This window comes from Variovorax boronicumulans, from assembly GCF_019352895.1.
In the GTDB taxonomy this organism is placed as follows: Bacteria; Pseudomonadota; Gammaproteobacteria; order Burkholderiales; family Burkholderiaceae_C; genus Variovorax; species Variovorax boronicumulans_A.
In genome coordinates this window covers 107,265-163,241 of record NZ_JAAAFX010000001.1, presented here as the reverse complement: position 1 = coordinate 163,241, position 55,977 = coordinate 107,265, and the positions used below count along the sequence as shown (strand labels likewise).

At 67.8% G+C, this 55,977-nt stretch carries 54 protein-coding genes (2 of these 54 running past the window's edge); 16 read left to right on the top strand and 38 right to left on the bottom strand.

What is annotated here, in order from left to right; translation table 11 throughout:
- The 6 genes from urtD to ppk2 all read right to left on the bottom strand — a co-directional run.
- On the bottom strand, positions 1–326 hold the 5' end (the start) of the coding sequence (gene urtD / locus K0H49_RS00885) for an urea ABC transporter ATP-binding protein UrtD (protein ID WP_219209258.1). 547 nt of this gene lie to the left of the window's left edge; 326 of the gene's 873 nt are visible here — the first part of the coding sequence; its start codon is at positions 324–326; the stop codon falls past the left edge of the window.
- The gene (urtC, locus tag K0H49_RS00880) at positions 323–1,546 is read right to left on the bottom strand and encodes an urea ABC transporter permease subunit UrtC (RefSeq protein WP_219209257.1); all 1,224 of its coding nucleotides are present in this window, start codon (positions 1,544–1,546) and stop codon (positions 323–325) included. The genes urtD and urtC overlap by 4 nt, the downstream gene beginning before the upstream one ends.
- Positions 1,547–1,667: 121 nt before the next feature.
- A complete protein-coding gene (gene urtB, locus K0H49_RS00875; protein WP_219209273.1) occupies positions 1,668–3,215 on the bottom strand; it encodes an urea ABC transporter permease subunit UrtB in 1,548 nt (515 codons plus the stop codon).
- Between the two features lie 183 nt (positions 3,216–3,398).
- Entirely contained in the window at positions 3,399–4,667 is a 1,269-nt protein-coding gene (gene urtA / locus K0H49_RS00870) for an urea ABC transporter substrate-binding protein (RefSeq protein ID WP_219209256.1), read from the bottom strand.
- Between the two features lie 124 nt (positions 4,668–4,791).
- Complete coding sequence (locus tag K0H49_RS00865) at positions 4,792–5,829, bottom strand: extracellular catalytic domain type 1 short-chain-length polyhydroxyalkanoate depolymerase (protein ID WP_219209255.1); 1,038 nt, start codon at positions 5,827–5,829, stop codon at positions 4,792–4,794.
- 52 nt (positions 5,830–5,881) lie between these two features.
- Positions 5,882–6,811: a polyphosphate kinase 2 gene (gene ppk2, locus K0H49_RS00860; RefSeq protein WP_219209254.1), complete on the bottom strand. Its 930-nt coding sequence runs from the start codon at positions 6,809–6,811 to the stop codon at positions 5,882–5,884.
- A gap of 141 nt (positions 6,812–6,952) precedes the next feature.
- On the opposite strand from ppk2, the gene K0H49_RS00855 reads away from it, so the two are divergent.
- From K0H49_RS00855 to K0H49_RS00825, 7 genes are all read left to right on the top strand, one after another.
- Entirely contained in the window at positions 6,953–7,987 is a 1,035-nt protein-coding gene (locus K0H49_RS00855; protein ID WP_219209253.1) for a transporter, read from the top strand.
- A gap of 78 nt (positions 7,988–8,065) precedes the next feature.
- On the top strand, positions 8,066–8,920 hold the full coding sequence (locus tag K0H49_RS00850; protein WP_219209252.1) for a 3',5'-nucleoside bisphosphate phosphatase: 855 nt from the start codon (positions 8,066–8,068) through the stop codon (positions 8,918–8,920).
- Complete coding sequence (locus tag K0H49_RS00845; protein ID WP_374122284.1) at positions 8,917–9,864, top strand: DMT family transporter; 948 nt, start codon at positions 8,917–8,919, stop codon at positions 9,862–9,864. Before K0H49_RS00850 ends, K0H49_RS00845 begins: the two co-directional genes overlap by 4 nt.
- 3 nt (positions 9,865–9,867) lie before the next feature.
- Entirely contained in the window at positions 9,868–10,503 is a 636-nt protein-coding gene (locus K0H49_RS00840; protein ID WP_219209251.1) for an L-threonylcarbamoyladenylate synthase, read from the top strand.
- 41 nt (positions 10,504–10,544) lie between these two features.
- A complete protein-coding gene (locus K0H49_RS00835) occupies positions 10,545–11,216 on the top strand; it encodes a site-2 protease family protein (RefSeq protein WP_219209250.1) in 672 nt (223 codons plus the stop codon).
- Between the two features lie 19 nt (positions 11,217–11,235).
- Entirely contained in the window at positions 11,236–12,561 is a 1,326-nt protein-coding gene (locus K0H49_RS00830) for a tryptophan--tRNA ligase (RefSeq protein ID WP_219209249.1), read from the top strand.
- A gap of 60 nt (positions 12,562–12,621) precedes the next feature.
- Positions 12,622–13,230, top strand: a complete 609-nt coding sequence (locus tag K0H49_RS00825) for a response regulator transcription factor (RefSeq protein WP_219209248.1) — start codon at positions 12,622–12,624, stop codon at positions 13,228–13,230.
- Between the two features lie 142 nt (positions 13,231–13,372).
- On the opposite strand, the gene shkS is transcribed toward K0H49_RS00825, so the two are convergent.
- Both shkS and K0H49_RS00815 read right to left on the bottom strand, forming a co-directional pair.
- Positions 13,373–14,809 (bottom strand): surface-behavior sensor histidine kinase ShkS, encoded by a 1,437-nt coding sequence (gene shkS, locus K0H49_RS00820; protein WP_219209247.1) that lies wholly within the window; start codon positions 14,807–14,809, stop codon positions 13,373–13,375.
- Positions 14,810–14,939: 130 nt separating this feature from the next.
- Positions 14,940–15,860 (bottom strand): LysR substrate-binding domain-containing protein, encoded by a 921-nt coding sequence (locus K0H49_RS00815; protein WP_219209246.1) that lies wholly within the window; start codon positions 15,858–15,860, stop codon positions 14,940–14,942.
- 67 nt (positions 15,861–15,927) lie between these two features.
- On the opposite strand from K0H49_RS00815, the gene K0H49_RS00810 reads away from it, so the two are divergent.
- From K0H49_RS00810 to K0H49_RS00800, 3 genes are all read left to right on the top strand, one after another.
- Positions 15,928–16,737, top strand: a complete 810-nt coding sequence (locus K0H49_RS00810; RefSeq protein ID WP_374122283.1) for an aldolase/citrate lyase family protein — start codon at positions 15,928–15,930, stop codon at positions 16,735–16,737.
- 37 nt (positions 16,738–16,774) lie between these two features.
- Positions 16,775–17,737 (top strand): tripartite tricarboxylate transporter substrate-binding protein, encoded by a 963-nt coding sequence (locus tag K0H49_RS00805; RefSeq protein ID WP_219209244.1) that lies wholly within the window; start codon positions 16,775–16,777, stop codon positions 17,735–17,737.
- 77 nt (positions 17,738–17,814) lie between these two features.
- Positions 17,815–19,200: an NAD-dependent succinate-semialdehyde dehydrogenase gene (locus K0H49_RS00800; protein WP_219209243.1), complete on the top strand. Its 1,386-nt coding sequence runs from the start codon at positions 17,815–17,817 to the stop codon at positions 19,198–19,200.
- A gap of 13 nt (positions 19,201–19,213) precedes the next feature.
- Here the strand turns inward: K0H49_RS00800 and K0H49_RS00795 are convergent, their stop codons facing one another.
- Positions 19,214–20,260, bottom strand: coding sequence for an AraC family transcriptional regulator (locus K0H49_RS00795; protein ID WP_219209242.1), 1,047 nt, complete (start codon positions 20,258–20,260; stop codon positions 19,214–19,216).
- Positions 20,261–20,509: 249 nt separating this feature from the next.
- Between K0H49_RS00795 and K0H49_RS00790 the strand changes: the two genes are divergently transcribed.
- From K0H49_RS00790 to K0H49_RS00780, 3 genes are all read left to right on the top strand, one after another.
- The gene (locus K0H49_RS00790) at positions 20,510–22,240 is read left to right on the top strand and encodes a CocE/NonD family hydrolase (RefSeq protein WP_219209241.1); all 1,731 of its coding nucleotides are present in this window, start codon (positions 20,510–20,512) and stop codon (positions 22,238–22,240) included.
- Between the two features lie 109 nt (positions 22,241–22,349).
- Positions 22,350–24,119, top strand: coding sequence for a CocE/NonD family hydrolase (locus tag K0H49_RS00785; RefSeq protein ID WP_219209240.1), 1,770 nt, complete (start codon positions 22,350–22,352; stop codon positions 24,117–24,119).
- Between the two features lie 63 nt (positions 24,120–24,182).
- Positions 24,183–25,913: a CocE/NonD family hydrolase gene (locus K0H49_RS00780; protein ID WP_219209239.1), complete on the top strand. Its 1,731-nt coding sequence runs from the start codon at positions 24,183–24,185 to the stop codon at positions 25,911–25,913.
- A gap of 13 nt (positions 25,914–25,926) precedes the next feature.
- Here the strand turns inward: K0H49_RS00780 and K0H49_RS00775 are convergent, their stop codons facing one another.
- Entirely contained in the window at positions 25,927–28,041 is a 2,115-nt protein-coding gene (locus K0H49_RS00775; protein ID WP_219209238.1) for an alpha/beta hydrolase domain-containing protein, read from the bottom strand.
- A 393-nt stretch (positions 28,042–28,434) separates the two neighbouring features.
- Between K0H49_RS00775 and K0H49_RS00770 the strand changes: the two genes are divergently transcribed.
- Complete coding sequence (locus tag K0H49_RS00770; RefSeq protein ID WP_257624522.1) at positions 28,435–29,412, top strand: hypothetical protein; 978 nt, start codon at positions 28,435–28,437, stop codon at positions 29,410–29,412.
- A 175-nt stretch (positions 29,413–29,587) separates the two neighbouring features.
- Here K0H49_RS00770 and K0H49_RS00765 read toward each other — a convergent pair whose 3' ends face one another.
- The 8 genes from K0H49_RS00765 to K0H49_RS00730 all read right to left on the bottom strand — a co-directional run bounded on the left by K0H49_RS00765 (position 29,588) and on the right by K0H49_RS00730 (position 36,664).
- Positions 29,588–30,919 carry an MSMEG_0569 family flavin-dependent oxidoreductase gene (locus K0H49_RS00765; protein WP_219209237.1) on the bottom strand — a complete coding sequence of 444 codons (1,332 nt, stop codon included), beginning with the start codon at positions 30,917–30,919 and terminating at the stop codon, positions 29,588–29,590.
- A 22-nt stretch (positions 30,920–30,941) separates the two neighbouring features.
- Positions 30,942–31,226 carry an MSMEG_0570 family nitrogen starvation response protein gene (locus tag K0H49_RS00760; RefSeq protein ID WP_219209236.1) on the bottom strand — a complete coding sequence of 95 codons (285 nt, stop codon included), beginning with the start codon at positions 31,224–31,226 and terminating at the stop codon, positions 30,942–30,944.
- Positions 31,227–31,238: 12 nt separating this feature from the next.
- On the bottom strand, positions 31,239–32,447 hold the full coding sequence (locus tag K0H49_RS00755) for an MSMEG_0565 family glycosyltransferase (protein WP_219209235.1): 1,209 nt from the start codon (positions 32,445–32,447) through the stop codon (positions 31,239–31,241).
- On the bottom strand, positions 32,440–33,417 hold the full coding sequence (locus K0H49_RS00750) for a sll0787 family AIR synthase-like protein (RefSeq protein ID WP_219209270.1): 978 nt from the start codon (positions 33,415–33,417) through the stop codon (positions 32,440–32,442). Before K0H49_RS00750 ends, K0H49_RS00755 begins: the two co-directional genes overlap by 8 nt.
- Before the next feature lie 76 nt (positions 33,418–33,493).
- Positions 33,494–34,093 (bottom strand): MSMEG_0567/Sll0786 family nitrogen starvation N-acetyltransferase, encoded by a 600-nt coding sequence (locus K0H49_RS00745; RefSeq protein WP_219209234.1) that lies wholly within the window; start codon positions 34,091–34,093, stop codon positions 33,494–33,496.
- 3 nt (positions 34,094–34,096) lie between these two features.
- On the bottom strand, positions 34,097–35,167 hold the full coding sequence (locus tag K0H49_RS00740; RefSeq protein ID WP_219209269.1) for an MSMEG_0568 family radical SAM protein: 1,071 nt from the start codon (positions 35,165–35,167) through the stop codon (positions 34,097–34,099).
- Positions 35,130–36,179, bottom strand: coding sequence for a Nit6803 family nitrilase (locus K0H49_RS00735; protein WP_219209233.1), 1,050 nt, complete (start codon positions 36,177–36,179; stop codon positions 35,130–35,132). Before K0H49_RS00735 ends, K0H49_RS00740 begins: the two co-directional genes overlap by 38 nt.
- Positions 36,180–36,181: 2 nt before the next feature.
- Positions 36,182–36,664, bottom strand: a complete 483-nt coding sequence (locus K0H49_RS00730; RefSeq protein WP_219209232.1) for an MSMEG_0572/Sll0783 family nitrogen starvation response protein — start codon at positions 36,662–36,664, stop codon at positions 36,182–36,184.
- A gap of 356 nt (positions 36,665–37,020) precedes the next feature.
- Here K0H49_RS00730 and K0H49_RS00725 point away from each other — a divergent pair, with 356 nt between their 5' ends.
- Positions 37,021–38,412: an aminotransferase-like domain-containing protein gene (locus K0H49_RS00725; protein ID WP_219209231.1), complete on the top strand. Its 1,392-nt coding sequence runs from the start codon at positions 37,021–37,023 to the stop codon at positions 38,410–38,412.
- A 561-nt stretch (positions 38,413–38,973) separates the two neighbouring features.
- Here K0H49_RS00725 and K0H49_RS00720 read toward each other — a convergent pair.
- On the bottom strand, positions 38,974–39,939 hold the full coding sequence (locus K0H49_RS00720) for an SGNH/GDSL hydrolase family protein (RefSeq protein WP_219209230.1): 966 nt from the start codon (positions 39,937–39,939) through the stop codon (positions 38,974–38,976).
- Positions 39,940–40,306: 367 nt separating this feature from the next.
- Between K0H49_RS00720 and K0H49_RS00715 the strand changes: the two genes are divergently transcribed.
- Positions 40,307–40,678, top strand: coding sequence for a hypothetical protein (locus K0H49_RS00715; protein ID WP_219209229.1), 372 nt, complete (start codon positions 40,307–40,309; stop codon positions 40,676–40,678).
- A 23-nt stretch (positions 40,679–40,701) separates the two neighbouring features.
- Here K0H49_RS00715 and K0H49_RS00710 read toward each other — a convergent pair whose 3' ends face one another.
- The 19 genes from K0H49_RS00710 to K0H49_RS30430 all read right to left on the bottom strand — a co-directional run.
- Positions 40,702–41,208, bottom strand: a complete 507-nt coding sequence (locus K0H49_RS00710) for a DUF2514 family protein (protein WP_219209228.1) — start codon at positions 41,206–41,208, stop codon at positions 40,702–40,704.
- The gene (locus K0H49_RS00705) at positions 41,205–41,852 is read right to left on the bottom strand and encodes a hypothetical protein (RefSeq protein ID WP_219209227.1); all 648 of its coding nucleotides are present in this window, start codon (positions 41,850–41,852) and stop codon (positions 41,205–41,207) included. The genes K0H49_RS00710 and K0H49_RS00705 overlap by 4 nt, the downstream gene beginning before the upstream one ends.
- A complete protein-coding gene (locus K0H49_RS00700) occupies positions 41,849–42,175 on the bottom strand; it encodes a hypothetical protein (RefSeq protein ID WP_219209226.1) in 327 nt (108 codons plus the stop codon). Before K0H49_RS00700 ends, K0H49_RS00705 begins: the two co-directional genes overlap by 4 nt.
- Positions 42,172–42,480 (bottom strand): hypothetical protein, encoded by a 309-nt coding sequence (locus K0H49_RS00695; protein ID WP_374122282.1) that lies wholly within the window; start codon positions 42,478–42,480, stop codon positions 42,172–42,174. Before K0H49_RS00695 ends, K0H49_RS00700 begins: the two co-directional genes overlap by 4 nt.
- A 142-nt stretch (positions 42,481–42,622) precedes the next feature.
- Complete coding sequence (locus tag K0H49_RS00690) at positions 42,623–45,052, bottom strand: M14 family metallopeptidase (RefSeq protein WP_219209224.1); 2,430 nt, start codon at positions 45,050–45,052, stop codon at positions 42,623–42,625.
- A gap of 16 nt (positions 45,053–45,068) precedes the next feature.
- A complete protein-coding gene (locus K0H49_RS00685; protein ID WP_219209223.1) occupies positions 45,069–47,915 on the bottom strand; it encodes a host specificity factor TipJ family phage tail protein in 2,847 nt (948 codons plus the stop codon).
- Positions 47,912–48,283 carry a hypothetical protein gene (locus K0H49_RS00680; protein ID WP_219209222.1) on the bottom strand — a complete coding sequence of 124 codons (372 nt, stop codon included), beginning with the start codon at positions 48,281–48,283 and terminating at the stop codon, positions 47,912–47,914. The genes K0H49_RS00685 and K0H49_RS00680 overlap by 4 nt, the downstream gene beginning before the upstream one ends.
- A complete protein-coding gene (locus K0H49_RS00675; protein ID WP_219209221.1) occupies positions 48,280–48,789 on the bottom strand; it encodes a hypothetical protein in 510 nt (169 codons plus the stop codon). The genes K0H49_RS00680 and K0H49_RS00675 overlap by 4 nt, the downstream gene beginning before the upstream one ends.
- Positions 48,789–49,280 carry a hypothetical protein gene (locus K0H49_RS00670; protein WP_219209220.1) on the bottom strand — a complete coding sequence of 164 codons (492 nt, stop codon included), beginning with the start codon at positions 49,278–49,280 and terminating at the stop codon, positions 48,789–48,791. The genes K0H49_RS00675 and K0H49_RS00670 overlap by 1 nt, the downstream gene beginning before the upstream one ends.
- Complete coding sequence (locus tag K0H49_RS00665; protein ID WP_219209219.1) at positions 49,277–52,126, bottom strand: phage tail tape measure protein; 2,850 nt, start codon at positions 52,124–52,126, stop codon at positions 49,277–49,279. The genes K0H49_RS00670 and K0H49_RS00665 overlap by 4 nt, the downstream gene beginning before the upstream one ends.
- 4 nt (positions 52,127–52,130) lie before the next feature.
- Positions 52,131–52,397 carry a DUF1799 domain-containing protein gene (locus K0H49_RS00660; RefSeq protein ID WP_219209218.1) on the bottom strand — a complete coding sequence of 89 codons (267 nt, stop codon included), beginning with the start codon at positions 52,395–52,397 and terminating at the stop codon, positions 52,131–52,133.
- A gap of 47 nt (positions 52,398–52,444) precedes the next feature.
- Positions 52,445–52,834, bottom strand: a complete 390-nt coding sequence (locus K0H49_RS00655; protein ID WP_219209217.1) for a phage tail assembly chaperone — start codon at positions 52,832–52,834, stop codon at positions 52,445–52,447.
- An 88-nt stretch (positions 52,835–52,922) separates the two neighbouring features.
- A complete protein-coding gene (locus K0H49_RS00650; protein WP_219209216.1) occupies positions 52,923–53,564 on the bottom strand; it encodes a phage tail protein in 642 nt (213 codons plus the stop codon).
- A gap of 131 nt (positions 53,565–53,695) precedes the next feature.
- A complete protein-coding gene (gene gp17, locus K0H49_RS00645) occupies positions 53,696–54,070 on the bottom strand; it encodes a tail completion protein gp17 (protein WP_219209215.1) in 375 nt (124 codons plus the stop codon).
- Complete coding sequence (locus K0H49_RS00640; RefSeq protein ID WP_219209214.1) at positions 54,067–54,537, bottom strand: HK97 gp10 family phage protein; 471 nt, start codon at positions 54,535–54,537, stop codon at positions 54,067–54,069. Before K0H49_RS00640 ends, gp17 begins: the two co-directional genes overlap by 4 nt.
- A 4-nt stretch (positions 54,538–54,541) precedes the next feature.
- On the bottom strand, positions 54,542–54,868 hold the full coding sequence (locus K0H49_RS00635; RefSeq protein ID WP_219209213.1) for a phage head closure protein: 327 nt from the start codon (positions 54,866–54,868) through the stop codon (positions 54,542–54,544).
- Positions 54,865–55,344, bottom strand: a complete 480-nt coding sequence (locus tag K0H49_RS00630; RefSeq protein ID WP_219209212.1) for a head-tail connector protein — start codon at positions 55,342–55,344, stop codon at positions 54,865–54,867. Before K0H49_RS00630 ends, K0H49_RS00635 begins: the two co-directional genes overlap by 4 nt.
- Before the next feature lie 3 nt (positions 55,345–55,347).
- Positions 55,348–55,602 carry a HeH/LEM domain-containing protein gene (locus tag K0H49_RS30435; RefSeq protein ID WP_257624521.1) on the bottom strand — a complete coding sequence of 85 codons (255 nt, stop codon included), beginning with the start codon at positions 55,600–55,602 and terminating at the stop codon, positions 55,348–55,350.
- A gap of 71 nt (positions 55,603–55,673) precedes the next feature.
- A protein-coding gene (locus K0H49_RS30430) for a phage major capsid protein (protein ID WP_257624520.1) crosses the window boundary here: on the bottom strand, positions 55,674–55,977 show its 3' portion. The gene runs 983 nt beyond the window's last position; only the last 304 of its 1,287 coding nucleotides appear in the window; its start codon lies beyond the right edge, outside the window; the stop codon is at positions 55,674–55,676.

Below are 55,977 nucleotides of genomic sequence, written 5' to 3'. Positions count from 1 at the left end.
CCGAAGAACACCGTGCCCGAATCGGGCCGGGTCTTGCCGGTGATGATGTCCATCATCGTGGTCTTGCCCGCGCCGTTGGGGCCGATGATGCAGCGCAGCTCGCCCGGCGCGATGTCCAGGCTCAGCTTGTTGATCGCCTTGAAGCCGTCGAAGCTCACGCACACGTCTTCGAGGTACAGGATGCGGCCGTGCGTGACGTCGACCTCGCCCGGCGTCGCATGGCGGCCGAAGTCCGCCGCGCGGCCGCCCGATTCGGTCTGGCCGAGCACCGGGCCATGGACCTTGGCGATGCGCTGCGCACCCTCTTCCATCAGGTCGGGCGTCATGCGCGGGCTCCTTCAGGCGTGACGGTGGTGTGGGGCGGCGGGAGGGCTGCGGGCTCGACACCCTCCGATGCAGCCAGCGCGCGCTGCGCCTCGAGCCGGCCGTCGCTCGGCTGCGGGTCAGCCTTGGTGGCGCGCCACTTGCGCACCAGGCCCACGATGCCGTTGGGCAGGAACAGCGTGACGGCGATAAACAGCGCGCCGAGGAAGTAGAGCCAGTACTCGGGGTAGGCCACCGTGAGCCAGCTCTTCGCGCCGTTGACGATGAAGGCGCCCAGGATCGGGCCGATCAGCGTGGCGCGGCCGCCGACCGCGGCCCAGACCGCGATCTCGATCGAGTTGGCCGCGCTCATCTCGCCCGGGTTGATGATGCCCACCTGCGGCACGTAGAGCGCGCCCGCCACACCGCACATGATGGCCGAGATGACCCAGATCGTGAGCTTGTAGGGCAGCGGGTTGTAGCCCGAGAACATCACGCGCGTCTCGGCATCGCGAATCGCCTGCAGCACGCGGCCGAACTTGCTGCGGACCAGCCACTGGCTGAACAGGAAGAAGCCCAGCAGCGTCAGGCCGGTGAGCACGAACAGCGTCATGCGCATGCCCTGCGTGGCGATCGGGATGTCGAGGATGCGCTTGAAGTCGGTGAAGCCGTTGTTGCCGCCGAAGCCGGTCTCGTTGCGGAAGAACAGCAGCATCGCGGCGAAGGTCATGGCCTGCGTAATGATCGAGAAGTACACGCCCTTGATGCGCGAGCGGAAGGCGAAGAAGCCGAACACGAAGGCGATCAGGCCGGGCACCGCGACGATCAGGATCAGCGTCATCACGAAGCTGCCCGAGAAGGTCCAGTGCCAGGGCAGCGTCTTCCAGTCCAGGAAGACCATGAAGTCGGGCAGATCGCTCTTGTAGTTGCCGTCGGTGCCGATCTGGCGCATCAGGTACATGCCCATCATGTAGCCGCCCAGCGCGAAGAACATGCCGTGGCCCAGCGACAGGATGCCGGTGTAGCCCCAGATCAGGTCCATGGCCAGCGCGCAGATGGCGTAGCACATGATCTTGCCGAGCAGCGCGACCGCGTAGTCGCTCATGTAGAAGGCGCTCTCGCGCGGCACCGCGAGGTTGAGCAGCGGCGCGAGCGCGCACACCACGATCAGCGCGACGAAGAAGGCCGTCCAGCCCTTGCGGCTCAGCAGGGGGCCTTTGGTGGGAAGAGTGACAGAGGTCATAGCGGCCAGGACTTGAGGGATTGCGCCAGGAACACCACAGAACCGGCTCTGCCGGGCTGCGGGTGTTGCCCCCTTGAGGGGGTGGACGAAGCGACACGAAGTGCGCGAAGACTGGGGGTGGTCATGCTTCGGCGCTCCGGCCCTTCATGGCGAAGATGCCTTGAGGACGTTTCTGAATGAAGATGATGATGAAGACCAGCACCGCGATCTTGGCGAGCACCGCGCCGGCCCAGCCTTCGATGAACTTGTTGAGGATGCCCAGGCCCATGGCCGCGTACACCGTGCCGGCGAGCTGGCCCACGCCGCCCATCACCACCACCATGAAGGAGTCGACGATGTAGCTCTGGCCCAGGTCGGGGCCGACGTTGCCGATCTGGCTCAGCGCGCAGCCCGCGAGGCCCGCGATGCCCGAGCCCAGCGCGAAGGCGTAGGTGTCGATGCGCGCGGTGTTCACGCCCATGCAGGAGGCGATCGGCCGGTTCTGCGTCACGCCGCGCACGAACAGGCCCAGCCGCGTGCGGCCGATGAGCCAGCCCATGGCCAGCAGCACCAGGCCCGCGAAGATCACGATGCAGATGCGGTTCCAGGGCAGGGTCACGTTGCTCAGCATGCTGAAGCCGCCGCTCATCCAGCCCGGGTTCTCGACGCCCACGTTCTGCGCGCCGAACAGCGTGCGCACCAGCTGCTGCAGCATCAGGCTGATGCCCCAGGTGGCGAGCAGGGTCTCGAGCGGCCGGCCGTAGAGGAAGCGGATCACGCCGCGCTCGAGCACCGCGCCGACCAGCGCCGACACGAGGAAAGACACCGGGATGGCCGCCACCAGGTAGAAGCCGAAGGCCGACTCGGGCAGGTACTTCTGGAACAGGCCCTGCATCACGTAGGTGGCGTAGGCGCCGATCATCATCAGCTCGCCGTGCGCCATGTTGATCACGCCCATCAGCCCGTAGGTGATGGCCAGGCCCAGCGCGGCCAGCAGCAGCACCGAGCCCAGGCTGATGCCGCTGAACACCGCGTTGATGCGGTCGCCCCAGACCAGCGCGCCGTCGATGCTGGCGATGGAGGCGGCGATGGCGCTCTTCACGCCCGCGTCGGTCTCGTCGGCCAGGCGCTGGTTGAGCAGCAGCTTGGTGTCGGGGCTCTTGCGCTCGGCCAGCGCCTGGGCCGCGACGATGCGCCGGGCCGGGTCGGCGCTGTTGAGCGTGGAGGCCGCGCGCACCAGTTCGAGCTGCGCCTTGATGGCCGGATTCGTCTCGGCCGCCAGCGCCTTCTCGACGGCCGGCAGCCGTGATTCGTTGGGCTCCTTGAGCAGGCCCTGGGCGGCTTCGGCGCGCACCTTGTCGTCCTTGCTGCCCAGCTGCAGCACGGCCTGCGCGGCGTCGAAGGCGCCGCGCATCATGTTGTTGTTGACCACGTCCTCGGCCGTCTCGGGCACCTTGAGCTCGGCACCGGTCACGGGGTCGTAGCCCTTGTCGTCCTTGATCACGAAGACCTTGGCCTCGGTGAACTTGACCGCGTCGTCGGCCATGGCCTGGATGAAGGCGGCCGTCTTCTCGTCGGCCGTGAGCACGGCCTTGTCGAGCGCGGCGATCCGGGCCTCGGTGTCGCCGGAGGCGATGGCCCGGGCTTCGTCGGCGGTCAGCGCGTGGGCAGCCGATGCCATGAAGAGCATGGCGGCGAAGGCGCTGTGGAGGGTTCGTCGAAGCATCATGAGACTGGAAGTTGGGTTGGCTCCCTCCCCTTCCGGGGGAGGGTTGGGGTGGGGGCACGCGGCGCCTGAACAAGCGCAGTGCTCGAATCGACCGCCGTCAGCCCCCACCCCTGCCCTCCCCCAGCGGGGGAGGGAGATACACACTTACATCGACTTGCCCGCAGGCTGGTCCGGTTTCTTGTCGTTGCCTTCGATGTACGGGCTCCATGGCTTGGCCTTGACCGGGCCCGGCGTCTTCCACACCACGTTGAACTGGCCGTCGGCCTTGATCTCGCCGATGAACACGCTCTTGTGCAGGTGGTGGTTCTTCTCGTCCATCTTCGAGACGATGCCCGAGGGTGCGTTGAAGGTCTGGCCGGCCATGGCGGCGATCACCTTGTCGGTGTCGGTCGACTTGGCCTTCTCCACCGCCTGCTTCCACATGTGGATGCCGATCCAGGTGGCTTCCATCGGGTCGTTGGTCAGCGGCTTGTCCATGTGGCCCGGGATCTTCTTGGCCTTGGCGTAGTCGCTCCACTGCTTGATGAAGGCGGTGTTGGTCGGGTTCTTGATCGACATGAAGTAGTTCCATGCGGCCAGGTGGCCCACCAGCGGCTTGGTGTCCACGCCGCGCAGTTCTTCCTCGCCCACCGAGAAGGCGACCACCGGCACGTCCTTGGCCTTGAGGCCCGCGTTGCCCAGTTCCTTGTAGAAGGGCACGTTGGAATCGCCGTTGATGGTTGACACCACGGCCGTCTTGCCGCCGGCCGAGAACTTCTTGATGTCGGCGACGATGGTCTGGTAGTCGCTGTGGCCGAAGGGCGTGTACTTCTCGTCGATGTCGGCGTCCTTCACGCCCTTGGTCTTGAGGTAGGCGCGCAGGATCTTGTTGGTGGTGCGCGGGTACACGTAGTCGGTGCCCAGCAGCACCCAGCGCTTGGCGCCGCCGCCTTCCTTGCTCATCAGGTAGTCGACCGCCGGAATGGCCTGCTGGTTGGGCGCGGCGCCGGTGTAGAACACGTTCTTCGACAGCTCTTCACCCTCGTACTGCACGGGGTAGAACAAGAGGCCGTTCATTTCCTCGACCACCGGCAGCACCGACTTGCGCGACACCGAGGTCCAGCAGCCGAAGATCACGGCGACCTTGTCCTGGCCCAGCAGCTGCTTGGTCTTCTCGGCGAACAGGGGCCAGTTGGAGGCCGGGTCGACGATCACGGGCTCGAGCTGCTTGCCCATCACGCCGCCCTTCTTGTTGATGTCCTCGATGGCCATCAGCACCGTGTCCTTGAGCACGGTCTCGGAGATCGCCATCGTGCCCGACAGCGAGTGCAGCACGCCGACCTTGATGGTGTCGGCGGCGAATGCAGGCACAGCGCTGAGGCTGGCCAGCGCGACGGCGGCGGTGAGCGCCTGGAGGGTGAAACGGCGTTGCATGGTGGGACTTCTCCTCGGAGTTGGACTTGGAACCCTTGCCGCCATCGGGATGACGTGCGGCACTGGAACGAAGTCTCTTCGGGACCGGAGAAGTCAGGAATACGCCGGGTGGCGTACAGGCGGCTCAGGGCCGCTGGGTGAACTGCTGTTCGGCGAAGGCCCAGACCAGGCGCGAGGCGTCGGGCCCGCTCGCGTCGCTGAAGGCCTGGCTCGCCAGGCCGCCGCTCCAGGCGTGGCCCAGGCCGGCGATCTCGCACAGCCGCACCAGCGTGCGGCCGTCGCGCGCGTAGTCGGTGATGCGCATGGGCCGGCGCTGGCCGCGCTGCAGGGTGCGTTCGACGCCCGAGGTCGCACCGGTCGCCGTGGCCCACACCGCGGCCGTGGCATGGGCGTTGCCCGCGCTGACCACCGTGTCGCCATCGCCGTGCAGCACCAGCAGCGGCGGCAGATGCGCGCCCACCGCCGCCGCGCCGAGCGCCTTGCCCACGGCCGTGACCGACACCACCGGCGTGCGCCGCCCGCGCATCGCGCCCAGCGCCGTGGCCGAGGATTGCGCCGCGCCCGGCGCCACGCCCGAATGCATGGCGACGGCCTTGAAGCGCGCCGGGAAATGCGTGGCCATCAGCACCGCCATGCTGGCGCCGGCCGACAGGCCCGCGACAGCGATGCGTTCGCGATCCACCGGATGGAACAGGCAGACCTGGTCGACCGCGGCCATCAGGGTCGTGGCTTCGGCCCGGGCCTTGCCCGAGCGCGTGTCGTACCAGTTCCAGCAGCCCTGCGGATTGGCCATGCGGTCCTGCTCGGGGTAGAGCACCAGGAAGCGCTCGCGCGTCGCGAGGCGGTTCATGCGGGTGCTGGCGGCGAAGTCGCGGCCGGTCTGGCCGCAACCGTGCAGCATCACCAGCAGCGGGATCTTCTCGCCGGGCGCGAGCTGCAGGCCGGGCGGCCGGTAGAGGTGGTAGCGCCGTGCGCCGGCCGGGCCCACCGCGAGGCCGGCGAGCCAGTCGCCGGGGCCGGGTGGCGCCTTGTTCTGCTGCTCGGCCGCGTGCTGCATCCGGGCCGCCATCTTCTTGCCCGTGCCCAGCGTGGCCTGGGTGAGCGCCTTCAGGTTGCGTGTGTAGGCACGCGTGAGCGCAGAGGAGGTGGAGCGTCTGGCCATGGGCGCACGGTAGCAGCTTCCGCACGCGCCGGGTCGTCTGCCCGGTTCTTTCTCAGTAGCGCTCGGGCACGTACATCGCGGCCGGTACCGGCTGGCGCAGGTAGTCGGGGTTGCGCACGCGGGCCGGCAGTTCGACCGACGCATGCAGCACCTCGCGGTAGGGCAGCTGGTCGAGCAGGTGCGCGATGCAGTTCAGGCGCGCCTTCTTCTTGTCGACGGCCTGCACCACCCACCAGGGCGCCTCGGGGATATGGGTGCGCTCGAGCATGGTCTCCTTGGCCTTGGTGTATTCCTCCCAGCGGCGGCGGCTTTCCAGGTCCATCGGGCTCAGCTTCCATTGCTTGAGCGGGTCGTGGATGCGGCCCAGGAAGCGCAGGTGCTGCTCGTCGTCGGTGATCGAGAACCAGTACTTGATCAGCGTGATGCCCGAGCGCACCAGCATGCGTTCGAAGTCGGGCACGGTGCGGAAGAACTCCTCGTACTCGTCGTCGGTGCAGAAGCCCATCACATGCTCGACGCCGGCGCGGTTGTACCAGCTGCGGTCGAACAGCACCATCTCGCCGGCTGCGGGCAGATGGGCCACGTAGCGCTGGAAATACCACTGGGTGCGCTCGCGGTCGTTGGGCGCGGGCAGCGCGGCGACCCGGGCCACGCGCGGGTTCAGCCGCTGGGTGATGCGCTTGATCACGCCGCCCTTGCCGGCCGCGTCGCGCCCCTCGAACAGGATCACCACCTTCTGCTTGCTGTGCTGCACCCAGTCCTGCAGCTTGACCAGCTCGCCCTGGAGCCGGAACAGCTCGCGGAAATAGGCCGCGCGGGCCGCCTTGTCGATGCCGACGGGCGCGCCGTCCTCGTCGACGTTGCGGTCCTCGATCTCGAGCTCCAGCTCCTCGTCGTAGCTGTCGACCAGGTCGCGGGCGATGCGGCGCATCAGGTCGTCGTGGTCGGAGTGGGCCGGGGCGTTGAGGGGAGGCAGGGACATGGCGTGGGCTCTGAAGGAGGTGGAGGGATGCTGACGAGCCGTTGTGACGGCGACATGACACTTTCCCGACACTGACATGGCGTTGTCACATTGGCGCGCAAGCATCGGCCTCTCCTCCTTGTCCGACATGCGCTCTTGACCATGACCACGCCCGGCACCGGCCCGGCCGCCCTGCCCTCCGCCCCCGACGACGCCGGCCTGATCTGCGCCTACCTGTTCGACGGCTCCGACGGCAGCGGCGCGGCACGCGCGGTCGACGCGGCCGAGGCCGCGCCATGGCTGGCCGGCGACACCTCGCCGTCGACCTTCCTGTGGCTGCACTTCAACCTCAACCACACGCAGGCCGAGCGCTGGATGCGGCGTCACGCCGGCCTGAGCGACGCCTTCTACGAAACGCTCAAGGACGGCTCGCACTCCACGCGCATCGAGCGCGAGGACGACGTGCTGATCGCGGTGGTGAACGACGTGCACTTCGACTTCGGCTTCGAGCCCTCGGACATCGCCACGCTCTGGGCCAGTGTCGGGCCCCGGCTGGTGGTCACGGCCCGCACCCAGCCGCTGCGCACGGTGGACGCGCTGCGCACCGCGGTGCGCAACGGGCAGTCGCCGCGCTCCAGCGTCGCGCTGCTGGAACAGCTGATGCGCACCCAGGCCGACGGGCTGGTCGACATCGTGCGCGGCGTGACCACCCGCATCGACGGCGTCGAGGACGAGCTGCTCAGTGGCCGGCTCGACCACAAGCGCGCGCGCCTCGGTGTGCTGCGCCGGCTGCTGGTCCGCTTGCAGCGGCTGCTGGCGCCCGAGCCGGCCGCGCTGTTCCGGCTGCTCCAGCATCCGCCGGCCTGGATGGCCGAGGACGACGTGCAGGAGCTGCGCGGCGCGACCGAGGAGTTCTCGGTGGTGCTGCGCGACATGCAGGGCCTGCAGGAACGCATCAAGCTGCTGCAGGAGGAGATCGCGGCCAGCGTCAACGAGGACAACGGCCGCAGCCTGTTCGTGCTGACGGTGGTGACGGTGCTGGCGCTGCCGATCAACATCCTGGCCGGCCTGTTCGGCATGAACGTCGGCGGCATCCCGCTGGCCGACCACCCGCACGGCTTCTGGATCGTGGTGACCATCGTGCTCGGCTTCACCGTCGTGGCCGCCTGGCTGGCGCTGCGCCGCAAGGACGGCTGAGGCGCGCGGCCGGAGCGCCGCGCAGGGTTGTCGCGCGCGTGCCCGGCGGCCTTTGAAACGAAGGCCTAAAATCGTGGCGTGCCTTCCATCCTCAACGCCGACCTGCACTGCCACTCCGTGGTGTCCGACGGCACGCTCACGCCCGAAGCGCTGGCCGAACGTGCCGCGGCCAACGGCGTCGAGCTCTGGGCCCTGACCGACCACGACGAGATCGGCGGCCAGCACCGCGCCATCGCCGCGGCCCGGGCCCACGGCATGAAATACCTGACCGGCGCCGAGATCTCCGTGACCTTTGCGGGCGAGACCGTCCACATCGTCGGCCTGGGCTTCGACCCCGACGACGCCAGCCTGCGCGCCGGCCTGCAGGCCACGCGCGGCGGCCGCGGTGCCCGGGCGCAGGAGATGTCCGAGGGCCTGGCCAAGGTCGGCATCGTCGGTGCCTACGAGGGCGCGCTGCGCTTCGTGGGCAACCCCGAACTGATCTCGCGCACGCATTTCGCGCGCTTCCTGGTCGAGAGCGGCGTCTGCAAGGACACGCCCGAGGTGTTCCGCAAGTACCTGACCGAAGGCAAGCCCGGCTACGTGCCGCACCGCTGGGCCGCGCTCAAGGACGCGGTGCGCTGGATCACCGAGGCCGGCGGCATCGCGGTGGTCGCGCACCCGGGCCGTTACAACTTCACGGCCAACGAGGAGCACGCGCTCTTCACCGAGTTCCAGGCCCACGGCGGCCGCGCGATCGAGGTCGTGACCGGCAGCCATGCGCCGGCCGAGTATGTCGAGTACGCCGAGAAGGCCGTCGAATACGGCTTTGCCGCCTCGCGCGGCAGCGACTTCCACAGCCCCGACGAGAGCCACATGGACCTGGGCAAGCTGCCCTGGCTGCCGGGCACGCTGACCCCCGTCTGGGAACTGCTCGAAGACCGCATTCAGTGAGCGCGACGCAGGAAGACGCAGCGGCGCACGCCACCCAGCGCCCCACCCGTGACCTCGCCTCCGAGCGCATCCTGGCCGGCATCGGCCTGGTGATGATCGCGGTGGCCTGCTTCGCCACGCTCGACACCGCCACCAAGATCTCGATCACTGCCGTGCCGATCCTGATGGGCGTGTGGTTCCGCTATGCCTTCCAGGCGGCCGCCACCACGCTGGTGCTGCTGCCGCGCCACGGCACCTCGCTGCTGCGCACCGCGCATCCGAAATACCATGCGCTGCGCGGCGCGCTGCTGCTCACGACCAGCATCTTTGCCTTCTTCAGCCTGCGCTACATGCCGCTGGCGGAGTTCACCTCGATCGTGCTGATCGCGCCGCTGGCCGTCACGCTGCTGGCCGCCACGGTGCTCAAGGAACAGGTGTCGGTGCTGCGCTGGGCGCTGGTGGCGGGCGGCTTCCTGGGCACGCTGGTGATCCTGCGCCCGGGCGGCGGCGCCTTCAACTGGGCGGTGCTGCTGCCGCTGGGACTGGTGGCGAGCAATGCCTGCTTCCAGGTGCTGACCAGCAAGCTGGCGCAGACCGAGAACCCGCTGACCATGCATTTCTACACCGGCTGGGTCGGCACGCTGCTGGCGTCGGTCGCGCTGCCTTTCGTGTGGCAGTCCCTGCCCTCGTGGCACTGGTGGGCGCTCCTGAGCCTTATGGGGCTGGCCGGCACGGTCGGGCACTTCATGCTGATCCTGGCCTACCAGCGCGCGCCGGCCTCCACGCTCACACCCTATCTTTATGCCCAGATCGCCTTCGCGATGCTCGGCGGCTGGCTCATGTTCTCCCAGGTCCCCGACGCGGTGTCGCTGGTCGGCATGGGCATGATCGCCGTCTGCGGCGCGGCCGGCGCCTGGCTGACGGTGCGCGAGCGCCGTGTCCCGATCGAACCAGTGGAAGGCTGACCCATGGCGCAATTCTTCGAAGTCCATCCCGAAAACCCGCAGCAACGCCTGCTCAAGCAGGCCGTGGCGCTGCTCGAGCGCGGCGAGGTGATCGCGGTGCCGACCGACTCCAGCTACGCGCTGGCCTGCCACCTCGACGACAAGGACGCGGTCGACCGGCTGCGCCGCATCCGCCAGGTCGACGACAAGCACCACCTGACACTGCTGTGCCGCGACCTGAGCGAGCTGTCCAACTACGCCAAGGTCGACAACAAGCAGTACCGGCTGCTCAAGGCCGCGACGCCCGGGCCCTACACCTTCCTGCTCGAAGCCACCAAGGAAGTGCCGCGCCGCGTGAGCCATCCGCAGCGCAAGACCATCGGCCTGCGCGTGCCCGACCACAAGATGCTGTGCGAGCTGCTCACGCTGCACGGCGCGCCGCTGCTCGCGACCACGCTGATCCCGCCGGGCGAGACCGAGCCCATGAACGATGCCCAGCAGATCCGCGAGCGCTTCGAGAAGCAGATCGGCGCGGTGATCGACGCCGGCGCCTGCGCCTCCGAGCCGACCACCGTGGTCGACCTCACGCCCATGGGCACGGGCGACGATCCGGTGGTGGTGCGCCAGGGCCGCGGGCCGGTGGCGGTGCTCGGCCTGTGAGGCACGGCCGGCAGCCCGGGGGCGTCTGAGACAATCGTCCGGTGGATATCTCCAATCTCGTTCAAACCGTCCTGATCTACGCGCTGCCGGTGGTGTTCGCCATCACCGTGCATGAAGCGGCCCACGGCTATGCGGCCCGCCACTTCGGCGACGACACGGCCTACGTGCTCGGCCGCGTGACGCTCAACCCGCTCAAGCACATCGACCCGGTCGGCACGATCCTGATGCCGCTGATGCTGTATTTCGCCACGTCCGGCGCCTTCCTGTTCGGCTACGCGAAGCCGGTGCCGGTCCAGTTCGGCCGGCTGCGCAACCCCAAGCGCGACATGATCTGGGTCGCGCTGGCCGGGCCGGCCTCCAACTTCGTGATGGCCATCGGCTGGGCGCTGCTGCTGGTCGGGCTGCTGGCCGCCGGAATCAATGAGACCTTCTTCCTCAAGATGGCGCAGGGCGGCGTGCTGGTCAACCTGGTGATGTGGGCCTTCAACCTGTTCCCGCTGCCGCCGCTCGACGGCGGCCGCGTGCTGGCCGGCCTGCTGCCGCGCGGCGCCGCCCAGACCCTGCTGATCCGCATCGAGCCCTACGGCTTCTTCATCGTGATGGCGCTGGTGCTGGCCGGTATCGTCAGCACCTGGTGGCTGCAGCCGCTCATGGCCTTCGGCTCGCAGGCCATCGGCCTGCTGATCTCGCCGCTCACCGCGCTGTTGCGCTAAGCCCGCTCCGTTTTTCGTCATGACCTCCTCTGCTCCTTCTCCCTCCGTCCTCCGCGTCCTCACCGGCATCACGACCAGCGGCACGCCGCACCTGGGCAACTACGTGGGCTCGGTGCGCCATTCGGTGCGCTTCAGCCGCCGGGCCGACGTGCAGAGCTTCTACTTCCTGGCCGACTACCACGCGCTGATCAAGGTCGACGACCCGGCCCGCATCCAGCGCTCGACGCTGGAGATCGCCGCCACCTGGCTGGCCTGCGGGCTCGACCCCGAACGCGTGACCTTCTACCGCCAGTCGGACATCCCCGAGATCCCCGAACTGAGCTGGTTCCTGACCTGCGTCACCGGCAAGGGCCTGCTCAACCGCGCGCATGCCTACAAGGCCTCGGTCGACAAGAACACCGCCAAGGGCGAGGACCCGGACGCCGACGTGAGCGCCGGCCTGTTCATGTACCCGGTGCTGATGGGCGCGGACATCCTGATGTTCAACGCCCACAAGGTGCCGGTGGGCCGCGACCAGGTGCAGCACATCGAGATGGCGCGCGACATGGCGCAGCGCTTCAACCACCTCTACGGCGACCACTTCACGCTGCCCGAGGCCGACATCGACGAGGCGGTGGCCACGCTGCCCGGCCTCGACGGCCGCAAGATGAGCAAGAGCTACGACAACACGATCCCGCTGTTCACGCCGCGCGCCCAGTTGCAGAAGCTCATCGGCGGCATCGTGACCGACTCGCGCGCGCCGGGCGAGCCCAAGGACACCGAGGGTTCGGCCCTGTTCCAGATCTACCAGGCCTTCGCCGACGCCCAGGAGACCGAGGCGCTGCGCCAGGCCTTCGCCGACGGCATCGCCTGGAGCGAGGCCAAGCAGATTCTGTTCGAGCGCATCGACCGCGAGATCGCACCGCTGCGGGCGCGCTACGAGGAACTGATCAACGACCCGGCGCAGATCGAGCGCATCCTGCTGGCCGGCGCCGACAAGGCGCGCACGCTGTCGCGCCCCTTCATCGGTCGGCTGCGCCACGCCGTGGGCCTGCGCAAGCTCGAGACACCGGCCGCGGCCGCCGCCCCGAAGGCCGCCAAGACGGCCAAGCCCAGCTTCAAGCAATACCGCGAGAGCGACGGCCGCTTCTACTTCAAGCTCCTCGACGCCGACGGCACGCTGCTGCTGCAGAGCCGCGCCTTTGCGTCCCCGCAGGAGGCCGGCCGGGCCATCGGCACGCTGCAGGCCGAGCGCGGCGAGGCGCTGGCCGCACTCGCCGAACAGCTGGAACCGGTTGACAATGCGGGCTTGCGTGCGGCGACGGACGCATTGGAGGTGCTGGCCCGGCTGGCCAGCGGTGGTTAAACCAAGAATCAACGCGAGAGACCGCCACCCTAGGCTGCGCGTGCACAAAGAAAGCAAACCATGAGCATTTACGTCATCGACGATCACCCCCTGATGCGCGACGCCATCGTGATGGTGCTGCGCCGCCTTCGGCCTGCCGAGAACATCGTCGAGCTGGAGCGGCTCGACAAGCTCACCAATGCGGTCAAGCAGCATGGCATGCCCGACCTGTTCTGCCTGGACCTGAAGCTGCCCGACACCACCGGCTGTTCGGGCGTGATCGCGGTCAAGCAGATCTACCCCGACGTGCCGATCGCCGTGTACTCGGCCTCCCCGGCCGCCGACATGGAAGAAGCCTGCATCGAGGCCGGCGCCGACACCTACATCGAGAAGTCGGCCAGCTCGGCCGAGCTGACCGCCGTGCTGCGCGGCCTGCTGATGGCCGACGCCGAAGCCGAAGAGTCGCTGGCCGCCTCCGCCAACAGCAAGCTGTCCAAGCGCCAGACCCAGCTGATCGCGATGCTCGACAAGGGCATGAGCAACCGCGACATCGCGACCGAACTGGAGATCAGCGAGCACACGGTCAAGGTGCACCTGTGGCGCCTGTTCCGCCGCCTGGGCGTCAAGAGCCGGACCCAGGCGCTGCACCATGCGCGCAACCATGGGTTGTTGTCGACTTCCGGGTCTTGATCCACCCCCGAAGGCGAAGCGCACTGCGTGTCGCTTCGCCCTCCCCCTCAAGGGGGCGACACCGGCAGCCTGGCGAAGCCGGTTCTGCGCTGTCCCTGGAATGAAAAATGCCCTCTGTCGAGGGCATTTTTTCTTTCGGGTCTTAGCCTACGGCGCCGGAGATTCTCGTTTGCGCCTGGGACTCGTCGGCGTCGTTGAGCGCCACGCGGAACACGCTGCCACGCCCGAGGCGGGAGCGCACGCTCACGGGGTGGCCCAGCGCGTGCGACAGGCGGGCCACGATGGCCAGGCCGAGGCCGAAGCCGTCGGAGGTGCCGGCGTGGTCGGCGACCTTGTAGAACTCCAGGAAGACGTCGCGCAGGTGCTCGCGCGCAATGCCGATGCCGGTGTCCCAGACCTCGACGCGCAGACCCTCGGGCGTCTGGCGCGACGCCAGCAGGATGCCGCCTTCGCTGGTGTACTTGATGGCGTTGGCCAGCAGGTTGCCGATCATGCGGCGCACCCGGATCGGGTCGGTCAGCACGGTGCCGCGGCACACATGCACCCGGAAACGCAGGCCCTTGGCCTCGGCCACCGGCCGGTACTGCAGTTCCAGGTCGTGCAGCAGCTGCCCGACATCGACGCGCTCGATGTGCAGCCGCACCTGGCCCGAGTCGATGCGCGCCAGGTCGAACAGCGAATCGAAGAGCGCATTCACCGCATGCGTGGCCCGCACGATCTTCGGCGCGATCTCCTGCACCAGTTCGGGCTCGTTGCGCAGCCAGTCGGCGTACAGCGAAAGCGCCAGCACGGGCTGGCGCATGTCGTGCGCGGCGCTGGCCAGGAAGCGGTTCTTCATCGCCACGGCGGAGACGGCGGCCTGGCGCTGCTGGGTCAGCGAGTTGATCAGGATGTGGTTGTGGAACAGCAGCTCGAAGCTGTTGCGCGCGGTCTCGTGGATGCGGCGACCGGCCCGCAGCAGCAGCCACCAGTGCAGCACCGGCAGCAGCAGGAAGCCGTAGTGGAAGTGCGGCCGCTGGAAATTCATCTCGACCACCCGGAAGGCCACCGCGCTCATCATCGTGATGAAGAGCACGTTGACGTAGCGGCGCAGCAGCGGCGGGTAGAGCGCCAGGCCATTGAGGGGGAAGGTCGCGACGCCGGCCACGATGAGCCAGCTCATGAACTGGTTCACGATCGGCGTGCGCTCGAAGAAGATCAGGATCGACAGGCCCCAGGCGAAGGCGCTGGTGCCCCACAGCCAGCGGTAGCGGTCGACGAATTCCTGCTGCGAGACCGAGTCCTTGTCGGCGTAGTCGCGCGCATAGCGCCGCTCGCCCCAGACGCGGCAGCCGGTGGCCGCGATGCCGATCGCGAGCCAGACGAAGAGCTGCCATTGCGGCACGTGGCCCCAGCTCAGGCCGATCATGGCCGGCATGAGCGCGGCCGCCAGCAGATAGGAGCCGCGCGCGGCGCGCATCAGGCTGCGGATGAGTTCGCCGCGCACCCAGGGCTCGGCTTCGTCCACTGTCGCGGGGGCCGGCGTCAAACTCGCAAACGACGAGTTGCCGAGACCCACGAACGACGAATTACCCTTCATGGCGCACTACCTCTGTCTGTCTGACTGGCCCTGGAGAAATGCCCCTTTCGGAGGGCCTTGACGTGCGCAGATTCTAGGGGCACCGCGGGGCTTCGAAGGCCGCATGCCGTGCGGGTCATCCCCATGCGGCTCAAGGCGCATCCCAGGGCTCGGCCGGCAGCCCCGAAAGCTGGCGTGCGACCGCGATGAAATGCGTCAGCGCGGGGGTCATCCGATCGGCGCGCCAGACCAGCCGCAGCTCCAGCGGCGGCGGCGGCTCGGCCCAGACCAGCGGGCGGAACACCACGTCGCGGCTGACCGTGTGGTGCTGGACCCAGCCCGCCACCAGCGCCAGCCCCAGGCCCGCGCGCACCATCGAGATCATGGTGTGCGGCTGCGACACCGACTGCGTGACCTCGGGTGCCACGCCGTGGGTCGAGAAGCTGCGCCAGACGAGCTCGTGGTAGTAGCGCGCGTCGTCCGGGTCGTGGTCGATGAAGGGCTCGCGGTCGAAGGCGGCGATGTCCAGCGTCTCGCGCTGCGCCAGCGGATGCGCCGCGGGCAGCGCCGCGACCAGGGTGTCGCGCGCCATCGTGAACTGGGCATAGCCCTGGGCAGCCGGGATCGGCCGCGCCAGGCAGGCGTCGAGCAGGCCTTGCTCCAGCTGCGCCAGTTGCGCGCTGCTGACCATCTCCTTGAGCTGGAGCGACACGCCCGGGTTGACCGAGCGGAAGTCGCGCAACAACGCCGGCAGCAATTCGAAGGCGGCCGCCACGGTGAAGCCCAGCGACACATGCCCGACCTCGCCCTGGGCCGCCAGCCGCGCCACCCGCCGGCCATCGGCCGCCAGCCGCAGCACGCCGCGCGCGTGCTCGAGAAAGGCCGCGCCCGCCACGGTCAGTCGCACGGTCCGGCTGTTGCGGTCGACCAGCCGCACTTCCAGCGCCTCCTCGAGCAGGCGCAGCTGCCGGCTCAGCGGCGGCTGCGTCATGTGCAGGCGCTCGGCCGCGTGGCCGAAGTGCAGTTCCTCGGCAATGGCGACGAAGCAGCGCAGCTGGTGAATCTCGAACATATCCATCCAACCTTTGAATCAATCAATACAAAAATTGTACTTCTCTTGAATCAATCGACATTGAAGAATGCAGCACCTTTTCAGCAGCGACACCTCTTCCATGCCCCACAACACCTTCAAGCAAGCCATCGCCCGATTCGAGCCGCGGATCGGCCTGTGGCTGTCTCTGGCCCACCACTACACCGCCGAGATCTGCGCCTCGGCCGGCTTCCAGTGGGTGCTGATCGACGGCGAGCATGGCCCCGGCGACCTGCCCGGCACGCTGCGCCAGCTGCAGGCGCTCGCGGCCTACCCGGCCCATCCGGTGGTCCGCCTGCCGCAGGGCGACGCCACCCTGATCAAGCAGTACCTGGACATCGGCGCCCAGACGCTGCTGATCCCGATGGTCAACAGCGCGTCCCAGGCCGAGGACCTGGTGTCGGCCATGCGCTACCCGCCGCAGGGCCGGCGCGGCGTCGGCGGTGGGCTGGTGCGCGCCACCGGCTGGGGGCTGGATGCGCCCTACATCCACACGGCGAACGAACAGGTCTGCCTGCTGGTGCAGATCGAGACCGGCGCGGCGCTCGCGGCGCTCGACGAGATCTGCGCGGTCGATGGCGTGGACGGCATCTTCCTGGGCCCGGCCGACCTGGCGGCCGACCTCGGCTTCCCGGGCCAACCCACGCATCCCGAGGTGCAGGCCGCGGTGGACGCGGCCATGAAGCGCGCCATCGCGCTGGGCAAGCCGGTCGGCACCGTCACGGGCGACCCGGCGCTCGCGCGCCACTACTTCGAACTCGGCGCCAGCTTCGTGGCCGTCGGCGGCGACACCACGCTGCTCGCGAGCGGCTCGCGCCGCCTGGCCAGCGACTTCGGTCTGAAACCGCACCAGCCCTGAGCCCTTCCCATTTCACAAAAGACAGGAGACAAAACCCATGAGAAAACTCACCCGCCGACTGCTCGGCACCTGGCTGGCCTGCGCCGTCACGCTGGCCGCGGCGGCCCCCGAACAGACCGCGCTCACCATCGTCATTCCGTACCCGCCGGGCGCCATGGGCGACGCGGTGGCGCGCCTGGCCGCCCAGGCCATGACCCAGGAACAGGGACGGCCCGTGGTGGTCGAGAACCGGCCCGGCGCCAACGGCGTGATCGGCCTGCAGGCCATCTCGCGCGCCCGCCCCGACGGCAACACCATCGGCCTGGTCACCTCGAGCGCGCTGACCATCAATCCCTCGATCTACAAGGACATGAAGGTCGACACGGTCAAAGACCTCACGCCGCTGACGCTGGCGATGTCGCTGCCCAACGTGCTGGTGGTGAACCCCGCGGTGCCGGCCCGCACCATGGCCGAACTGCTCGCGCACATCCGGGCCAATCCCGGCAAGGTGTCGTACGCCTCGATGGGCAACGGCTCCAGCGGCCACCTCAACGGCGAGATGCTGCAGAGCGCCACGAACACGCAGCTGATCCACGTCCCCTACAAGGGCGGTGGCCTGGTACTGCAGGGCCTGCTGGGTGGCCAGGTCGACATGGCCTTCGAGAACATCTCCAATGCGCTGCCGCACATCCAGGCCGGCAAGCTGCGCGCGCTCGCGATCACCACCACCACCGCATCGCCCAAGCTGCCGGACGTGCCGCCGCTCGCCAACACGGTGCCGGGTTTCCAGGACCGTGTCTGGTTCGCCTACATCGGCCCCAAGGGCCTGCCTGCGGCCACCACCGCGCAGCTGCATGCGCAGATCCAGCGCGCGATGAAGGCCGAGCCCGTGCAGCGCCTGATCAGCGACCGCGGCGCCACGGCCGAGAGCAGCACGCCCGAGGCGCTGAGCGAGCTGATCGGCCGCGAGCGCGAGAAGTGGGCGCAGCTCATCAAGGAACGCGACATCCACACCGACTGACGTCCGCCCCGGGGGGCACACCGGCCGCAGCGGTCGGCGCCCCTTTCTTCCGCTTTTTCCTTTCCAGCAACGACGCCATGTCCCTGTCCTCCATCGCCCAAGCCGCCGACTTCGTGTCGAGCGACCCCGCCACCGGCGTCACGATCGAACGCCATGCAGCCCATGCGGGCGCCGAGATCGAAGCCCGCGTGGCGCAGTCCCACGCCACCTGGAAGCGCTGGTCGCTCACCTCCATGGCCGAGCGCAGCGCCATGCTGCACCGCCTGGGCGACCTGCTCGAGCAGCGCGCCGAACAATACGGCCGGCTCATCACCACCGAGATGGGCAAGCCGCTGGCTGAGGCCATCGCCGAAGTGAAGAAGGCCGCCCTGGGCGCGCGCCACTTCGCCGACCAGGGCCCGGCCTACCTGGCGTCCGTGCCCATCGAGGGCATGAACGCCCGGGTGGTCTACGAATCCCTGGGCCCGGTGTTCGCGGTCATGCCCTGGAACCTGCCCTTCTGGCAGGTGCTGCGTTTCTTCATCCCCACCGCGCTGGCGGGCAACACCGTGCTGGTCAAGCATGCCGAGACGGTGCAGGGCTGTGCGCGTGCGCTGGAGCAACTGGTGCTGGACGCCGGCGCGCCGCCCGGCCTGTACCTGAACCTCGCGATCCGCCGCGGCGCGGTGGCCGCCGTGGTGGCCGATCCGCGCGTGCGCAGCGTGACCGTCACCGGCAGCACGCAGGCCGGCCGCGCGGTCGCGGCCGAAGCCGGCGCCCATGGCAAGAAGGCCGTGCTCGAGCTGGGCGGCTCCGACCCCTTCATCGTCTGCGAGGACGCGGACTTCGAGCGCGCGGTGCAACTGGCCGTGACCTCGCGCTTCTCGAACAACGCGCAGAGCTGCATCGCGGCCAAGCGCTTCTTCATCCAGGAGGCCATCGCCGAGAAGTTCCAGGCCGCCTTCGTCGCACGCGCCTCGGCCCTGCGCATGGGCGACCCGCTGCAGCCCGAGACGCAACTGGGCCCGCTGGCGCGCGCCGACCTGCGCGAGAGCGTGCATGCGCAGGTGCAGGCCGCGCTGGCCCAGGGCGGCACGCTGCTGTGCGGCGGCCAGCCCAGCGAGGGGCCGGGCCATTTCTACCCGCCCACCGTGATCGCGGGCCTGTCGCACGACGCGCCCATCGTGCAGGAAGAGATCTTCGGCCCGGTGGCGCTGATGTTCACCTTCAAGACCGACGAAGAAGCGATCGCGTTGGCCAACGCCACCGAGTTCGGCCTGGGCGCGACCATCTGGAGCCGCGACCTCGAGCGCGCGCATCGGCTGGCCTCGGCGGTGGAAGCCGGCGCGGTGTTCATCAACGACTTCGTGCGCTCGGACCCACGGGCGTCGTTCGGCGGCGTCAAGGGCTCGGGCTTCGGCCGCGAACTCGGCGCGCTGGGCGCGCGCGAGCTGACCAACGCCAAGCTGGTCTTCGTGGGTTGAAACGTCCCCTGCTTCAGGCCTCGCGGTCTGAAGCATGCGCTGTCGATTCAGTCACCGCCCGCGCGCGGTACTGCCCCGGCGTCATGCCGAACCAGCGGCGGCAGGCCCGCGTGAGATTGCCCTGGCTCGCGAAGCCCAGCAGGTAGGCGACCTCGGCCAGCGTCAACTGCGGCTGCGCCAGATGGCGTTCGGCCCCTGCGCGGCGGGTGTCGTCGATCAGCGCATGGAAGCTCGTGCCTTCGTCCTGCAGGCGCCGTTGCAGCGTGCGTTCGGCCACGCCCAGTGCGCGCGCGATGGCCGTGCGTCCCGGTTCGCCCTCGGGCAGGCGTTCGGCCACCATCTGGCGCACGCGTTGCGTGTAGGTGGCTGGTTGCCGCTCGAGCGCCTCGATGCGGTCGCCGGCAAAGCGGTCGTGCAGCTCGGCCATCTGCGGATGGAAGGTGGGCAGCGGCGCCTCCAGGTCCCAGCGCGCGAGCACCGCGCCATTGCAGCGCGCGCCGAACTGCGGCATGCATCGAAAGGCCTGCAGATAGGCTTGCGGGTCGGGCGGCGCCTCGTGCGTCAAGCTCACGGTTAGCGGCCGCAGCTCGCGCCCAAGCACCCAGCGGCAGAACGCCAGCAACGTGAGCAGGTCGAACTCGAAGCGCTGCCGCGGCACCGGTGCCGCACCGCCGTGCAGTTCGAGCGTGAAGGCCGTGTCGTCGCCCTGCGGCACCGCGCGCACGGCGGCGGCGTGGCTGATGATCCGCAGGTAGCGGATCAGGCGCTCCAGCGCCGTCGCCAGGTTCGCGCTGGACATCATCACGTAGCCCACCAGGCCGAAGATCGCGGGGCGCACACCCTGGGCCGCGCGCAACGCGATGGCCGGGTCGCCCGATTGCGCGACCGCAAGCTGCCACACCCGGGTGATCGCCTCCGTGGAATACACCGCGCTCGCGTCCGCCAGTGTCGGGTCGTCGATCGCGGCCTCGGCGCACAGGCGCTTCATGTCCAGGCCGGTCGCCGACAACGCTTCGACGATGCCTCGCACCCAGACCGCGGACGTCGATCTTTCGCTCATTTTTTTCTGCTCCCTTGCGTCTCTTTCGTCCCCGCGCCCCATGGTTTACCCCACACGGCGAAGCGAAGCGTTTGGCCCGCCGAGCGAAGACACCCCATCGCAGGCGCTCCTACGATGCCAGCGTTCCCTTCGCGCGTCCGGCCCAGGCCCGGCGCGCAGAGGGAACGGCAACTGTCAGAAAGCGTAGGCGCCAGAACCTTCGAGGCGCATTGCACAAAACCCGAATAAACGATGTCAGGGAGACACTTCATGCGCATTTCTTCACTGTGGACAGCACTTGGTTTCGGCCTGGCGCTGGCCGCCTCGGCCTCGCAGGCCCAGACCGCGGCCGAGCTGTGCCGGCTTCCCACGCCACCGGAGGCCGCCCGCTTCACCGACCCCATGAAGTCTCCAGGCATCGTCTCGCCCATCGACGGCACCTGCTGGCTGCCGGCCGTGACCATCACCAGCTTCGACGGCACGAAGCTCGCTGCCAATCTCTTCCTGCCGCGGCGCACCCACACCACCCAGAAATTCCCGACCGTGCTGATGATCGGCAGCTGGGCCGAGCCCGGTCGGCTCGAGTACCTCGGCCAGCAACAGAAGCTTGCCCAGGACGGCTACGTGGCGGCGAGCTACAGCGCGCGCGGCTTCGGGCTGTCCGGCGGCCAGGTCCGCGTGGCTGCGCCCGAAGACGTGCGCGACGTGTCGTCGGTGATCGACTGGCTGCTCGCCAATGCACCCGTGGATGTGAACAACATCGCCAGCAGCGGCATCTCCTACGGGGCCGGCCTGTCCCTGATGGCGCTGGCGCAGGACCCGCGGATCAAGACCGTGGCGGCGCTGTCGGGCTGGGGCTCGCTGATCGACGAGATGTACACCCGCGGCACGCCCAACCTGACCTGGGGCACCATCCTCAGCCTCAGCGGCAACCTCGTGGGCCGCCCCGCGCCCGAGTTGAACGAGATCACCCAGGCGACGATGAATCCGAACACCTCCGAGGCGAAGATCGCGGAACTCAGGGAATGGAGCAAGGTGCGCTCACCCTCGAGCTATGTCGATGCGATCAATGCGCGCGGCGCGCCGGTGTTCTTCAGCAAGAATTTCCAGGACGACCTGTTCACCCCCAACTCCACGCTGGACATGTTCGCCAGGCTCACGGTGCCGAAGAAGATCGTCTTCAACCCAGGCGTCCACGCGGGTGCCGAACTGCTCAGTGCCTTCCTCGGCACCTCCAGCTATCCCTACGACCAGGCCCACCGCTGGTTCGACCGCTGGCTCAAGAACATCCCCAACGGCATCGACACCGAGCCCAAGGTGACGATGCAGATCAAGTTCAGCGACCGGCGCGAATCCTTCGCCAACTGGCCCGCACCGGAACTCAGCGAACAGACCTACTACCTCGGCCCACGCGGCCTGCCGCGCTTCGACCCCGCCTGCTTCTGCGGCAAGGGTGACAAGGGCTCGATCTCTTCCTCGCCCAACAGCACCAAGGGATCGGACCTGATCCAGAACTTCTCCGACACCACCGCGACCAGCGGGCCGATCCCCATCCTCTCGACCTTCGGCGAGGGTTTGAACATCCCGGTGGTCAATTCGCTGCCCTCGGTCGCGCTGGCTTCGGGCATCCGCTTCGAAGCGCCCGCACTGCGCAGCGCGCAGAAGATCCGTGGCGTCGCCAGGCTCAAGCTGCGCGTCACGCCCACGCAGGCGCGCTCGCAGATCTCGGCCTACCTCTACGACGTCGACGCGATCGGCACCGGCGTGCTGATCACCCACGGTGCGAGCACGCTGCACTGGGCCACGCCGGGCCAGACCATCGACGTGCCGCTCGACTTCGCGGCCACCGCCTACGACGTGCCTGCGGGCCACCACATCGGGGTGGTGTTCGACACCACCGACAGCCTCTACGGATCGCCGGTGAACCCGGGCGAACGCTTCGGCGTGCGCTTCGAGTTCGGCCCGGAGCAGCAGTCGACGCTGGTGCTGCCGACGCGCTGACGACGACCCTCGTCTTGTCCCGGCAGCCGCTGCCGGTCCCCATGACTTCGCCTGCCCGGCGCCTCGACGCCGGGCAGCGAGACCGCCCCTCTCTGCAAGGAGTTCATCCATGCGCTCGTTCCTCCGCAGGCCACTGCTGGGCATCGCCCTGGCGTTGGCCGCTGCCGCTCCCCATGCCCAGACCGCCTCCGAGCTGTGCCGGCTCCCCACCCCCTCCGAGGCCGCGCGCTTCACCGACCCCGTGCAATCCCCCGGCATCGTCTCGCCCATCGACGGCACCTGCTGGCTGCCGGCCGTGACCATCACCAGCTTCGACGGCACCAAGCTCGCTGCCAATCTCTTCCTGCCGCGGCGCACCGACGCCACGCACAAATTCCCGACCGTCCTGATGGTCGCGAGCTGGGCCAACCGGGGCCGGATCGAGTACACGGGCCAGCAAAGGCGACTCGCCCAGGACGGCTACGTCGTGGCGAGCTACAGCACGCGCGGCTTCGGGCTCTCGGAAGGCCAGGTCCATGTGGCCGCGCCCGAAGACGTGCGCGACGTGTCGTCGGTGATCGACTGGCTGCTCGCCAACGCGCCGGTGGACGTGAACAACATCGGCGCCAGCGGCATCTCCCACGGCGGCGGCATCTCGCTGATCGCGCTGGCGCACGACCGGCGCATCAAGACCGTGGCGGCGCTCTCCACCTGGGGCTCGCTGATCGACGAGCTCTACCCGGAAGGCTCGCCCAACGTGACCTGGGGCGCGCTCCTCGCCCTGCTGGGCAACACGGGCGGCCGGCTCGGTCCCGAGGTGAATCCGAACATGCTGGCGATCATGAGCCCGGACACGCCGGCCGCGCGCATCGCCGAACTCAGGGAATGGAGCGCGCTGCGCTCGCCGTCGAGCTATGTGGATGCGATCAATGCCCGTGGCGCACCGGTGTTCATCAGCAAGAACTTCCAGGACGACCTGTTCACGCCCAACTCGACACTGGACATGTTCGCCCGGCTCACGGTGCCGAAGAAGATCATCTTCAATCCCGGCATCCATGCCTCCGCGGAACTGCCCGGCGCGCTGCTGGGCATCGACAACTACCCCTACGACCAGGCCCACCGCTGGTTCGACCGCTGGCTCAAGGGCCTCCCCAACGGCATCGACCGCGAGCCCAAAGTGACCATGCAGCTCAAGTTCAGCGACCGGCGCGAGTCCTTCGACAACTGGCCCGCGCGCAACCTAGGAAACGAAATCTACTACCTGGGCCCGCGCGGAACGCCGCGCTTCGACCCTTCGTGCCTGTGCGGCAAGGGCGACAAGGGCTCGATCTCCTCGTCGCCCAACAGCGCCAAGGGCTCCGACCTGATCCAGAACTTCGCCGACACCACGGCCACCAGCGGACCGATTCCCATCCTGTCCACCCTGGGCGAAACCCTGAACCTTCCGGTGATCAACGCACTGCCCTCGGTGGCGCTGGCCACCGGCATCCGCTTCGAAGGCCCCGCGCTGCAGCAGGTCCAGAAGATCCGGGGCATTCCCAAGCTGCGCCTGCGCGTCACGCCATCGCAGGCACGCGCCCAGTTGGTGGCCTACCTGTACGACGTCGATGCGATCGGCACCGGTGTGCTGATCTCCCACGGTACGGCCAGCGTGCATTGGGCCACGCCAGGCCAGGCCATCGACCTGCCGATCGAGTTTTCCGGCACCGCCTACGACGTGCCTGCAGGCCACCACATCGGTGTGGTGCTGGACACCATGGACAGCCTGTATGCGCCGCCCGTCAACCCGGGCGAGCGTTTCGGCGTGCGCTTCGAGTTCGGCCCGCAGAGCCAGTCGACGCTGCAACTCCCGACGCCCGGCCTCCCCTTCTATCCGCCACTCTGGCCACCGAGCCCCTGAGTGCGCTGGCCCGACGCGCCCAGGTCGGGCCCTTCACATCGATCCTCGCCAGAAAGAAATCCCATGACGCTTTCCCTGCGTGGACCCCTGCTCGGCCTCGCCTTCGCGCTGGCCTCCGCCACCACCCTGGCCCAGACCGCCTCGGAGCTCTGCCGGCTTCCCACACCAGCCGAGGCCGCCCGTTTCGCCGATCCCGTGCGATCCCCCGGCATCGTCTCGCCCATCGACGGCACCTGCTGGCTGCCGGCCGTGACCGTCACCAGCTTCGACGGCACCCAGCTCGCGGCCAACCTCTTCCTGCCGCGGCGCACCGACGTCACGCAGAAATTCCCCACCGTCCTGATGATCGGCAGCTTCGGCGCCCCCGGCCGTATCGAGTACGTCGGCCAGCAGCAACGACTCGCCAAGGACGGCTACGTCGTGGCCAGCTACACCGTACGCGGCTTCTATCTTTCCGAAGGCGTGATCGGCGGCGCTGGGCCACAGGACGTGCGCGACGTGTCGTCGGTGATCGACTGGCTGCTGGCCAACGCCCCGGTGGATGTCGACAACATCGCTGCCAGTGGCATCTCCTACGGCGCCGGCCTGTCCATGCTCGCGATGGCACGCGACCCGCGCATCAAGACCGCCGCGGCACTGTCCGGCTGGGGATCGATGGCCGACGAGCTCTACACCCGGGGCACCTACAACATGACCTGGGGAAGCCTGCTCACGTTCGGCGGCATGGTGACGGGACGGCTCTCGCCCGAATGGCAGCAGAACACGCTGGCGCTGATGAATCCCGACACGCCACGCGCGAAGATCGACGAGATCCTCGCCGCCTTCAAGCCGAGTTCGCCCTCGAGCTACGTCGATGCGCTCAATGCGCGCAACGCGCCCATTTTCATCAGCCACAATTTCCAGGACGACCTGTTCACGCCCAACTCGACGCTGGCGATGTTCGCCGCGCTCACGGGGCCGAAGAAGATGGTGCTCAACCCCGGCGTCCATGCGAGCGCGGAAGGGGCCGGCGCGGTACTCGGTGTCGACAACTATCCCTACGACCAGGCCCACCGCTGGTTCGACCGCTGGCTCAAGGGCATTGCCAACGGCATCGACACCGAGCCCCAGGTCACGATGCAGATCAAGTTCAGCGAGCAGCGCGAATCCTTCCCCACCTGGCCCGCGCCCGAACTCCGCGACCAGACCTACTACCTGGGCCCACGTGGCCTGCCGCGCTTCGACCCCACCTGCCTGTGCGGCAAGGGCGACAAGGGTTCGATCTCCTTGGCGCCCAACAACGGCAAGGGCTCAGACCTGATCCAGAACTTTTCCGACACCACCGCGACCAGCGGGCCCATTCCGGTCCTTTCGACTTTCGGCGAGGGCTTGAACATTCCGGTGGTCAATTCACTGCCCTCGGTCGCGCTGGCCTCGGGCATCCGCTTCGAAGCCCCTGCGCTCGAGCGCGTGCAGAAGATCCGGGGCATTCCCAAGCTGAACCTGCGCGTCACGCCCACACAGGCCCGCGCGCAGGTCTCGGCCTACCTCTACGACGTGGACGCGATCGGCACCGGCATGCTGATCACCCACGGCGCCACCACGCTGCACTGGGCGACGCCGGGCCAGACCCTCGACCTGCCGCTCGACTTCTCGGCCACGGCCTACGACGTGCCCGCCGGCCATCACATCGGCGTGGTGATCGACACCGCCGACAGCCTCTACGCGTCGCCGGTGCACCCGGGTGAGCGCTTCGGCCTGCGCTTCGAGTTCGATCCGGCGCGGCAGGCGACGCTGGTGCTGCCGACGCGCTGACACGCTTTGGCCCTCAGGGCAGCACCGGATTCGCCCTGGCGGCCGCCACCGCCGCGTCCGCATCGGCGCGCAGCAGGAAGCGTTGCGTCACCAGCCGGTCGGCGGCCTGCTGGACCGCGGCCACGTAACCGGCGTGGTCACCATAGCGCTCGGCGACCGACAGGCGTGGGTCGCTGGCGGCCAGCCGCTCGGCGCGGGTCTTGGCGAAGGGGAACATCGATCCCACCAGCCCGGCCTGGTCGATCCGCCCCGGCCGGCTGGTGGTGTTCCATCCGGTCTGGGTCGCGAGGGGCACGGCGATGTCCAGGCTGCGGATGCCCGCGATGTCGTTGCCGTCCGCATCCACCTGCGGCACCAGGATCGCGTAGTCGCGGTTCAGCGCGATCGGCGGCACCGTGGCGGCGATCCCGCTCTCGTCCCGGGCGTTGAACTTCGGGCCCCAGTCGAGCAAGGGGTAGGTGTTGACCAGGCCGGTGTAGCTCACACCCGGAATGGCCGGGAACGCCACCCGCTCGGGTCGCACCAAGGTGCCGTCCGCGATCTTCGGCACCACGCTGTCGGGCGGCGTCACCCCCTCGAGCACCCAGTCCTCGAGGTTCTGGTAGAGCGCGCGCACCACCGGGATCACTGCGGTGTTGCCATTGGTGCGATAGCGGCCGTTGGAGTCGGGCCCGAGGATGGCGGCGGCATCCGGTCCGGTCATCGACGGAAAGCCGAGCAGGTGGTGCGAACTCGCATAGGAATAGATGCGCGCATTCTCGGGCTGCACCAGGTCGCGCGTGCCCCAGGCGTCGGTCAGCAGGGGCGAGCCCTGCAAGGTCCAGAACTCGGTACCGCTGAAGCCGATGAACAGCTTGGGACAAGTACCGTTCGCCTCGCAACGGGCGAAGATGCCGCCCTGGCGCTGGGCCACGTCGTCCACATAGTCCTTCGCAAGACCACGCGTGGCGGCCTGGCCGAAGGCCGTGTGGTCGATGCGCACGCCGCCCCCGCCGCCGGGGATCGCGAAACGCATGTTGACGTTGTTCTGCCGCGCCGCGATCTGTGCGAACACGCCCTCGAAGACCTTGCCGCCCGCCCGGTCCTCGTTGAAGCCCAGGTGCACGAAGGTCTTCATGAAGTTGCCGCATTGCGAGACGCCCGAGGCGATGGTGTGGCGGATCGCCGCTGCCACCGGGTTGGCCGTGCCGGCCGCATCGCGCGCGTCGCGATGGAAGAAGGTGACGATGTCACGCAGCGCCGCGAGGCCCAGGCCCATCACCTTCGGGTCCTTGGCGACATAGACCAGCTCGTAGATGTAGTCCGGGTCCCAGCCGCCCTTGAGGCACACGCTGGTTTCGTCGGGCGTGCCGGGGAAGGGCTGGGCCGCGCTGCAGCGGGCGAACTTCCAGTCGGCGGCGGCGATCGGCTGGCGCGGATCGCTCTCGTTGATGCGCCGCGTCAGCGCATAGCCCGGCTGCGTGTTGTCCAGGCCCGCGGGCGCATAGGCCTGCATGGCGGCATTGGCCGCGCTGGCGGGCAGCGTCAGCGAGTTCGGCGTCGCGACGCCGGTCGTGAGTTCGGCGCGGTAGGCACCGGTGATCGTGCTGCCGTCGGCGTTCTTCGCGACCGGCACCTTCAGCGTGAGCTTGCCGGGGCCGGCCGGCACATCGCCCTGCCAGGCCGCCGTGAGGAACACATAGCCGCGCGAGGCGAAATAGGGATCGAGCGCCACCATGTTGCCGCGGTTGGGAGCGTCGTAGCGCAGCACGCCGTTGGCCTTCGCCATGTCCTTGGGCTTGAAGAGCACGAAGTCCGAGCTGTACTCGACCATGCCGTTGGCGTTGCGCGGCGCGAGCGTCAGGTCCTGGATGATGGCATTGCGCGCGTCGGCGGGATCGACTTCGCCGGTGAAGGTGCCCGTGACCTTCTCGTAGGCGCCGGCGCTGCCGAAGCTGCCCGGCACGTCCTCGGTGCTCGCAATGGCCAGCCGCGATTGCGGTGCATGGCTCAGCACCGGCGGCGGGACCGTGGGCGTGTTGTCGGAGGGCTGCGAGGCGCGGCCACCCCCACCACTCCCCCCGCATGCGCTCAGCAAAAGGGCGGCCGAAGCCACCGTGGCAGCCGCAAGGCTCCAGCGTGTTCTCATGGTTTGTCTCCTGTTTGAATATCTGCTGCGACCCCGGTCCGTTCGGCATCCGCGGGCTGCACGGGCGCACTTTAAGTTTGGCATCCTGATCCGGGAAATAGAAAGATCGGATAAATCCATCGAAAAAGCAGATCACTCAAAACGCCGAGGAAGCGTGCTGCCGACGTTGCACCTTCCGGCCTTCAGCCGCTGTGCAGGCGCCGAATCGATCCGGCCGACGATCGGCTGCGCCAGCTGGAACCGGCGTCGGCCCGACCTGAGGCCGACCGTCGAGCAGGGGTGAAAGCCGAACCGCCGACGGGCGCGCGGCCTACCGCGCCTTGGGTCGGCGGATGACCAGGGCGTCGACCGCGGCGCGCGAGATTGCGATCCTCCAACAAATGAGGATTCGCAATGGCCACTTACTCCGAACCACCGCTCGCAGCTCGACTGCAGGACGCACCGTCAGTCCGTGGCGACATTCAGACCAGTGGCGTCTCCTGGGCCGCCATTTTTGCGGGGGCCGCGGGGGCGGCATCGCTGTCGCTGGTGCTCATTCTTCTGGGCACCGGCCTGGGTTTTTCGTCCGTCAGCCCCTGGGCCAACCAGGGCGCCAGCGCCGCGTCCATCGGCATTGCAGCCGTTCTCTGGTTGAGCTTCACGCAGATCGCGGCCTCGGGCATGGGTGGCTACCTTGCGGGGCGGCTGCGGACCAAGTGGGCCGGCATCCACACCGATGAGGTCTATTTCCGCGACACGGCCCACGGCTTCCTGGCCTGGTCGATCGCCACGCTGCTGACCGCGGCCTTGCTGACCTCGGCCATCGGTTCGATCGTCGGTGCCAGCGCACAGGCCGGCGCGACGGCCGTGGGAGGTGTGGCCTCCGCGGCGACCGTGGCGGGCGCCGGTGCCGCCGGCGCGGCAGCCAACAACGCATCGGAGGGCGACGCCAGCGGGCCCATGGGCTACTTCATCGATTCGCTGTTCCGCAAGGATCCGTCCGCCACCGCGGCGCCCGCTGCGGACGCCACTGCGGCAGCAGCGCCGACGGCACCCGAGCGCGGGATGCGCGAGGCCGGCACCGAGGTCAGCCGGATTTTCCTGAACAGCATCCGCACGGGCGCCCTGCCCCCCGAGGACGCCAAGTACGTCGGCCAGGTCGTGGCGCAACGCACCGGCCTGAGCCAACAGGACGCCGAGAAGCGGGTGAACGACACCTATGCGAAGGCGCAGGCCACGCTCAACGAGGCGAAGACCAAGGCCAAGGAAGCAGCGGACACCGCCCGCAAGACCTCCGCCTATGGCGCCTTGTGGCTGGTCGTCTCGATGCTCCTCGGTGCCTTCGTCGCGAGCTTCGCAGCGACCTACGGCGGCCGTCGCCGCGACTTCTGAACTCCCTCACGAAAGGACTCCACCATGCGCTCACTTCTTCTGCTGTTCCTTGGCGTGCCGATCCCGATCATCATCCTGATCGCCTTGTTCTTCCGTTGAGCCCAGGGGGCCTCCGCTGAATGCGGAGGCCCCCTTCGCATGATCGGGCGCGAGCCTCCGCGCCATCGGCATCGAGTCAGATCACCTGAGACATCGCCACCGCGGCGTTCGCGAGCGGTTGTCCCGATTCGCCGCCAGCGTGCGGCGCAGCGGCCCTCTCGATCCGGCCCGCGATCTGCGCGGCCAGATATTCCGCATCGCGGGCCACACCCGAGAAACGCCCCGAGCCCCAGGTGTGCAGCCAGGGCAGCCCCAGGAAATAAAGGCCGGGCTGCCCGGTCACGCCACGCAGGTGCACCGGCTCGCCGCGCCCGTTGAACACCGGCGCATCGACCCAGGCGAAATCCGGCAGGAAGCCGATGCACCACAGCACGCTCGTGATGCCGGCTTCGCGCAGGTTCAGGCGCGTGCGCTCCTGCGCGGGCTCCCACACCGGCACATAGGGCTCGCCCGGCGGCGCATCGATGCTGCGGCTGGCGATGAAGCGGTCGATCGAGGCGTTGATGCCGTTGAAGATGGCGTCCGCGTGATCGAGGTTCTCGCGCAGGTTGGGCTGGAATTCGAGCACTTCGCCCTCCAGCCCCGTGAGCAGGCCGAACAGCTCCATGCCCTGGGCGGCGAAGCGCCGCAGGTCGATGTCGCGCCCGCCGTCGCGGCCCGTGACGTAATGGTTGGTGTTGTCGCGCACGCCCTCGCGCAAGGGGTGCTGCGTGACGGGCATGTCGTAGTAGTCCATGCCGGCCAGCCAGTCCACCACGTCCTTGCCGCGGTAGAAGCGCGCGCAGCGCGGCGCGTTGCCGGTCGCGAGGTAGACCTGCCGGCCCGCCAGGTGCAGGTCTTCCGCGATCTGCGCGCCCGACTGGCCACATCCCACCACCAGCACGCCGCCTTCGGGCAGCTGCGCGGGGTTGCGGTACTGCGCCGAGTGGTACTGCACGATCGACGAGGGCAGCTTCTCGGCCATGCGCGGCACCACCGGCTTGTGGTAGCCGCCCGAGGCCACCACCACCTGGTCGGCGGTGAAGCGGCCCGCGCTGGTGTCGACGGTGTAGCGCACGGCCTCGCCCGAAGCCGCGACAGGCGAGACCTTCTCGACCGTCACGCCCTCGAGCGCCGGCGCCTGCACCTGCTCGACGAAGCCCGCGAGCCAGGCGTTGATCTCGTCCTTCACCATGAAGCCGTGCGGATCGCTGCCGGTGTACGACCAGCCCGGCAGGTTGCACTGCCAGTTGGGCGTGACCAGGCAGAAGGAATCCCAGCGCTGCGTGCGCCAGGAATGCACCAGCGTGCGCTTCTCGATCACGAGGTGGTCGATGCCGCGCTGCTGCAAGCCATGGCTCAGCGACAGGCCGGCCTGGCCGCCGCCGACGATGACGACGCTGTAGTGGGTGGTCTTGGGTGGGGTCATGATGGAGGTCCTTTGGAAGCGGTCAATCGAAGCCGAGCACGGTGACCCGCGCATCGGGCCGGTCGGCGAAGCGGGCGGCGATGCGCTCGATCTCGCCGAGCTGGTCCATGGCCTGCGAACAGGCGAAGCCGAACTTGGCGCGCACACGTTCCGAGGCGATGCCCAGCGCCTCGCGCGTGCGGCCCAGGAAGTCGGGCAGCTCATAGACCTGACCGGGCGCGAGGAAGTCCTGCACGACCAGCGAGGGCGAATAGCAACGGGTCTCGCTCTGGTCGGGCCAGCGGACGCGGAAATGCATGACGGGCATGGGAACGGGTCCTCAAGAAAAGATGGATCGCTCGGCGAGCGCGGCGCTGCCGTGCAGGCCCTCGCGGTAGAGCTGCACATGACGGGCCGCGCTCGCGGTCCAGCCGAAGGTGGCGCCCAAGCGCGCGGCGTTTGCCGCGATCGCCGCGGTTTGTGCCGACGAGCGTGACGCGAGCGCGGCCGTCAGCGCTTGCGCGATGGAGGCCGAACGCAGCGGGTCGGCCCAGTACGCATCGGCCTCTTCGAGATACTCGGTGAAGGGCGCGATGCGCGACACGACGATCGGCACGCCGCTGGCCAGCGCTTCCAGCGTGACCAGGCCGAAGCCCTCGTTGAGCGAGGGCATCGCCACCACGTCGGCCAGCCGGTAGAGCGCGGGGATGTCCTCGTCGGGCAGCGCGCCGGTGCGCACGATGGGTGCGCCCGGGCCGACGGCCAGGCCGCTGGCCCGCGCCAAGGCCCCGAACTCGCGTGCGTACGGCGCATGGTCGAGCAGGCTCGCACCGCCCGCGATCACGAGCTGCGCCTCCGGCCAGCGGGCGCGCAGCAGCACGAAGGCCTGCAGCAGCCGCACCGTGTTCTTGCGCGCCTCGATGCCGCCCAGCGCGAGCACCACGGGCGCGCCCGTGCGCACGCCCAGGCGCTGCGCGAGTGCCGCGTCGGTGGCTTGCCGCAGCGGACTGAAGCGACCGCGCTGCAGGCCGTTGCGCACCTCGGCGGCGTTCACGCCATGTTGCTCGGACAGCATGCGTTGCCAGAGTCGGCTGACGCAGAATACCTGGCGCGCGGCCTGGAAACCGCGCGACTGCCAGCGCATGAGCTGCACGTCGTCGAAGACCTCGAGGTGGTGCACCGTGCGCACGAAGCCCTCGATGCGCTCCGCGTCCACCAGGTTGGCCAGCGCATTGCCCCCGATCGGGTCGTGCGTGTGCAGCACGTCGAAACGCGCGGTCTCGAGCAGTGCGCCGATGGACGCGGTGAAGGCCTCGATGCGCGACCCCACCATCGCCACCATGTCGCGCGGCACAGCGTCGACCGGGATCAGCCGCGTGGCACAGCACACCGGCCGGAAGAATTTCTGGCCTGGCGATGCGGGCGCCATCACCGTCACGTCGTGGCCCGCATCGTGCAACGCATGCGCGAGCTCGAGCGTGTGGACCACGCCACCCCGCGGGTTGACCGAATGGGTGAGCAGGCCGATCTTGAGCGGTGCGTCACGCATGGCGGGCCTCGCCGATGAAGGCATCGGTGTTCAGGTCCCACAGCAGCTGGCGCGCGTCGCCCTGCTTCAGCATCAGCGTGCGGCTGTCGTCGACCTCGCCCACGACCTGGCAGGCGATGTCGCGCGCCGCGAAGCGCGTGAGCACCTCGCCCAGCGCCTCGGGCCGCACGCTGAGCACGAAGCCGAAGCTCGGGAAGGAGGTGAGCCAGCGCAGCAGTGGCACGCCCCCGGGCCGCGGGATCGCGTCGAGGTCGAGGGTCGCGCCCACCTTCGAACACTCGAGCAGCATCAGCGTGGTGCCGATGGCGCCGGCCATGCTGATGTCCTTGGCCGCATCGCATAGGCCAGCCTCGGCCAGCGCGGGCAGCAGTTCGAGGTCGGCACGCAGGCGTGCGCCGGGTGCGGTGGTCGATGCGTTCCAGTAGGGAAAGGGCTCCTGGTAGGCGCCGCGCAGGTCGATGGCCATCAGCAGCAGGTCGCCGGGCCGCGCGCTGAAGCTGGTCAGCAGCTTCTTCGCATGGCCGAGGATCGCGACCGCGAGCTGCGGCCGCACGCTGCGGTTGTTGCTGTGGCCGCCGACGATCGGCACGCCGTATTTCGACGAGGCCTCGGCCATGCCCTGGAGCATCTGGTCGGCCGGCTGCATGCCCGCGCTCCAGAGCGCGTCGACCACGGCCGTCGGCCGACCGCCCATCGCATAGATGTCGCTCACGTTGACCATCACGCCCGCGTAGCCCGCGAACCAGGGCATGCGCTCGATGAAGTCCTCGACCAGGCCCTCGATGGCGAACAGCAGATAGCCGCCGTGGCCATCGGGGATGGCCGCGCAGTCGTCACCGAGCGGCACGGCCTGGGCCAGGTCCGCGCCGCCACCGGGCAGCGCCTGGCCCAATGCGGTCACGATGTCGCTGATGTCGCGCTTGTGGGCGAAGCCGCGGCTGTCGCGCAGGGCGATGACGACCTCGTGCAGCGCCTCGGTATTTCCCCCGCTGCCTCCGGCGGAGGGTTGGGGTGAGGGCACCGGGCCTTCGGTGTGAGAAGCAAGCTTATCCACGGCTGCGGCCCTCTTGCCCGCTCGCGGCGGGACAGGGCAAAGAAGCACGCGCCCGCGACACGAAGCCGCTCACCGGGTCATGGCACGGCGGGTAGTGCGCGAAGTCGGGCTGCATCGCCACATGCGGCCGGCCATGGATCGCGAGCGTGCCGGTCGTGCGCCAGTGCAGCTTGTGGAACAGCGCCTCGTTCTGCGCCTGCACATGCGCCTTGAAGCCGTGGGCGCCCTGCGCATGCGCGCGCGTGACGGCCAGCCGGATCAGCGTCGCGCCCAGGTGGCCCTGGCTGCGGAAGGCGGCGTGCACCGCAAGCCGCGAGCCCCACCACACCCCCGGCGTCTCCTCGTGGATGCGCACCGTGCCCACGACCTGGTCGGGCATGCCGCCGATGCAGGACATCGCGACCAGCAGCTGCGCGCGGTCGTCGACGGCATCGCGGTCGTCGCCAATGAACAGGCCCTGCTCGATGCAGAACACCGCGCGCCGCAGCGCATGGGCCTCGTCGCGCTCCCAGGGCTGCACGGCCTCGCGCACCAGGAACTCGACGGGCGCGTAGTGCCCCACGGGCTCGATTACATCGTCGATGCAACACATGGTTCAGTTCTCGTAGACGGACAGCGACGAACACGCCCCGCACTTGCCGCACCCTGCCTTGATGTCGCCCGAGCGCAGCCCGGCTGCGGCTACGCGCTGGCCCAGCGGCTGCAGGATCGACTGCATGAAGGCGGGCGTCGGCGCGGGATGGTCTTCGAGCGGCGTGCCGCTGATCGGCACGAAGGGCACCACGAAGGGGTACACGCCCAGCGCCAGCAGCGCATCGCAGATCTCGAGGATGGCCTCGCGCGTGTCGCCCAGACCGGCCAGGATGTAGGTGCTGACCTGGCCGCGGCCGAACACGCCCACGGCGGCCTCGAAGGCGCTCATGTAGCGCGAGATCGGCACGCTGGCCTTGCCCGGCATGATCTGCGCGCGCACGGCGGGCGTGACCACCTCGAGATGCATGCCCAGCGTGTCGATGCCGGCCGCCTTCATGCGCGCGAACCAGCGGTCGTCGTCCGGCGGCTCGCACTGGCCCTGGATCGGGATGTCGACCGCGGCCTTGATCGCGAACGCGCTCTCGCACAGGATCTGCGCGCCGCGGTCGGTGGCGTTGGGCGTGCCGGTGGTCAGCACCATGTGCTTCACGCCGTCGAGCAGCACCGCGGCGCGCGCGACTTCGGCCAGCTGCTCGGGCGTCTTGCGGGCAATGGTGCGGCCGGCCGCGAGCGACTGGCCGATCGCGCAGAACTTGCAGGTCTTCCTGCGGCTCTCGTAGCGGATGCAGGTCTGCAACACCGTGGTGGCCAGCACGTCGCTGCCGTGCAGCGTGGCGATGTGCGAATAGGGCACGCCATCGAAGGTCTGCATGCCGTAGAAGCGCGGCTGCTTGGGGAAACTGATGCGCGCGATGGGAATCGCGCCACGCGTGAGCGTGCTCTGGCCCTGCGCATCGGGCGCCTGCGCGGTGAAGGGCGAGTGCCACGCGGTCGAGGTGTGCACCGGCACCATGATCGTGTGGCCGTCGACGACCACGGCCTTGTGGTCCGACGGACCCGCGCCGCCGCGGCGGCTGACCGCGCCGGCCGAAGGATCAGCCAGCCGCAACCCGAAGGACTGCAACTCGGTCATCAACTGCCGGCTGGAGGGAGAGGCTGTCGTGGTCATGGGGTTTGATTCCGTTGGAAGGGAACGAAGAAGAAGCAGGGGCGCCCGTCGGCATCGCGAAGGTGGTGGCGGCGGGTCGGTCGTTGATGGCCAGGCTCAGCAGTTCGGGCCGCGCGTAGTGGCCCACCGAATCCATCATTCGCTTGCGCTTGCTGATCAGCGCCATGTCGAGGTCGGCGATGACCATGCCCTCGCCTTCGGTCAGCGGCGCAGCGAGGTGCTTGCCTTCGGGCGAGACGATGGCCGTGTGGCAGCCGCCGCGCAGCGCCTTCTGCAGGCCCGCATCGGGCGTGATGGCCTGGATCTGCGCCTCGCCGAGCCAGCCCGTCGCGTTGACGACGAAGCAGCCCGACTCGAGCGCGTGATGGCGGATGGCGACCTCCATCTGCTCGGCGAAGATCGGACCGACCAGCGAGCCGGGGAACTGCGCGCAGTGGATCTCCTCGTGCTGCGCCATCAGCGCATAGCGCGCGAGCGGGTTGTAGTGCTCCCAGCAGGCCAGCGCGCCCACGCGCCCGACGGCGGTGTCGACCACCTTCAGCCCCGCCGCATCGCCCTGGCCCCAGACCATCCGCTCGTGGTACGTCGGCGTGATCTTGCGGCGCTTGAGCGCCAGCGTGCCGTCGGCGTCGAACAGCAGCTGCGTGTTGTAGAGGCTGCCATGGTCGCGCTCGTTCACGCCCAGCAGCACCACCATGCCGTGGGCGCGTGCCCGCTCGGCCACCGCCAGCGTGACCGGCCCCGGCACCACCACCGCGCGTTCCATCAGCCGCAGGTGCGCCGGGCCCTGGAGCACCGGCGGCTGCACGAAGGAGAAGTAGGGGTAGTAGGGCACGAAGGTCTCGGGGAAGACCACCAGTTGCGCGCCCTGGGCGCCGGCCTCGTCGATCGCCGCGCACACCCGGTTCAGGGTGCCGTCGACGTTCTCGAAGTCGGGCGCGATCTGGACTGCGGCAGCGCGGACGATCCGGCTCATGATCAGAGCGTCCAGGTGTCGAGGATCACCGCGCCGGCCTTCTTGTGCAGCAGCACGATGTCCAGCACGTCGAGCGGGTTGATCGGCGTGATGCCCGGGATCAGCGCGCCTTCACCATGGCCGTACAGCGCCTGCAGCGCGAAGCGGCAGGCGTAGACCTTGCCGCCCTCCTCCATGAACTTGACGATCTGCTTGTTGAAGTTCTGGTGGCCTGGAAAGGCCTCGTCGCCCAGCGTGGGGAAGCCGCGCTGCACGCCCAGCGTGACGCCCGGGCCGTAGAGCAGCACCGAGGTCTCGTAGCCCTTGCGCTTGAGGCGCGTGGCCTGCAGCAGGTTGACGAAACCGATCGAGCCTTCAAAGGCCACGGTGTGGAAGGTGACCAGCGCCTTCTCGCCGGGGTCGGCCTTCACGTCCTCGAAGACTTTCTGTTCGTAGTCGACCAGGTGTTCGCCGGTGACGTTGGGGGCTTTGGTGACTTGGGGCATGCGGGACTCCGTTGAGGGATGGATGAAAGAAAAAGGGCTTGCGCGCCCTTCTCTTTCGCATGCGGTGTGCCACCTCCGTTGCCGCGGCGTGCGATCAATGCGCGATCAATCAGCAGGCGTGCGCCATGCGGACCCGAAAAGAATTTCGCGCCGCATGTCGTGGGCGCCTCCGGGCCTATCGCCGGCTGCCGCGCCGCACCCGTTTGATGCATTTCCGTGCAATCAATGCACCCGATCATTGGATGCGGATGCACACGATCCATGCATTCCCGCCCTCTGCCGGCGGCACGCTTCATGCGTTCATCACCTCCGATCGATCCGATCAAGCCATGCGATCAACTTCGACGGAGCACGCGATGGACAAGACCACCCAGCACTGGCAGAAGCGGCTGGAAGCCAGCGACAAGCCGGCCTACCTGCTGCTCGCCGACCTGATTGCCGAGGACATCCGCACGGGCCGTCTCACGGCCCGCGACAGGCTGCCCACGCTGCGCGACCTGGCGGCCGACCTGCGCCTGAACTACACGACGGTGGCGCGCGGCTATGCCGAGGCGCGCAAGCGCGGGCTGATCGATTCGCGCTCGGGCACCGGCACCTTCATCCGCGGCACCAGCCCGGGCGTGCCGCTGCGCGGCGGCGGCGGCGCCGAGATGTCGATGAACCTGCCGCCCGAGCCGCAGGACGCGGCGCTGCTCGACCGCATGCAGACCAGCGCGGCGCGCGTGATGCGCGACACCGCCTCCTACGACCTGCTGCGCTACCAGGACTTCGGCGGCACGCCGCGCGACCGCGAGGCCGGCATGCAGTGGCTCCGCGCGCGCATCCCCGACTGCAGGATCGACCAGCTGCTGGTGTGCCCCGGCATCCACAGCGTGCTGACCGCGCTGTTCTCGCAGCTCGCGCGGCCCGGCGAGCTGATCTGCGTCGAGGCGCTGACCTATCCCGGCGTGAAGGCCATCGCCACGCAGCTGGGCATCCAGCTGCATGCGCTGCCGCTCGACGAGGAAGGGCCGATCGGCGAATCCTTCGAGCACGCCTGCAAGACGCTCAAGCCCAAGGCGCTGTGCATCAACCCCACGCTCAACAACCCGACCACCGCCACCGTCTCGCGCGCGCGGCGCGAAGCGCTGGCCGACATCGCGCTGCGCTATGCGATCCCGATCATCGAGGACGACGCCTACGGCCTGCTGCCGCGCCAGATGCCACCGGCCATCGCCACGCTCGCGCCCGAGCTCACCTACTACATCACCGGTTTTTCCAAGACGCTGGGCGCGGGCCTGCGCAATGCCTACGTGCGTTCACCCAGCGCGCGGCAGTCGCAGCGCCTCGCGGGTGCGCTGCGCGCCACCACCGTGATGGCCTCGCCGATCACCAACGCGCTGGCGACGCTGTGGGTCGAGGACGGCACCGCCGACGCGATGCTGCAGGCCGTGCGCGGCGAATCGGCGGTGCGGCAGGCCATGGCGGCCCGCCACCTGGGCGCCTACGGCGTCGGTGCGCCGAGCGAGGGCTTCCATCTGTGGCTGCCGCTGAGTTCGGCCTGGAGCACGGTGGAGTTCGCCTCCTACCTGCGCTCGCAGAACGTGGGCGTGGTCGCGAGCGCGGCCTTCTCCACCGACGGCGCCCCGCCCGAGGCGGTGCGCATCTGCCTGGGCGGCCCGATGTCGCGCGAAGCCTGCGACCATGCGCTGCGGCTGATCGCCGACACGCTGGCGCATCCGCTGCATCCGCATGCGACGGTGATGTAGGGACGGGACAGCCACAGACGAAGCACGCCCCGTCGCGCCGGCTTTTGCAGAACCTTCAATGCGTTCACGACGAGCCCTCTGTGCGCGAGTTGGCCACCTTCAAAGAGCTCGCCCTCCTGCGCGATGTGGGCGCTGGTCGACGAAAGCCGCACGCGGCCAGAGCGCCCAAGCCCGAAGGACGCGATCAAGGACGGCGACTGGACGCCCTGTCGTGCCTGATGACAAGCCTGCGCGAACGCCCGGGCATTGCCGTCCTCCCCGCCGAAATTGAAAAGAATCCACTGCGGAACGCGAGCACGGCTTCAGGTCCGGCATCAGCCGTCGCAGGCAGTTCAGGACCACACCGTGGCCGGGAATGTCTTCAAGCTTCGTGCACCGGTGCATCCGCCGTCAAAACCATTCGACTTTCGATGAGGCAAGACCGACTGTCTTCACGTGCATTGGAACGTCCCGCAGCCCCGATTGACGCCGCGGCGCTGAAAGGAATTCTTCGATAACGGTTCAAGCTTGCCATTCCAAATGGCGAACGACTGCGCAGCCAATCAGGACGTTTCACGCGCCTCAAAAGTCCGCCAGGAAGCGCTGCAACACATGCGCCATGCGGTGGTGGCTGGCGCCGACGGGATGCACGGAGTCGAGGAATGCGCCCGCATCCATGTCTGCCCGGTCGAACCCGGCGAGATGCGTCATGTCGAGCACACGACTGTCGTACTTCTTTGCAATAGCAAAGACCGCCTCTCGTACCGCCGCCGTGCCTGTGTGTTCGTCCCTCCCCGCGCTGTAAGGCGTCAGCAGCGTCGGAGGGGTGATGAAGACCATCTGGACGTCCGGCTGCTCGGCCAGCAGCGCCTTGATGACCCGGTTATAGGCGCCGTACAAGGTCGAGGGCGTCTGGTCGTCGATGCTGCCCAGGGGGTGGTCACGGTCGTTGTAACCATGATCGAACAGCACGAGATCGACCCGTTTGCCCAATAGCCGGCTTTCAAAGGACTGATCAGGATCGAAACCCTTCTCCGTCAACTCTGCCCTCGTTGCGCCCAAGCTGCGGGCGCGCTTGCCATCCCACACGATGCCGCTCGAACCGACTGCGGCGTTGACAAGGGTGGCACCGTGCCACCTCACAGCGCGGTCGACGAAGCCGTCACGGTAGGGCGCGGCGGCACCTGCGGTGATCGACGTCCCAACGGCCAGAATGCGTTTGTTCTCCCAGACAGCGTCCGGCAATTTTCTCGCCATGAACTGCTTCTCACCGTGCACATCGTGTTTCCAGAAGGGACTGGTTTTGACGATATTCTCAAAAACGCCGTACGGCATTCCTGCAAGCACCGCAACGACATAGAGGATGACGGACGCCGCACATATTGGGCGCCCCCTGCCGGTCCTTGCCAGATAGACAGGCAACGCAGCAACGGTGAAAAGAAAGGCGCCGGCCAGCCATTTTCCCGGAGGGAGAAGGCGTTTTCGAATATCAAATACGACCCAAATGGCAACGGCAAAGTTGATACTCACGAACCAAATCTTCCACATGCAAGCATCCGTACAATTAATCACCAATTGTAAGCAGGGCAGTGGTCGGCCTCGATCCGGCGGATCACAGACGCAAAAAAGCCCCGTCATGCGGGGCTTCTAAGCAGTGTTCGGTCCGAACGGATCGAACACTGGAGGAGAGGGAGGAAGGCACATCACAAGCACTGGCGCGGCTTGCAGGAGATATTTTCGAACGATGCCTACGCGCATGCCTACAAACTAACGGTGCACGATTTGGATCCTCGGGCGCCATTCCTATCTGCGCTTACCGCCCCAGGGCTGTCTGTCCCCGGTCAGTCCGCATCAATCGCTGTATATTCATACAGTGCTCTGCGCCATCTACCGCCTCCGCGAATCCGGATGCTGGATGTCGATCAATTCGATCATCCAGCGCGGCGCCGTGCCCGGCGACCTCTACTTCGGCCCGGTCGCCAAGAACATGCGCGAGCGGTTCGGGCGGCATGCGTACATCGCGCACCTGACGGTAAAGGCGACGGGGATCACCTTCCATGACCTGCACTGGGCGAAGGCGCTGACGGCCAAGGAAGGCGGCTTGATGATCGAGGGCACCGAGCTGCGCATCAGGGGTTCGAAGAGTTCGCCCGAGCGGGTGAAGCAGACATGGTGGTGCATGTTCGACCGGGACCGCGCCTACGAGGCCATGCTCAAGATGGACGTGAGGAGCGCCACGGGGTTCCATCCGAACGACGACGACATGGACACACCGGATTGGAGGTAGTGCGCGCTCAGCGCGACGGCGCGCTACCGGGTGGCGGGCTGGAGGTCGTCGTGGGCCCGCTCGCAGCCGGCGGCCCGGATACCGCGCTCGTCAGCCGTTGCTGCGAAGACTTCCGCCAGGCGGTCAGCCCCTGCAAGCACGTCGGCAAGCACTCCGATGGGGTCGCCTCCAGGGATTGCCGCAGCTGCGGGGCAAGCCGGGGCACGCCGGCGGGCAGCGTCGGCGGCGAGCTGGGCGGCGTCGTGCAGGCCGCCGCCAGCGCGGCGAGCATCAGCGAGATCGCCCGCAAGGGCAGCGAGTTGGGTTTGTGCATGGGAGGCCTCCTGGTCCATGAAGCTCTGGCGTCGGTCAAATTCGTCGCGCTGCGCCTTCATGGCCAGGCGCAGGGATTCGGCGTCGGTGGCGCGCTGCTCGGCCGCCTCCTGCTTCAGTCCGGCGATGCGCACCGTCTGCACGCCCAGCGCGGCCAGCAGCACCGCGACCAGCAGCAGCTTCCAGTTCGCCAGCAGCAGGCGGGCCGCGGCCATCATGCGGGCCCCTGCAGGGCGCGGCGCGCCTTGACGAGCATCTCCTCGACCTCGCGCAGGCCGAACGTGCCGCCGTTGACCACGCGCCGCACCTTCACCGTGTCGGCCAGGTAGGCGTCAGGCACCTTGCCCTCCCACCAATCGAACGCGAACTCGAGCGCGAAGTGCGGCTGCTCGGCGAGCTCGGGCAGGACGGTCAGGTCCTGGCCGCTGCGCAGGCCCTGCCAGCGGTAGCCGTCGGCGAAGGTCAGCATGATCAGCCCGCGGCCCGGGTAGCGTGCTCCGTCGCCGGCGCCCTCGGGACGGTTGCCGCCGCGGCCGCCGTAGCAGGCCTCGAAGAACTTCTGCTCGTTGAATGCCAGCTCCTCGGCGCGCGGCACCAGGGAGCGCCACCGGCTGCCGGGCGGCGATGCGTTGCCCAGCTCGCGGATGCGCGCGGCGCTGTAGTTGCCGCTCTCCTTCAGCTTCTGCAGGCCCTGGCTCTCGACCAGGACGTTGGCCAGGAACTGCGCCAGGTCAGCGTCGCCCTGGCTGAAGCGGTCCATCCTCGGCGTGTGCGCGAACACGCCCGACCACATCGCGACCTGCGTCGGCTTGATGCCGCACATGGTCAGGATCCGCGCCCAGTCGTCCCGCGAGCGCGTCATTCGAGATCTCCCGGCCGCGTCTTGTCGTTCGGCAGCGACGCAGCCGCGCCCCGCAGGTGCTCGCGCACGTGTTTCCAGACGATCGCCATGACATAGAAGGCCAGCGCCGCGGAGAGGAACAGGCCGCCCTCGCTGATCCAGCCCTGCCGGATAACCCGGCACGCCGTCGCGAAGGCACCTATGGCGATGGCCGCGAGCGCGAGCCGCTCGGCGGTCGTGTCCTTGACCGTGGGCGAGAACACCGCGACGGTCGCGCCGAGGCCAACGACACACCAGCAGACGATGGAAAGCACCGCATGCGCGGTGACGATGTAGGCGTTCATTTCGGAGCTCCTGATCTGCGTTGCAGCCAATCGAGCGCGATCTGCCACAGCGCGCCCACCGGCGTCGTCTGCACCCACTCCCAGGCGCGTGACGTGATAGCCATGCCGAACAGGCCCAGTAGGAAGCCGGTGAGGCCTTCCGGCAGACCGATGCGCGCGGACAGGAACGGCGTGGCGAAGTAGCTCAGCACCGCGCCGGAGAGCGCCATGAAGACGCGTTCCGGCCAAGTGCCCTGCAGGAAGCGCATCGACACGACGGCGCCGGCCACGCCCGCGAGCTTTGCGGCCCAGGCGTCGAAGTTCACGTCGGAGGGGCTCATTGGCATCGGGTGCCTCTGAAACGGTGGTCGGTCATGGGAACCTTTCAGGCATGAAAAAACCCGCCGAAGCGGGTTTGAGTAAGGATGAGGTCATGTGGCCTGTTCGAGACGAACAGCTAGCGCGTACCTACAGAGACCTGCCGTTGTAAAACTCAGCTGCCTGACTCAGGTTGAGTGCGAGCCAATTCACAACAGCTTCGACTCCCATGGTCGCGACGTAAGAGGAGAAAGGATCAGGATCTGGCGCCATCGGCACGGATTGAGATATCTCGAAGGTCCCACCCTGAATTCCGTAGGATCGCGTTGCCTGGTAGCCCTCCGAGCCCGCCGGGCTAGCGAGGTTGGTGTACCCGAAGTACGTAGTTTCGTCCTGCGGGAGCCATGCATATCTTGCTTTCCACACCCTGGATTGCCGAGAGATAAGCGACTTGGCCAGACCAACCCCAAATCGGGTGGCCCCGGCGTTCCAAAGAAAATGACTAGGGTTCTCCGGCACAAAGAAGTTGTGGAACGAGCCTGCATAGAGCGCATCCTGATTCGCCGAAAAGACCGCATCGATTAGTTGAGAAGACCGCTCCGTCAGAGGAGCTGTACCACCGTACGTCTGTTCTCCAGGGTCAGTGAGAACCCATCCCGCCGGGAAATTTCGTGCCACGTCGACGCCGTTCTCGTTGCGTCGTCCGTGCGTGTCCCAGCCGTATGGGACCGCAATCGGCACCACGATGAAGTGTGCGCACCAGCGCATCGTTTCCAACGTCTCGTGCGTGCGCCACTCCTCGCAGAGCTTTTTCATTGCTAAATAGACCGCCCAGACGCCTGCCTTCTCGTAGCCATGCGCTCCCGAGATGAGGATCATCTTGGGAACCTGCGCCGACTGAGCGACCGTCTCGACCGGAGGCGGGCGAAAATCGTAGCGGCAAATATCTGCGCCGTTGCCGTCTTGGCCAAGCACCGTCTTGGAGACGTAACTCGGGTGCGCTGCTACCAGCGCATCGTAGAGGCCATAGATCATGGTGTGCGAAGAGCCAAGCACCTGCTTGAACTCGGCCATTGGCGTCGAAGCGTAGTTTGCCTCCAGGCGGCCGTTGAAGAACCGACGTTCGGCGGTGCCAAGGGGTGCACTTGCGCTCGCGCTTTTTCCGTTGACAAAGTAGCGAGGCACCCCGTTGACAAGCTGCTGCGCCACGTTGAAAGAGCCGACGGAAACCAGGCCTGCGGCAAGGCCTTGCGTAGACGCTGGCTGCGAGCTAAGTGCGCCGGTCGACGAGTTCACAAACAACCGATGCCACACGCCAGTGACAGGAAGTGCGAGATTCTGCGCGGACATGAGGCGAGCCTCCGTACCGTAGCAAGCGCGCACAGCCGCACCTGCGAGCCGAAGAAGTCCCGCGTCGAAATCAAAGTTGATCGCTGTCGCGTCGCCAATCAGGGTTCCGTCCGTCGGAAGTGAAGGGCCTCCGACGCCCATCAAGATGCCGTCGACTGAGTAGGGGCCAAGGTAACTTACGACGACCGAAGAAGTCAGAAACCGAACGATCGCAATGATGATCTTGGTCTTGTCCGATGCTGTCGCCGTCGAGACGAACTGCATGGTGTTCGTTCCTGGCGCGTACTCCAGCCGATAGGAGCCAGCTGCAGGCCAGGCGATGTCAGCTGCAGGCAGCAGGTAGCTCGAGGACGGACCGTAAACGCGCATCGCACCGGAGACGACTGTGAGCTTCTTAAGGACCGTGTCGAAGTTGATGTTCGTGCCCGGGCCAGCGATCCATCCGAAGACGGCGGTTGGTGAAACAACGGGAGCAACTCCGTCGATCGTGTAAAGGCCAAGATACTGCACTTCAACCATCGCCGTAGAGAACACTCGCACGATGCCGAACGGCACTGCGGTGCCGACCAATGCCGCGCTGGACGCTACAAACTGAATGGCGCCGGAGACGGTGTTGTATTCCAGTCGGTACATACCAGCGGCAGGCCATGCGATGTCCGTCGCAGGCAACAGCCAACTGCCACGAGGCCCGATCAATCGCACAATGGCGCCGGTGACGACAAGTCGCTTTGCGGCTGTGTCAAAGTTGATGTAGTTCGCAGACTGCGACGAAACCCACCCGAACGACGCCAGCGATGCACTCGGGTAACGGACGATCTCGACCGCAGCACCGCTGCTGTTGCGATAGAGGATCAACGACTCAGCAGGGTCGGCAGATGGCACCGTGAAATAGCGGCCTGCAGTGGTAGCGGCAAGTCCCGCGGCGGTGGTTGCGTACACACCACTTGAGAGCTGCGCTCCATCACGCGCAGCTTCTGCTCGCGCTGCCGATGCATCAGCGGCGACACGTTGCGCATTCGCAGCTACAGCGGCGCCCTCCGAGGCAGCGCGGTTGATTCCCGTCTGCGTGATCGCGGCCGCCGCGCTGAGGTCTTGCTCGATGCCGGTCCAGGTCTTTTTTGTCTGGCCGAACCGGTCGACAGCAGTCGGCGCTCCCGATGTCGCCAGTGCAGCCATGTGGTCAACATCGAGCTTGGCATTGTTGAGGTCTTGAGGATTGATCGCTGGCATATGTACCTTTTGGATGTCAGTTGATGACCGTGTCTCGAGCCGGGATCGGCTGGGTGTCCATCTCGTAGTAGGTCGGGCTGTAGTTCACGGCCCGGACCGTCACGTAGTTGTTCTGCGGCGGATCGATCTCGCCGACGAGCCAGGCTTGCCGGTGACGCGCGTCATCGGAGGCAAACGAATAGATCGTGCGCACGCCGTCGGCACCGCCTCGAGTCACCACCTCCTCGGTGGGGAGCGACTGCAGTAGCACCTGGTCATCGCGGCCGGGCACGGCCGTCACGGCTATGCCCTGGAGCGAGCCGTCGCGGCGCATGAGCACGATGCTGTGCGAGCCGGCGCCGAACGCAACGCGCTGGCTCAGCGTGAGCAGCAGCCCGTCTTGCGCGACCACCTCACCGTCGTAGCTCTTGAAGCGCGTGTTGTCGACGATATCGATCCGCGTGTTCGGCAGCAGCAGGCGAGCATCGGTTGTGCACGAGGTCTCGATGCTGAGGCGCTGGCCGAGCAGCTTGCGGTACTCGCGGTTCGCGCGCAGCCACGCCTGCGCGAAGGAGCGAATTCCGGGAATCTCGAACTTCTTCGCCTTCGTCGCGCTGCCGTCGAGAGGCAGCCGGATGGTCTCGGCTTGCTGAGTGCCTGGATCCTGGTAGACGAACTCAATGCCGTCATAGGCCGCGTCGTTGGCGAAGGTGCGTGTGAGCGTCTCGACCCCCGGCTCCTTGTTTCGATGCGTGAACAGAGCCGCGCTGTGGTCCTGCTTCCGGTCCAGCGCGAGCCGGATCCTTCCACTCTGCCGGTAGGCATTGCTGAAGCAGGCGTTTGCGATCGTCTGCACCGTCTCCTCGAAGCTCATGTTGTCCGAGTCGAAGGTGTAGTTGAAGGTCGGCGCCTCAGGGTGGATCGCATAGAGCTGATCGACCACGCCGGAGATCTGCGACATGTCGAGGTCGGATGCGGGTCGGTTCCCGATCTTCGGGTCCATGGCCACCGCTGCGATGATGTGGTGCGCGAAGCGCGTGCCGTAGAGCTCGCCCCAGGCGTGTCGCCCATCCGGGTCATATCCGCCGCTGAAGCCACTGCCCGTCCAGATTGGGATGCGTCGTGTCGCGATGCAATTGAGCTGTCGCTGCTTGACGGCCGTCGAGCGCGACGTGGCATGCGTTACGGTGTGGATCGTCGTCTTGTTGCCGAAGTGCGCGCGGTCGACCTTGCTCACGGCATAGAGGTCGGCCCACTTGATCTCGTCGATCACCGTGCCCTGGAAGCCATAGTCGAAGGGCGTCGTGCGGCGCAGGCGCACGCGCGTGGGGCCAGTCCAACCGGTGGCGTACTCCAGCGTTTCCGCGCGCTCCTCGGTCGTGATGCCGCTGAGCGAGCCGGCGACCGTCACAACACCACCGATGGGATTGAGCGAGCCGTCAAGCTGCTGCAGCTCCGCCGCATAGGCCACTGTGGCGCGCGAGCGCCCGCCGCCGTCCTTGTACATGCCGTTCTGTGCGACCACATTCACCCAGGTCTCTACCCGGTCAGCTGTCGGCTGCGTCACCCAATCCGTCCAGTCGGTAAGCCCGTTGTTGGCGACCACGTGGATCTTGGTGAGGCCGGTGCCGACAAGGTCAGCAAACTCACCTGGGAAGGTCGCGCCGCTGAGGATTGCCCAGCCGTCGCCGACGTCAGTGACCGTGCGCGTTCCACTGAATGCTGCGCCGTTGATGTCGATCGTCACGCCAATCGCACCGATCGGCACCTCATCGACCTGCGAGCCGCTCGTGACTGTGATGCCGTTTGGTCCAAGCTTGCTCGCCACGATGAATGTGCCATTGTTTCCAGGCTCGGTGAAGCCGGAAAAGGTGACCTGCTGCCCGACCACGGTATCCCTCAGGACTTCGGCACCCTCGCTGATGTCGCTGTATTGCCGCATCGCGCCGTTCACCGACACTCGGCCATTCGCGAAGGAACTGCGGCTCGGGGCGACGATCGTCACGGTCTGGCCGATCTGTGTGACGGCGCTCAAGTTTGGGCGGCGTCTTTGCTGCACCAGGCGGTCAGAGCTCGCCGCGGGCACTGTCACGTTGTCGACCACGAAGCCGAACTCGCGCGCCGGCCCGGGCGGCAACAGGACATAGCCACCGTAGGGCTCCAGCTGGATCTGGTTCTGTGCCTTCAGCGTGATCCCGTCGATCTCAACGGCGCGGCGCACCGACAGCACGCGATCGATGATCGAGGGGCCGACCTGGATGTACGGCGCGCCACTGTTGGGCGACGAGAACGGGTAGTACACCGCGGCGCTCGCGCCCGTGATCGACGACATCAGCGTATCGCCGTCGCGGATTTCGGAGATTTCGTGATAGCCGCGGCCGATGCAGTAGTAGCCGTACTCGACCTTCACGCTGTCGACGTACTTGTTGTAAGTCGGCATGAGCAGGCTCGGAATCGCCTTGACCGTGCCGTAGATGTCCTCCACGCGCTGCAGCAGCCGCACCTGGTTCTCGCGCGTGCCGAGCGCGTTGTTCGGGCTCTCCTGCGTCCGGTTCACGTTGGCCGGCATGTTGGGCTTGCTGGTCATCAGCGCCGACGCCACAGCGTAGACGGCCATGATCACCTGGAAGGCCTGCCACCACATCACCGGGTTCGCGCCCGGGCTCTGAAGCACCGTGTAGTAGGGTGCATCGCTGGCCAGCAGCGCGGGCACGTCGCGGGAGATCTCGGTGCCGGCGCTGGGCTCCCCGCGGAACACCTGCAGGCCCACCGGCGCGCCTGCCTTCTCGAAGTGATCCACGAGCCACTGCCCGACGCTTTCGACTTCCAGCACCTCGGCCGGCTGGTCAGCGAACGGGTGCCGATGGATGCGAAGCTGGGTCATGCGGGCCGCTCCCAGAACTCGATCAGCCCGTAGGCGTCGCGCGCGCTGGCCATGTCCTGGTAGACCGGGCCCGTGTCGAGCGCATGCAGGATGCCGCCCTCGAAGAAGATGCCGCAGTGGTGCAGCCCAGTGCGTTCGCTGCGCCCCATCAGCACCACGCACAGCTCGGCCGGCTCGGTGATCTGGATGAAGCCGTGCGGCGACTTGTGCAGCGCGATGCGCAGCGCGGCCGCAAAGGCGCGCACGCTGTTGTTGATCGTCTGGTAGCCGTCGACCTGCTGGTCGCGCTCGGCCGCATACACGTCGGCGACCAGGTTCCAGCACTTCGGCTCGTCGTAGGTCTTGTCGAGATAGTCGTTCAGGTTCATACGAAGGCCCGGAGCATTGGCACATCACGCGGCGCATAGAGCTCGCCCGTGCGGTTGACGTTGAAGCGCGGCGAGTGCGCCACGATGCCGGCGGTGCCGCGCTCCAGGGTGGTGGACAGCACCTCGAGCGGCACGCTGGCCTGCGGAGCGGTCAGGTCGTCCGACAGGTACTCGCGGTACACAAGGCGCATGTACTCGGTGGTGTAGAGCGGGATGCGGTCCAGCTCCTCCTGGAAGGCGTCGCTGATGTCCGTCGTGTCGAGCGCGATCTTGTAGGCCTGATCGAGATCGGCCGGCGTGCCAGCGATCACCGGCGCGATGTTCGCCGGCTCGACGGTCACCACGACGCCGCCCTCGATCATCACAGCGCCGGCGTACGGCTCGCGCCACAAGTGCCAGGTCTTCGACATGGCCGAGTGCGAGAACGACAGCACCACGATGGGATAGATGTTCTGCGGCGCGCTGACCAGGTAGCGGCGCAGTCGGGTCTCGAGGTCGAGCGCCATCAGAAGTCCAGCACGGTCGAGTCGACGCGCACGAAGTGGTCGAGAAGAGAGAGCAGACCATCGGTGCCGTCGCCCAGCTCGTTCCAGACGCCAACAATTGCCGCCGCGTCAGCGTCGCTCAGCTCGAAAGCGCTCGGCGAAGCCTCTACGGCAAACGACACCGACGTCACCTCCCCGCCGAGGCGGTTGGTAGCGTAGGTGTCGGGCACGATGTTGCAGTCGTGGTCCTGCAGGCCCATGCCGCTGTCGAGCGGCATCACGAAGGTGATCGCGCCTTTGCGAATGATCCGCAGGAAGAACACGGTCCAGATGCTCAGCATCTGGGCGTCAAGAATCATCTGCACGCGGAATTGCTGCGTGCCCCGGTCCCACTCCATGGCGTAGCGCGCAGCGCCGCCGGCCACCTCGGTGCGCATCACGCCGCTCGGCGCGCCGGCGCTGTAGGCCGTCGCAGTGACCTTCAGGCCATTGGGAATGCGAGCTGTCGTCATGGAAGCGCGCGCTCCGATCGGTAGTTGCGCCGGTAGGCCTTGCCAATCTTGCTGTTCGGGTCGTCGAACTGGGCGGCAATCTCGTCGATGGTCAGCTGCGGGCCCTGGGGCGTCTGCTCCATGTGCGCCCTGGTGATCTGCATCGGCGCGTTGTTGTGGATGGTCAGGCCGCCTGTGCCCATGCTGATCTGGTGGTTCGGGACGATGTTTCCCGGCACCTTGGGCACGAAGAGCTCCTGGCCGCGCTCGCCCACCAAGTAGGTCTTGCCGGCGTCAACCGGGCCACCGTCAGCGCGCGCGCCGGCCAGACCCATAAGGCCGATCATGGTGCCCAGGCTGTCGCTGCCGCCCGCCACGTTGGCGATGCCGGCAGCCGTGTTGCCGGAGAAACCGCCGACCAGGCCGCCGAGCAGCTTGGACCAGCCCCCTGCCCCACTCGTCGCGGTCGTCAACGCCGAGCGCACCTGGATGCGAATGAAGTCCGCGATGATGGAGTTGGCCAAGCTCTTGAAGTCGGCCTTGCCCGTCATGACGAACGACACGAGCGCATCCTCCATGCCGCTGAACGCCTTCGTGACCAGGTTCTCGGTCTGCTTGAAGACGTTCGCCGATTCGTCGGCATAGTTGGCCAGCGCCTGGCTCGCGCCCAAGCTCCAGTCGCCCTGCTTCGCCTTCAGCTGGTCGAAGTAGTCGGAATTGATCTGCAGCGCCTGCGCACGCGCCTCCGCGATGTCGCGCACACCCTTCTTGTAGGCATCGGTCTCGAGCGTGGCGTTCTCGGCCGCGGTCTTCGTGAAGCCCGTCTGCATGCGCGAGTACTCGCGCTCGATCTGCTGCCGGGCGCGCAGCTGCTCGGCGGCCTCGCTGCCCAGGCCGATCACGCCCAGCTTCTCGTCGTACTGCTCGCGCTGCTGCTGCAGCGCGTCGGCGATGCGCACGCGATTGCCCTCGGCGGCGTTGGCCGTGGCCTTCTCGGCGTCCTTCCGGCGCTTCGCGTCGTCCGCGAGGATCTTCTGGAAGCCGATCTCGCGCTCCACGAGCACGTTGATCTCCAGCTGCGCCTTGATCTTGTCCTTGGCGGCCAGCAGGCTCTTCTGGTCGGCCGTGAGCTGGCCCTTGTCCTTGATGTCGGCGATCAGCTGCGCGAACTTCGCCTGCTCGCGCTCTGCATCGGTCAGCTTCCCGGCGCTGGTCAGCTGCTCGCGCATGGCTGCCTCTTGCTGGCGCAGCGTCGCGAGCATCTTGGTCGAGGCGTCGTCCTGGAACGGCTTCGCGGCCGGGCCCTTCGGGTCCTTGTACTTCTCGTTGATCGCTGCGACGCGGTCGTCATATTCCTTGCCCACGATGCCGAGCAGTTTGGCGTCGCGGTCGAGCTGCTCGATCTCATCCTTGCGGAGGGCGGCCTTCGAGCGCGTGGCCTTCTTCTGCTCCGCGAGACGCTGGGCGGCCGCGATCTTCTCGGCTTCGGCCCGGGCCTGCTCGCCGGTGGAGGTGGCAGCACGGCGCTCCAGTTGCTCCGATTCTTGCATCGCCGCAATGCGCTCGCGTAGCGCGGCGTTGCCCTTCTCGAAGGCCGCACCTGTGGTCGGGTTCAGAGCGCCGCGCTGCATGCGGTTGGCCAGCTCTGCCTGGGCAGCGCCGATCTGTTCCTGCAGCGTGGTCGGCCGGCCGATGCCCTGCATCAGATCCCATGCCTTGCGCGCATCGTCGCCCAGCGCGCGCCACGCCCGAGACAGCAGGCCAGCCTGGGCCTCGACCTGCTTCAGCCGCTGGCTCGTGCTGTTGGCGTAGCTGGTCTGCGCGAGCGCCGCAGCCTCTTCCTTGCGCCCTTGCTCCTCGAGCACCCGGATGCGCTCGTAGGTCGCGAGGTTCAGGTAGTGGAACTGCTCGTTGAGCTTGGCCGAGGCCTTCGTGGGCTCTTCCGACAGCTTCTCGAAGCTCTTCACAGCGTCGTCGATCGACGTGCCGAGCACGCGCGACATCGAGACAGCAGCGGTGCTCACGGACTCCAGCGCCGCTGCTGCGATCTTCCCGCTGTCGATGGATGCTGCGAGGGCTTCAGCGGCCTGGCCCTGCGTGCCCGTCGTGCGCGAGATCGTCGCCGCCAGGAGCTGCAGGTCGCCCGCGGTCCTGCCGGCAGCGTTGCCGGTCAGGATCAGCGCCTTGGTGTAGGCCTGCGATTCCTGACTGCCCTGGTACGCAGCCAGGCCGAAGGCAGCCAGCACGGCCGCGCCCACGGTCAATGGGGAGATCAACGCCGAGATGTAGCCGCCCAGCGCCTGCGCCGCCGCGCCCATGCCGCCGAAGCTGTCCTTGATCTGCGAGCCCTGCTGCAGCAGCACCGTCAGCGGCGCCTGGCCGCCCTGCAGCGAAACAACGATGTCGCTGAACTGTGCAGGAAGTTGACGCATCGCTTGTGCCGTCTGCGCCGACGACACGCCGACCTTCTCGATGAGCGGCGTGGTCTGCTGCAGTGCCGCCTGCGCACCCTTCTGCTTGGCTGCGATCGCGTCGAGCTGGTCGAGATACGGCTTGAGGGCCGTGGTGTCGATGCCCCGCTGGCCGGCCAGCACCCGGAAATAGTCAGCGCCGCTGCGCGAGCCGGCCTCCATCACGGCGATCTGCCGCTGGATGGAGCCGATCATGTTCCGCGTCGCCGCATCGACCTTGCCGGCCGCCGGCGCCGCGGCATCGCCGATGGGCGCCAGGCCGGTCGCAGCTTCCTTGCCGGCGGTGATCGCGGCCTGGCCGAGATCCTTCAGCGACTTCTTCGTCGTCTGGATGCCAGCGACCGCCCCCGATACGTCGGCGCCGATCTGCAGCTGTGTTTTCAGGTCGGTGGCCATGCGGTCATTCGTCTTTCTCGTGCATCGCTTCGAGCGCTTCTTCCTCCATCACGCGGATGTCGGTCAGCAGCGCGTCCCATTCCTCGGCCGAGAGGCGGAGGCGGTCGAGGAGCGGGTAGATCGCGGTGTAGTCGAGGCCGGTCGGCCCGTTGAACCCCGTGCGCCACTGGGTGCCCACGGTGATGAACAGGTCGACGGCCTGGCGGCAGTCGGGCCAGTAGTGCACGACCTCGTGCGCGTAGTCCTCAGGCCGGAACCCGAAGGACGTCATCTCGGCAGCGGTCGGCGGGCGCTCGAACCGCGCCCGCGCGACCGCCTTCAGTTTTTTGTGCGGCCTTCGACCAGGGCGGTGCGATACGCCATGACGATCGCGGCGCTGGCCGCGGGGTACTCGTCGGTCAACTTCTTCACGTTGACGGCGTCGAACGGTTCCTCGAGGTCCCAGCCCTTGACCGCGCCAAGGATGTGCCGCACGTTGGTATCGAGCTCGCGATCGGCCGCCGCTTCCAGGTCGAAGCCGGGCGCGGTGTCGTCGGGTGCGGTGCCGGTCTTGATGTCGGGATAGAGGCCGGCCAGGAACGCGGCGAACTGCGCGCGCGTCCGGTAGACGAACTCGACGGTGAGGTCGCCCTCGCCGCCGCCGAGCAGCGGGAAGGTGATCTTCTGCTTGAAGGTCTTCGGCGCGCCGCCGAGCTGAATTTTGGGCATGGAATGCTCTCTTCTGATGAGGGAAAAAGACCCATCGGTGAGCGACACCGAGGGCGTGAAAAAGCCCGCACGAGGCGGGCTGGTGGCGTCAGTAGCGGACGGGGCGCGACTGCAGCGAGATGGTCGCCTTGACCGCCATCACCTGGCCCTTGGTCAGCGTGGGCGTCTCGTTGAGCGCGATGATCCCGTTGTAAAGGACCAGGGCGCCGTCGGGCAGCGTCAGCCGGATCGGCGTCAGCGCACGGCTGTCCGAAGCTGCCTTGAGGGCGATATAGCCCGGCAGCGTCTGGTCGTCGGCGATGTCGAGGGCGATCGATTGCGCGCTGGTCACAGTGGGCAGCTGGCGCTCGAAGTCCTCTTCGAGGTAGCTGAAGTTCGCGAACTGCTGGTCGCCACCCGAGGTCGTGAAACCCAGGATCTGCGACACCTGCGTCCAGGCCGTGATCTTCTGCGCAGTGCCGCCGCCGGTGCCGGCCGGAAAGCGTTGGGTGTTCAGCGTGTCCTGGCCTTCGAGGGCGAACAGGTCAGCAGCCTGGCCCGACACGCGGAAGATGCGGTCGTTCAGACGCTGCCATGCGGACTTCAGCCAGATCAGCTCGCCGTTGGCGTAGCCGTGAGCTACGGAAGCCGCGACGCTGGGATTCGCGTTCGAGAGGCCGGTGATCACCTTGGCCGCGGCCAGCGTGGTGGCGATGGAGACGACCGAGCCGTCGGGAAGTTTTGCGCTCATGAGAGGGCCTTTCGGGGAAAAAGCCCGCGTGGCGGGCATTGGTGGGAGCCCTCTTCGGGCAACGAAAAAGCCGCCGGGATTGCTCCGCGGCGGCTTGTGTGATGGCCTTGTGGCCGAATTCGTGTGGCCGTCTACCGGCCGGACCAGATGCCGAAGTCCTGGCGGCTGCCGCGGTAGCCGGTGCCCTCTTCGTGGTCAGCGACGGGGCTGCCGAGTGGCGTGGCCTGCATGGGCGCGGCCAGGATGAAAGCGTTCTCGATGGCGACGCCGAGCGCCGCGGCCTGCGCGCGCGTCGCGCACCAGACCGTGACCTGGAAGCGGCCGTGTTTCTTCGTGGGCACCTCGCGGCCCAGGTAGGTCAGCGACTCGCCGCCCACCTGCTGGTAGACCGCATACGGCGGCACCGCGGACAGCGGCGCGACGTCCGGAAAGACGTTCATCGCAGGCGCCACGACGGGCGGCAGCACCGCGCGCAGCAGCTGGAAAATGTCGGCTTCGACGGTCATGCGGAATACCTTGCGAGGATCTGGCGCATGCCCTCGGCGAAGTGCGCCTCGGCCGCGGCGAGCGCGGCGCCGACCTTGGCGTCGTAGGCCGGCCGGATGAAGGGCTTGGCGGCAACGCGCCGCGGCACAGCCAGCAGCTCTTTCGAGGTGCGCCATTTGCCGTCGTCGGTCAGGAACACCTTGCGGGTCTGCATGTGGCCGAACTCCACCAGGTGGCCATGCGGCGCGCGCCGGGCGTTCCAGCTGATGTGATAGACCGCGCGCTCCGGCGTGCTCTGGTCGCTGTAGGCCTGGTAGATCGAGGTGTAGAGGTTGCCGGTCTTCCGCATAGGCGCGACGCGCGCGCGAACCTCGTCGTAGAGCACCTGCGCGCCGGCCTGCGCCGCGGGCCGCACCAGCGCGAGCATCGCCTCCTCCATGCCATCCAGCGCCGCATCAGCGCCGCTGTGCTCGAAGGCGATGACCATCGGCTCAGCCACTCAGCACCTCGCACACGAGGTCGATGCGCTCACGGCTTTCCGTGTCGTCCTGCACCGCCTTGATGTCGTAGACCGTGGCGCCCTCGTAGGCGCGCATCGCGGCCGTGATACCTGCACGGCGGCGGATCCGGATGCTCGCCGGCACCGCGCTCGATTCCTTGTCGGCGCGGATGGTTTGCAGGCCCGTGTTGGTCTTGATGTTCGCCCACACGGTGACCACATCGACCCAGACCTGCACCGGCTGCCCGATCTCATCCTGGCCGTCGGTCAGGCGCTTGATCGTCACGCGGCGATCGAGTTTTCCAGCACGCAAGCTCACGGCATCATCACCCTGCGGTCGCCGCGCAGCAGCGAGCGCGCGCCGTTCGGGACGTCCGTTGCGGTGACGCCGACAACCACGTCCTCGCGGTTGCTGAACAGGTGCCCCAGCGTCAGCAGCACGGCCGTCACGATGCTCGGGTTCACCACGATGCCATTCAGCACGCGGCCGGTCTCGGCCGTGACGAAGTCGAGGCGTGCCTGTGCAACGGAGAGCGCATCGGCGCGATCAGCAGGGTCCTCGAGCAGCGCCGCCGCGTCGGCCGCTGTCTTGTAGGCCGACCGCGCCGTGCCGCGCGCCGCCGGAAGGGCCGCGAGCGCTGCGTCGAGCGAACTCCAGTCGTCGAAGATCGCGCGATTGAGATACTGGGCCGCGGCGTCGACCGCGCCCGCGATGTACGGCTCGACCTGGTCGGCCGGATAGTCGGCCTCGAGGCGCAGGTGCGCGCGGGCCTGATCGAGCGTTACAACGGGCATGACTTAGGCGGCGGGCAGCAGCGCGAGGAGATCGTCCTTCTTCGCGGTAGCCGGGTAGGCGATGCCGGCGGCATCGAGCAGGGCCTTGATCTCGGCCACCGTCTTCGAGGTCGGCGCGCCGCCGCCCTCGTCGTCGCCCAGTGCGCCGAGCGAGAGCGCGCCGGCCTCCAGCTCCTTCGGGCACTCGTCGCCCGGCTGATATTCGACCGGATAGATCTCGCCGTCCGGGACGCCCTTGAATGGCTTGGTGAGTTTCATGATTGCTCCAATGAAAAGGCCCGGCGCTGTGGCCGGGCCGGTTGCAGGAGGCGCGCAGCGGCGCCCGCAGATCAGGTCGCCGAGACCTTGAGCGCCTTGATGACGTCCGGGTTCAGCAGGCCGCCGCCGACGCGCTTGGTCGTGTAGAACTGCACGTACGGCTTGTTGGTATACGGGTCGCGCAGCACGCGCACGCCGGTGCGGTCGACGATCAGGTAGCCGCGCTTGAAGTCGCCGAACAGCGCCGCGATGGCGTTGGCCGCCACGTCGGGCATGCCGGGCATGTCGACGATCGGATAGCCCGCCAGCTGCGCCGGCTGGCCAGCCTGGAACGAGGGCTGCCACAGGTAGTTGCCCTGGCCGTCCTTCAGCTTG

Bases quoted from the DNA above. Each gene is read 5' to 3' on its own strand.
- K0H49_RS00650 (WP_219209216.1), bottom strand. From the start codon at position 53,564: ATGAGCGCAAAACTTCCCGACGGCTCGGTCGTCTCCATCGCCACCACG.
- K0H49_RS00865 (WP_219209255.1), bottom strand. From the start codon at position 5,829: ATGGCCAGACGCTCCACCTCCTCTGCGCTCACGCGTGCCTACACACGC.
- shkS (WP_219209247.1), bottom strand. From the start codon at position 14,809: ATGAAGGGTAATTCGTCGTTCGTGGGTCTCGGCAACTCGTCGTTTGCG.
- K0H49_RS00815 (WP_219209246.1), bottom strand. From the start codon at position 15,860: ATGTTCGAGATTCACCAGCTGCGCTGCTTCGTCGCCATTGCCGAGGAA.
- ppk2 (WP_219209254.1), bottom strand. From the start codon at position 6,811: ATGTCCCTGCCTCCCCTCAACGCCCCGGCCCACTCCGACCACGACGAC.
- K0H49_RS00700 (WP_219209226.1), bottom strand. From the start codon at position 42,175: ATGAACGCCTACATCGTCACCGCGCATGCGGTGCTTTCCATCGTCTGC.
- K0H49_RS00685 (WP_219209223.1), bottom strand. From the start codon at position 47,915: ATGACCCAGCTTCGCATCCATCGGCACCCGTTCGCTGACCAGCCGGCC.
- K0H49_RS00670 (WP_219209220.1), bottom strand. From the start codon at position 49,280: ATGACGACAGCTCGCATTCCCAATGGCCTGAAGGTCACTGCGACGGCC.
- urtB (WP_219209273.1), bottom strand. From the start codon at position 3,215: ATGCTCTTCATGGCATCGGCTGCCCACGCGCTGACCGCCGACGAAGCC.
- K0H49_RS00740 (WP_219209269.1), bottom strand. From the start codon at position 35,167: ATGACCGAGTTGCAGTCCTTCGGGTTGCGGCTGGCTGATCCTTCGGCC.
- K0H49_RS30435 (WP_257624521.1), bottom strand. From the start codon at position 55,602: ATGAAACTCACCAAGCCATTCAAGGGCGTCCCGGACGGCGAGATCTAT.
- K0H49_RS00760 (WP_219209236.1), bottom strand. From the start codon at position 31,226: ATGCCCGTCATGCATTTCCGCGTCCGCTGGCCCGACCAGAGCGAGACC.
- K0H49_RS00780 (WP_219209239.1), top strand. From the start codon at position 24,183: ATGACGCTTTCCCTGCGTGGACCCCTGCTCGGCCTCGCCTTCGCGCTG.
- K0H49_RS00735 (WP_219209233.1), bottom strand. From the start codon at position 36,179: ATGAGCCGGATCGTCCGCGCTGCCGCAGTCCAGATCGCGCCCGACTTC.
- K0H49_RS00745 (WP_219209234.1), bottom strand. From the start codon at position 34,093: ATGTGTTGCATCGACGATGTAATCGAGCCCGTGGGGCACTACGCGCCC.
- K0H49_RS00720 (WP_219209230.1), bottom strand. From the start codon at position 39,939: ATGTGGAAGATTTGGTTCGTGAGTATCAACTTTGCCGTTGCCATTTGG.
- K0H49_RS00630 (WP_219209212.1), bottom strand. From the start codon at position 55,344: ATGCCCGTTGTAACGCTCGATCAGGCCCGCGCGCACCTGCGCCTCGAG.
- K0H49_RS00770 (WP_257624522.1), top strand. From the start codon at position 28,435: ATGGCCACTTACTCCGAACCACCGCTCGCAGCTCGACTGCAGGACGCA.
- K0H49_RS00715 (WP_219209229.1), top strand. From the start codon at position 40,307: ATGTCGATCAATTCGATCATCCAGCGCGGCGCCGTGCCCGGCGACCTC.
- K0H49_RS00855 (WP_219209253.1), top strand. From the start codon at position 6,953: ATGACCACGCCCGGCACCGGCCCGGCCGCCCTGCCCTCCGCCCCCGAC.
- K0H49_RS00775 (WP_219209238.1), bottom strand. From the start codon at position 28,041: ATGAGAACACGCTGGAGCCTTGCGGCTGCCACGGTGGCTTCGGCCGCC.
- K0H49_RS00795 (WP_219209242.1), bottom strand. From the start codon at position 20,260: ATGAGCGAAAGATCGACGTCCGCGGTCTGGGTGCGAGGCATCGTCGAA.
- K0H49_RS00725 (WP_219209231.1), top strand. From the start codon at position 37,021: ATGGACAAGACCACCCAGCACTGGCAGAAGCGGCTGGAAGCCAGCGAC.
- K0H49_RS00810 (WP_374122283.1), top strand. From the start codon at position 15,928: ATGCAGCACCTTTTCAGCAGCGACACCTCTTCCATGCCCCACAACACC.
- K0H49_RS00655 (WP_219209217.1), bottom strand. From the start codon at position 52,834: ATGCCCAAAATTCAGCTCGGCGGCGCGCCGAAGACCTTCAAGCAGAAG.
- K0H49_RS00710 (WP_219209228.1), bottom strand. From the start codon at position 41,208: ATGATGGCCGCGGCCCGCCTGCTGCTGGCGAACTGGAAGCTGCTGCTG.
- K0H49_RS00665 (WP_219209219.1), bottom strand. From the start codon at position 52,126: ATGGCCACCGACCTGAAAACACAGCTGCAGATCGGCGCCGACGTATCG.
- K0H49_RS00705 (WP_219209227.1), bottom strand. From the start codon at position 41,852: ATGACGCGCTCGCGGGACGACTGGGCGCGGATCCTGACCATGTGCGGC.
- K0H49_RS00830 (WP_219209249.1), top strand. From the start codon at position 11,236: ATGACCTCCTCTGCTCCTTCTCCCTCCGTCCTCCGCGTCCTCACCGGC.
- urtA (WP_219209256.1), bottom strand. From the start codon at position 4,667: ATGCAACGCCGTTTCACCCTCCAGGCGCTCACCGCCGCCGTCGCGCTG.
- K0H49_RS00805 (WP_219209244.1), top strand. From the start codon at position 16,775: ATGAGAAAACTCACCCGCCGACTGCTCGGCACCTGGCTGGCCTGCGCC.
- K0H49_RS00660 (WP_219209218.1), bottom strand. From the start codon at position 52,397: ATGACGTCCTTCGGGTTCCGGCCTGAGGACTACGCGCACGAGGTCGTG.
- K0H49_RS00790 (WP_219209241.1), top strand. From the start codon at position 20,510: ATGCGCATTTCTTCACTGTGGACAGCACTTGGTTTCGGCCTGGCGCTG.
- K0H49_RS00785 (WP_219209240.1), top strand. From the start codon at position 22,350: ATGCGCTCGTTCCTCCGCAGGCCACTGCTGGGCATCGCCCTGGCGTTG.
- K0H49_RS00730 (WP_219209232.1), bottom strand. From the start codon at position 36,664: ATGCCCCAAGTCACCAAAGCCCCCAACGTCACCGGCGAACACCTGGTC.
- K0H49_RS00765 (WP_219209237.1), bottom strand. From the start codon at position 30,919: ATGACCCCACCCAAGACCACCCACTACAGCGTCGTCATCGTCGGCGGC.
- urtC (WP_219209257.1), bottom strand. From the start codon at position 1,546: ATGACCTCTGTCACTCTTCCCACCAAAGGCCCCCTGCTGAGCCGCAAG.
- K0H49_RS00680 (WP_219209222.1), bottom strand. From the start codon at position 48,283: ATGAACCTGAACGACTATCTCGACAAGACCTACGACGAGCCGAAGTGC.
- K0H49_RS00840 (WP_219209251.1), top strand. From the start codon at position 9,868: ATGGCGCAATTCTTCGAAGTCCATCCCGAAAACCCGCAGCAACGCCTG.
- K0H49_RS00825 (WP_219209248.1), top strand. From the start codon at position 12,622: ATGAGCATTTACGTCATCGACGATCACCCCCTGATGCGCGACGCCATC.
- gp17 (WP_219209215.1), bottom strand. From the start codon at position 54,070: ATGACCGTCGAAGCCGACATTTTCCAGCTGCTGCGCGCGGTGCTGCCG.
- K0H49_RS00690 (WP_219209224.1), bottom strand. From the start codon at position 45,052: ATGCCAGCGATCAATCCTCAAGACCTCAACAATGCCAAGCTCGATGTT.
- K0H49_RS00640 (WP_219209214.1), bottom strand. From the start codon at position 54,537: ATGGTCATCGCCTTCGAGCACAGCGGCGCTGATGCGGCGCTGGATGGC.
- K0H49_RS00800 (WP_219209243.1), top strand. From the start codon at position 17,815: ATGTCCCTGTCCTCCATCGCCCAAGCCGCCGACTTCGTGTCGAGCGAC.
- K0H49_RS00675 (WP_219209221.1), bottom strand. From the start codon at position 48,789: ATGGCGCTCGACCTCGAGACCCGACTGCGCCGCTACCTGGTCAGCGCG.
- K0H49_RS00755 (WP_219209235.1), bottom strand. From the start codon at position 32,447: ATGCGTGACGCACCGCTCAAGATCGGCCTGCTCACCCATTCGGTCAAC.